The organism is Pseudomonas sp. ICMP 460, assembly GCF_002723595.1.
In the GTDB taxonomy this organism is placed as follows: domain Bacteria; phylum Pseudomonadota; class Gammaproteobacteria; order Pseudomonadales; family Pseudomonadaceae; genus Aquipseudomonas; species Aquipseudomonas kitaguniensis.
Genome location: NZ_LKBR01000007.1, coordinates 41,513 through 99,183 on the forward strand (window position 1 = coordinate 41,513; position 57,671 = coordinate 99,183).

40 protein-coding genes, 1 tRNA gene and 4 pseudogenes are annotated in these 57,671 nt (G+C 58.9%); 21 read left to right on the forward strand and 24 right to left on the reverse strand.

Features of this window, described 5'->3' with window-relative positions; translation table 11 throughout:
• Positions 1 to 780: 780 nt before the first annotated feature.
• Entirely contained in the window at positions 781 to 2,169 is a 1,389-nt protein-coding gene (locus AO240_RS07085; protein ID WP_099235738.1) for a class II fumarate hydratase, read from the reverse strand.
• 194 nt (positions 2,170 to 2,363) lie between these two features.
• Here AO240_RS07085 and AO240_RS07090 point away from each other — a divergent pair, with 194 nt between their 5' ends.
• The 3 genes from AO240_RS07090 to AO240_RS07100 all read left to right on the forward strand — a co-directional run bounded on the left by AO240_RS07090 (position 2,364) and on the right by AO240_RS07100 (position 6,312).
• On the forward strand, positions 2,364 to 2,882 hold the full coding sequence (locus tag AO240_RS07090) for a DUF2059 domain-containing protein (protein WP_003236690.1): 519 nt from the start codon (positions 2,364 to 2,366) through the stop codon (positions 2,880 to 2,882).
• A 6-nt stretch (positions 2,883 to 2,888) separates the two neighbouring features.
• A complete protein-coding gene (locus AO240_RS07095) occupies positions 2,889 to 3,182 on the forward strand; it encodes a BolA family transcriptional regulator (RefSeq protein WP_099235740.1) in 294 nt (97 codons plus the stop codon).
• Between the two features lie 136 nt (positions 3,183 to 3,318).
• Positions 3,319 to 6,312, forward strand: a complete 2,994-nt coding sequence (locus AO240_RS07100) for an RHS repeat-associated core domain-containing protein (RefSeq protein ID WP_099235742.1) — start codon at positions 3,319 to 3,321, stop codon at positions 6,310 to 6,312.
• 81 nt (positions 6,313 to 6,393) lie between these two features.
• On the opposite strand, the gene AO240_RS07105 is transcribed toward AO240_RS07100, so the two are convergent.
• From AO240_RS07105 to AO240_RS07115, 3 genes are read right to left on the reverse strand one after another with little or no spacing between them, the layout of a single operon-like run.
• Positions 6,394 to 10,992, reverse strand: coding sequence for a SpvB/TcaC N-terminal domain-containing protein (locus AO240_RS07105; RefSeq protein WP_099235744.1), 4,599 nt, complete (start codon positions 10,990 to 10,992; stop codon positions 6,394 to 6,396).
• Entirely contained in the window at positions 10,989 to 15,803 is a 4,815-nt protein-coding gene (locus AO240_RS07110; RefSeq protein ID WP_099235746.1) for a neuraminidase-like domain-containing protein, read from the reverse strand. The genes AO240_RS07105 and AO240_RS07110 overlap by 4 nt, the downstream gene beginning before the upstream one ends.
• Before the next feature lie 43 nt (positions 15,804 to 15,846).
• Positions 15,847 to 18,639, reverse strand: a complete 2,793-nt coding sequence (locus AO240_RS07115; protein WP_256585877.1) for a Tc toxin subunit A — start codon at positions 18,637 to 18,639, stop codon at positions 15,847 to 15,849.
• Positions 18,640 to 18,875: 236 nt separating this feature from the next.
• On the opposite strand from AO240_RS07115, the gene AO240_RS07120 reads away from it, so the two are divergent.
• The 5 genes from AO240_RS07120 to AO240_RS07140 all read left to right on the forward strand — a co-directional run bounded on the left by AO240_RS07120 (position 18,876) and on the right by AO240_RS07140 (position 25,804).
• Positions 18,876 to 19,817 carry a rhodanese-related sulfurtransferase gene (locus AO240_RS07120; RefSeq protein ID WP_099235750.1) on the forward strand — a complete coding sequence of 314 codons (942 nt, stop codon included), beginning with the start codon at positions 18,876 to 18,878 and terminating at the stop codon, positions 19,815 to 19,817.
• A 3-nt stretch (positions 19,818 to 19,820) separates the two neighbouring features.
• A complete protein-coding gene (locus AO240_RS07125) occupies positions 19,821 to 20,456 on the forward strand; it encodes a DsbA family protein (protein WP_099235752.1) in 636 nt (211 codons plus the stop codon).
• A 7-nt stretch (positions 20,457 to 20,463) separates the two neighbouring features.
• Complete coding sequence (locus AO240_RS07130; RefSeq protein WP_099235918.1) at positions 20,464 to 22,281, forward strand: ABC transporter ATP-binding protein; 1,818 nt, start codon at positions 20,464 to 20,466, stop codon at positions 22,279 to 22,281.
• A gap of 196 nt (positions 22,282 to 22,477) precedes the next feature.
• Positions 22,478 to 24,952, forward strand: coding sequence for an EAL domain-containing protein (locus AO240_RS07135; protein WP_099235754.1), 2,475 nt, complete (start codon positions 22,478 to 22,480; stop codon positions 24,950 to 24,952).
• A gap of 78 nt (positions 24,953 to 25,030) precedes the next feature.
• Positions 25,031 to 25,804 (forward strand): TenA family transcriptional regulator, encoded by a 774-nt coding sequence (locus tag AO240_RS07140; RefSeq protein WP_371918604.1) that lies wholly within the window; start codon positions 25,031 to 25,033, stop codon positions 25,802 to 25,804.
• Between the two features lie 47 nt (positions 25,805 to 25,851).
• On the opposite strand, the pseudogene AO240_RS07145 reads toward AO240_RS07140, so the two are convergent.
• A pseudogene (locus tag AO240_RS07145) lies at positions 25,852 to 26,775 on the reverse strand (GGDEF domain-containing protein); the annotation flags it as partial.
• A 419-nt stretch (positions 26,776 to 27,194) separates the two neighbouring features.
• Here AO240_RS07145 and AO240_RS07150 point away from each other — a divergent pair.
• Positions 27,195 to 27,270: transfer RNA gene (locus AO240_RS07150), tRNA-Asn, on the forward strand.
• A gap of 144 nt (positions 27,271 to 27,414) precedes the next feature.
• On the opposite strand, the gene AO240_RS07155 is transcribed toward AO240_RS07150, so the two are convergent.
• Positions 27,415 to 28,080 (reverse strand): TetR/AcrR family transcriptional regulator, encoded by a 666-nt coding sequence (locus AO240_RS07155; protein WP_099235758.1) that lies wholly within the window; start codon positions 28,078 to 28,080, stop codon positions 27,415 to 27,417.
• Positions 28,081 to 28,199: 119 nt separating this feature from the next.
• On the opposite strand from AO240_RS07155, the gene AO240_RS07160 reads away from it, so the two are divergent.
• Entirely contained in the window at positions 28,200 to 29,417 is a 1,218-nt protein-coding gene (locus AO240_RS07160) for an MFS transporter (protein WP_099235760.1), read from the forward strand.
• A gap of 55 nt (positions 29,418 to 29,472) precedes the next feature.
• Here AO240_RS07160 and AO240_RS07165 read toward each other — a convergent pair whose 3' ends face one another.
• Positions 29,473 to 30,534 (reverse strand): SDR family oxidoreductase, encoded by a 1,062-nt coding sequence (locus tag AO240_RS07165; RefSeq protein ID WP_099235762.1) that lies wholly within the window; start codon positions 30,532 to 30,534, stop codon positions 29,473 to 29,475.
• Between the two features lie 189 nt (positions 30,535 to 30,723).
• On the opposite strand from AO240_RS07165, the gene AO240_RS07170 reads away from it, so the two are divergent.
• Positions 30,724 to 31,521 (forward strand): DNA/RNA non-specific endonuclease, encoded by a 798-nt coding sequence (locus tag AO240_RS07170; protein ID WP_099235763.1) that lies wholly within the window; start codon positions 30,724 to 30,726, stop codon positions 31,519 to 31,521.
• A gap of 34 nt (positions 31,522 to 31,555) precedes the next feature.
• Here AO240_RS07170 and AO240_RS07175 read toward each other — a convergent pair whose 3' ends face one another.
• Positions 31,556 to 31,735, reverse strand: a complete 180-nt coding sequence (locus AO240_RS07175; protein WP_099235764.1) for a DUF1289 domain-containing protein — start codon at positions 31,733 to 31,735, stop codon at positions 31,556 to 31,558.
• A gap of 165 nt (positions 31,736 to 31,900) precedes the next feature.
• On the opposite strand from AO240_RS07175, the gene AO240_RS07180 reads away from it, so the two are divergent.
• The 3 genes from AO240_RS07180 (at position 31,901) to AO240_RS07190 (ending at position 34,784) form a co-directional block, all read left to right on the forward strand.
• Positions 31,901 to 33,112, forward strand: coding sequence for a YeeE/YedE family protein (locus tag AO240_RS07180; protein WP_099235766.1), 1,212 nt, complete (start codon positions 31,901 to 31,903; stop codon positions 33,110 to 33,112).
• Between the two features lie 141 nt (positions 33,113 to 33,253).
• Positions 33,254 to 33,796 (forward strand): cysteine hydrolase family protein, encoded by a 543-nt coding sequence (locus tag AO240_RS07185; protein WP_099235767.1) that lies wholly within the window; start codon positions 33,254 to 33,256, stop codon positions 33,794 to 33,796.
• Positions 33,797 to 33,800: 4 nt separating this feature from the next.
• Positions 33,801 to 34,784, forward strand: a complete 984-nt coding sequence (locus tag AO240_RS07190) for a GlxA family transcriptional regulator (protein WP_099235769.1) — start codon at positions 33,801 to 33,803, stop codon at positions 34,782 to 34,784.
• Here AO240_RS07190 and AO240_RS07195 read toward each other — a convergent pair.
• The gene (locus AO240_RS07195) at positions 34,755 to 34,922 is read right to left on the reverse strand and encodes a DUF2986 domain-containing protein (protein WP_099235771.1); all 168 of its coding nucleotides are present in this window, start codon (positions 34,920 to 34,922) and stop codon (positions 34,755 to 34,757) included. The two genes, AO240_RS07190 and AO240_RS07195, sit on opposite strands and share 30 nt — an antisense overlap.
• A gap of 193 nt (positions 34,923 to 35,115) precedes the next feature.
• Between AO240_RS07195 and AO240_RS29250 the strand changes: the two are divergent.
• The 3 genes and pseudogenes from AO240_RS29250 to AO240_RS07205 form a co-directional block, all read left to right on the forward strand.
• Positions 35,116 to 35,649, forward strand: a pseudogene (locus tag AO240_RS29250) (MCP four helix bundle domain-containing protein); the annotation flags it as partial.
• Positions 35,650 to 36,081: 432 nt separating this feature from the next.
• A pseudogene (locus AO240_RS29255) lies at positions 36,082 to 36,771 on the forward strand (methyl-accepting chemotaxis protein); the annotation flags it as partial.
• A 214-nt stretch (positions 36,772 to 36,985) separates the two neighbouring features.
• Positions 36,986 to 38,626 carry a methyl-accepting chemotaxis protein gene (locus AO240_RS07205; protein ID WP_099235774.1) on the forward strand — a complete coding sequence of 547 codons (1,641 nt, stop codon included), beginning with the start codon at positions 36,986 to 36,988 and terminating at the stop codon, positions 38,624 to 38,626.
• A gap of 167 nt (positions 38,627 to 38,793) precedes the next feature.
• On the opposite strand, the gene AO240_RS07210 is transcribed toward AO240_RS07205, so the two are convergent.
• From AO240_RS07210 to AO240_RS07220, 3 genes are all read right to left on the reverse strand, one after another.
• A complete protein-coding gene (locus tag AO240_RS07210) occupies positions 38,794 to 40,029 on the reverse strand; it encodes a type II toxin-antitoxin system HipA family toxin (protein WP_099235776.1) in 1,236 nt (411 codons plus the stop codon).
• Positions 40,022 to 40,267 (reverse strand): helix-turn-helix domain-containing protein, encoded by a 246-nt coding sequence (locus AO240_RS07215; protein ID WP_099235920.1) that lies wholly within the window; start codon positions 40,265 to 40,267, stop codon positions 40,022 to 40,024. The genes AO240_RS07210 and AO240_RS07215 overlap by 8 nt, the downstream gene beginning before the upstream one ends.
• Before the next feature lie 196 nt (positions 40,268 to 40,463).
• The gene (locus tag AO240_RS07220) at positions 40,464 to 42,485 is read right to left on the reverse strand and encodes a methyl-accepting chemotaxis protein (RefSeq protein WP_099235778.1); all 2,022 of its coding nucleotides are present in this window, start codon (positions 42,483 to 42,485) and stop codon (positions 40,464 to 40,466) included.
• A gap of 208 nt (positions 42,486 to 42,693) precedes the next feature.
• Here AO240_RS07220 and msrA point away from each other — a divergent pair, with 208 nt between their 5' ends.
• Positions 42,694 to 43,200 (forward strand): peptide-methionine (S)-S-oxide reductase MsrA, encoded by a 507-nt coding sequence (gene msrA / locus AO240_RS07225; protein ID WP_099235779.1) that lies wholly within the window; start codon positions 42,694 to 42,696, stop codon positions 43,198 to 43,200.
• 149 nt (positions 43,201 to 43,349) lie between these two features.
• Complete coding sequence (locus tag AO240_RS07230) at positions 43,350 to 43,706, forward strand: hypothetical protein (RefSeq protein WP_099235781.1); 357 nt, start codon at positions 43,350 to 43,352, stop codon at positions 43,704 to 43,706.
• A 207-nt stretch (positions 43,707 to 43,913) separates the two neighbouring features.
• Here the strand turns inward: AO240_RS07230 and AO240_RS07235 are convergent, their stop codons facing one another.
• Positions 43,914 to 44,342 (reverse strand): VirK family protein, encoded by a 429-nt coding sequence (locus AO240_RS07235; protein WP_177445794.1) that lies wholly within the window; start codon positions 44,340 to 44,342, stop codon positions 43,914 to 43,916.
• Between the two features lie 124 nt (positions 44,343 to 44,466).
• Positions 44,467 to 45,006, reverse strand: coding sequence for an adenylate kinase (locus AO240_RS07240; protein WP_099235783.1), 540 nt, complete (start codon positions 45,004 to 45,006; stop codon positions 44,467 to 44,469).
• A gap of 335 nt (positions 45,007 to 45,341) precedes the next feature.
• On the opposite strand from AO240_RS07240, the gene AO240_RS07245 reads away from it, so the two are divergent.
• Positions 45,342 to 48,317 carry a PAS domain S-box protein gene (locus AO240_RS07245; protein WP_158231389.1) on the forward strand — a complete coding sequence of 992 codons (2,976 nt, stop codon included), beginning with the start codon at positions 45,342 to 45,344 and terminating at the stop codon, positions 48,315 to 48,317.
• 206 nt (positions 48,318 to 48,523) lie between these two features.
• Here AO240_RS07245 and AO240_RS07250 read toward each other — a convergent pair whose 3' ends face one another.
• The 6 genes from AO240_RS07250 to AO240_RS07275 all read right to left on the reverse strand — a co-directional run bounded on the left by AO240_RS07250 (position 48,524) and on the right by AO240_RS07275 (position 55,471).
• On the reverse strand, positions 48,524 to 49,810 hold the full coding sequence (locus AO240_RS07250; protein ID WP_099235786.1) for an McrC family protein: 1,287 nt from the start codon (positions 49,808 to 49,810) through the stop codon (positions 48,524 to 48,526).
• A complete protein-coding gene (locus tag AO240_RS28875; RefSeq protein WP_256585878.1) occupies positions 49,807 to 52,065 on the reverse strand; it encodes an AAA family ATPase in 2,259 nt (752 codons plus the stop codon). The genes AO240_RS07250 and AO240_RS28875 overlap by 4 nt, the downstream gene beginning before the upstream one ends.
• Positions 52,066 to 52,231: 166 nt before the next feature.
• Positions 52,232 to 52,795, reverse strand: a complete 564-nt coding sequence (locus AO240_RS07260) for a TetR/AcrR family transcriptional regulator (protein WP_099235788.1) — start codon at positions 52,793 to 52,795, stop codon at positions 52,232 to 52,234.
• Between the two features lie 159 nt (positions 52,796 to 52,954).
• Positions 52,955 to 53,656 carry a glutathione S-transferase family protein gene (locus AO240_RS07265; protein ID WP_099235790.1) on the reverse strand — a complete coding sequence of 234 codons (702 nt, stop codon included), beginning with the start codon at positions 53,654 to 53,656 and terminating at the stop codon, positions 52,955 to 52,957.
• 123 nt (positions 53,657 to 53,779) lie between these two features.
• A complete protein-coding gene (locus tag AO240_RS07270; RefSeq protein ID WP_058411908.1) occupies positions 53,780 to 54,406 on the reverse strand; it encodes an FMN-dependent NADH-azoreductase in 627 nt (208 codons plus the stop codon).
• 123 nt (positions 54,407 to 54,529) lie between these two features.
• Positions 54,530 to 55,471: an alpha/beta fold hydrolase gene (locus tag AO240_RS07275; protein WP_099235792.1), complete on the reverse strand. Its 942-nt coding sequence runs from the start codon at positions 55,469 to 55,471 to the stop codon at positions 54,530 to 54,532.
• Between the two features lie 93 nt (positions 55,472 to 55,564).
• Between AO240_RS07275 and AO240_RS07280 the strand changes: the two genes are divergently transcribed.
• Positions 55,565 to 56,149, forward strand: a complete 585-nt coding sequence (locus tag AO240_RS07280; RefSeq protein ID WP_099235793.1) for an ABATE domain-containing protein — start codon at positions 55,565 to 55,567, stop codon at positions 56,147 to 56,149.
• Positions 56,150 to 56,195: 46 nt separating this feature from the next.
• Here AO240_RS07280 and AO240_RS07285 read toward each other — a convergent pair whose 3' ends face one another.
• From AO240_RS07285 to AO240_RS29260, 4 genes and pseudogenes are all read right to left on the reverse strand, one after another.
• A complete protein-coding gene (locus AO240_RS07285) occupies positions 56,196 to 56,567 on the reverse strand; it encodes a hypothetical protein (RefSeq protein ID WP_099235795.1) in 372 nt (123 codons plus the stop codon).
• A gap of 127 nt (positions 56,568 to 56,694) precedes the next feature.
• Positions 56,695 to 57,003, reverse strand: a complete 309-nt coding sequence (locus AO240_RS07290) for a putative quinol monooxygenase (RefSeq protein ID WP_099235796.1) — start codon at positions 57,001 to 57,003, stop codon at positions 56,695 to 56,697.
• Positions 57,004 to 57,239: 236 nt separating this feature from the next.
• Positions 57,240 to 57,494, reverse strand: coding sequence for a bacteriocin immunity protein (locus AO240_RS07295; protein WP_099235798.1), 255 nt, complete (start codon positions 57,492 to 57,494; stop codon positions 57,240 to 57,242).
• Positions 57,495 to 57,502: 8 nt separating this feature from the next.
• Positions 57,503 to 57,571, reverse strand: a pseudogene (locus AO240_RS29260) (HNH endonuclease); the annotation flags it as partial.
• Between the last annotated feature and the right edge of the window lie 100 nt (positions 57,572 to 57,671).

Below are 57,671 nucleotides of genomic sequence, written 5' to 3' on the forward strand. Positions count from 1 at the left end.
AGCAAGAGCACGGCGGCCTGAAAGCCGACCTGAGTGGTTGAAGCAGATCAGAAGCAGGTCAAAGGCGGGTCTTGAGTACACAGCAGATCTGTTTTTTTGCTTTTTGTGGGAGGGGGCTTGCTCCCGATAGCAGTTTTACAGTTGATACATGAATTGACTGACCCACCGCCATCGGGAGCAAGCCCCCATGTGGGAGGGGGCTTGCTCCCGATAGCAGTTTTACAGTTGATACATGAATTGACTGACCCACCGCCATCGGGAGCAAGCCCCCTCCCACAGTTTGACCAGATTCTGCTTGGGGGATTGGGTCGGCTTTCGGGCCTCCGGCTTAGATGATCGTTCCCACGCTCTGCGTGGTAATGCCGCTCCGGACGCTCTGCGTCCCGCTTTTTCAGCCATAAATCTCCCACATTTGACCGCATTCAGCGTGTGAGATTGGGTCGGCTTTCAGGCCGCCTGCTTTTGATTGTGATCTTGATCTAGAAGCGCCCCGTTAAACCACGATGGCCGAACGCAGATATTACGGAGCGGGTAAACCGGCAGGACGCCGGTTTAGCCGCGACGGGGCAGGGACGCCCCGTCGCGGCGGCCCGCTCCGTAATATCGGAGTGAGGGCACACCGAGCCTAAGCGAGGTGCCGAGTGGTGGGGCAAGAGCGTTTTGGTTACTTTTGCGCTCTATCAAAAGTGACCCGCTGTAAGAGCGGAACCGATATAAGCCATAACCTCAACAACGGATATGCACCCAAAACCCAAGTCACAAACCTAAACGGCTATACGCTTAGTGCCCCGCTTCGAGCATGTTTTCCGGGCGTACCCACTGGTCGAACTCGGCGTCGGTGAGGTAACCCAGCGCCAGCGCCGCTTCGCGCAACGTCAGCCCTTCGGCGTACGCTTTCTTGGCGATCTGCGCCGACTTGTCGTAGCCGATATGCGGGTTAAGCGCCGTCACCAGCATCAGCCCGCGCTCCAGGTGTTCGGCCATTTGCTCGGCATCCGGCTCAAGACCGGCAACGCAGTGTTCCTGGAAGTTGTTGCAGCCGTCGGCCAGCAGGCGGATCGACTCAAGCAGGTTGTGGATGATCACCGGCTTGTACACGTTCAACTGCAAGTGCCCCTGGCTGGCGGCAATGCCGATGGTCACGTCATTGCCCAGCACCTGGCACGCCAGCATCGACAGTGCTTCGCACTGGGTAGGGTTGACCTTGCCCGGCATGATCGAGCTGCCCGGTTCGTTGGCCGGCAACTTGACCTCGGCCAGCCCGGCGCGCGGGCCGGAGCCCAGCAGGCGCAGGTCGTTGGCGATTTTCATCAGCGCCACGGCCAGGGTTTTCAGCGCGCCGTGCAGGGTCACCAGTGGCTCATGGCCTGAGAGCGCGGCAAATTTGTTCGGCGCAGTCACGAACGGCAAACCCGACAAGGCCGCCAGCTCGGCGGCAATCGCTTCACCAAAGCCGTGCGGTGAATTCAGCCCGGTGCCGACGGCGGTACCGCCCTGGGCCAGTTCGCAGGCTGCAGGCAGGGCGCTGCGAATCGCGCGTTCGGCGTAATCCAACTGGGCGATAAACGCCGAGAGTTCCTGGCCAAAGGTGATCGGCGTGGCGTCCATCATGTGCGTGCGGCCGGTTTTCACCAGCTTCATGTGCCGCGCCGACAATTCTGCCAGGCCACCCGACAAGTGGGTAATCGCGGGCAGCAGTTGCTGGGTCACCGCCTGCACGGCCGCAATGCTCATAGCGGTGGGGAAGCAGTCATTCGAGCTTTGCGAGCGGTTTACATGATCATTCGGGTGCACCGGGCTCTTGCCGCCACGCGGCTTGCCCGACAGCTCGTTGGCGCGGCCGGCGATCACTTCATTGGCGTTCATGTTGCTTTGCGTACCGCTGCCGGTTTGCCACACCACCAGTGGGAACTGGTCGTCATGCGAGCCTGCAAGCACTTCGTCGGCGGCCTGTTCGATGAGGCGGGCGATATCGGCGGGCAAGTCGCCGTTGCGGTCGTTGACCCGGGCCGCAGCCTTTTTGATCAGGGCCAGCGCGTGCAGTACCGCCAGGGGCATGCGCTGCTCACCGATGGCAAAGTTGACCAGCGATCTTTGGGTCTGCGCACCCCAGTAAGCGTCATCCGGGACGTGAACTTCCCCCAGGCTGTCGGTTTCGATACGGCTCATCGGGCATACTCCTTCAGGTTCGTCTGCGCAGTTTAGGCCGTGATGCGCCTATGGGGTTCCATAAAAGACTGTTCATCGCATTGAACCCCCGTAAAACCTGGCCAAAGTAGGGGTGGGGTTGAGCCGTGGAGTTTTTTAGGCGCAGAATAGCCGCCCTTGGGGGTAAGACCTCGCCTGCTAGAAAAGGAAACTCGATGACTCGTCTTCGTGCCATCTGTACCGCGGTTGCTCTGGTTTGCGCCAGCGGCCAAGTCTTTGCCGATACCGCCAGCCACAACGCCAGTGCCGAAGCTTTCCTGACGCTGGCGCACGCTGACAAGCTGGGCACTCCGGTGTACATGCAAGTGCAGCAAATGTTCGCTCAGCGTTTCGAACAGACCAAGGCGCCTGCCGCCAAGCAGTCCGTATTGGACAGCTACCAGGCCAAGGCCAACGCCGCGCTGGACCAGGCCATTGGCTGGCCTAAGCTGAAACCGGACATGGTCAAGCTTTACACCACCAACTTCAGCGAATCCGAACTCAAGGACCTGGTAGCGTTCTACCAGTCGCCATTGGGCAAGAAAGTCCTGGAAAAAATGCCGCAGCTGACCCAGCAGTCGGCCCAAATGACCCAAGCCAAGCTGGAAAGCGCCGTGCCGGTGGTGAACAAGCTGTTGGAAGACATGACCAACGAGCTGACGCCTAAAGCCGCCGCACCGGCCAAGAAGAAGTAAGCAGCAATGACCATGCAACAGCGTATCGAAACGGCACTTGCCGCCCTGAGCCCGCAACACTTGAGCGTGTTGGATGAAAGCCACCTGCACAGCCGTGGGTTGCAAACTCACTTCAAGGCCGTGCTGGTCAGCCAGCAGTTCGAGGGGCTTAACCGGGTCAAGCGCCATCAGACCGTCTACGCCACCTTGGGTGACCTGATGGGCGAGTTTCATGCGCTCGCGCTGCATACCTATTCGCCTGAAGAATGGGCGAAAATCGACGCAGCCCCGGCCTCGCCGACCTGCGCCGGCGGGCACTGAGCGCAGCCTCGACCCGCGCGAGCGGGTCGAGGCGATGTGCGTACCCGGACACACAAAACATCCTCCAGCACCACCTGCACCCATCCCCCAACACTAGCCTTTCAAGACTACTTACTCAGAATAAGGTCTTGAGGGCATGTCTAATTTGATCCATCGAAACACGCCGTCGCTGGCAGCGTTCGACCCGCGCGGGTTGATTGTGCGTAACGTCGACTATCACCGCTCTACCGCACAGGGTGAAGCGCAAGCGCGTATTCAACGTCAGGTGTTAAGCAGTACGGGCATGCTGATTGAGCAGTGGGACCCGCGCTTGTTTCAATTGTCGCGCTCGCAGCCTGGCCTTCAGCCCAATCAACGCACGGTCTACAGCCTCGGCGGGCAAGCATTGCGCACCGACAGCGTGGATGCCGGTTGGCGCATCACGTTGCCGGGCGCGGCCGGGCAGTTGCTTGAAGAATGGGATGCGCGCGGCGCCCACCAGGTGCATCACTACGATCAATACGTGCGCCCGGTTGCGGTGTTTGAACACATGGCCGGTGACGCGCAAGCGCTGTGTGTCGAACGCCTTGCCTATGCTGAACAATCGGATGAAGAGGCTGCACGCAATCGCTGTGGCCAAGTGCTGCGTCATGATGACGGGGGCGGCTCGTTGTTCCATGAGTTTTACGGGTTGCGCGCTGAAGTTATTCAGCAGACCCGGCAATTTCGGCAGGCGTCGGCAGCCCTGGATTGGCCGCAGCCCGATGCAGAGCGCGACCTGCGCCTGGCGCCCGAGCGCTTCCAGACATCGGTTGGGTTCAACGCGCTGGGTGAACGCCTGCATCACATGGATGCCAAGGGCAATCGTTTCGAGTACGCCTACGGCGTTGACGGCCAGCCGGCGAGCATTTTTCTGTTGCCCAAGGGCGGCAAGCGCACACAGTTGGTGGGCGAGCGTGATTACAACGCGGCGGGTAAGGTCACCTCAGAACGCGCCGGTAATCGTGTGCTGCGCCGCCTGCATTATCGTCCGTTCGATGGTCGCTTGCGCCAGCTGACGGCCCATCCGCCAGGCCCGCTGGCGGTGGGTAACGCGCTGCAAGACCTGACCTACGACTATGACTGCGTGGGTAACGTGGTGCGTATCGACGACCGCGCGCAGCCGACGCAATGGTCGAGTAACACCCTGGTCAATTCGGCCAGCCTTTATGATTACGACACGTTATCGCAACTGATCAAGGCCACCGGGCGCGAAACCGTCGGCAGTCATGGCGGCCCAGGTTTGCCGGCCAGCGTCGCGTTCGGCTCGACTGACGACAGCGTATGGCGCCGTTACACCCAGCAGTTCAGCTATGACGAGGCCGGCAATTTGCTGACATTGCAACACGTGCCCAGCAGCGGCACCGGCTTCACTCGCCAGCTTCGCGTGGCGGCCGGCAGCAATCATTTTTCCTCGCAGACCGCAGGCGGTGCCGCACCGGGCCTTGGCCGCGGCTTTGACCGCAGCGGCAACCTGCAAGGGCTGGAGGGCACGCCCGGCATGGGCTGGGATGTGCGCAATCAACTGGTGCGCATGACGCAAGTGGCGCGCGAGGGCGGTGACGATGATGAGGAACGTTACGCGTACGATGCGACGGGGCAGCGCATCCTCAAGCGGCGGGTAACCCACGCCAAGGGCGTGATGCATACGGCCGAGGTGCGTTATTTGCCTGGATTGGAGGTTCGACACGACAGCGCAACGGGCGAGCAGTTGAATGTACTCAACCTGAACCTGGGCACTACCACGGTGCGCGTACTGCTCTGGGATCGCCACCCTTCGGGCGTCAGCCAGGCGGTGCAGATACGTTTCGGTTTGTCGGACCACTTGGGCAGCAGCAGCCTGGAACTCGGTGAGCAGGCGCAACTGCTCAGCCAGGAAAGCTATTACGCCTACGGCGGTACGGCGTGGCGGGCGGCTAAAAACCTCAGCGAGGCGCGCTACAGGTTTATTCGCTATTCGGGCAAGGAGCGCGATGCCAGTGGGCTTTATTACTACGGGTTCAGGTATTACGCGCCTTGGTTGTGCCGTTGGGTCAGCCCGGACCCGACCGGCGATGCCGATGGCTTGAACCTGTACGCCATGGTCGGCGGTAACCCCATCACCGAGATTGACCCGCACGGGCTGACGGGCAATTCGGCGCTTGAATCGGCCAATGGAACTCAAAACCACCTGTCTTTCGTCAAGCGCGGAATCGCCGGTATGGGACGGATTTTGCGGCCACGGCTACAAGACGCCGCGTCGGCTGCGATTCGCGATGGTTTATCAACGTATATTGCCAACGCCATCGCGACAGGCATCGATCTGGCGGTGTTCAGCACCGTCGAACCCACCGCGCAACGTAACCAGATTCTGCGCTATACCGTCGCGGGGCTGGATGCACTGGCGGCGGCGCACATGAGCTCAGGGGTTGCCGGTAACTGGACGCGCTTTGCGCCACACCTTGGGGTTATTTCGGCAGGTATTGCAGGTGTTGGGTATGCCGCGCATGCCGACGCGCTGGGTGCGCAAGCCGGTGAAGGCTGGGACCCTGGGGCGACCCAGCGGCTGAGCGGGCATTTACGCTCGCTGAGCCGCGAGTTGGTGCGCCAGGTCATCCGCGGGCACGGCACCGGCGTCTCCTGGGGCAGCACGCCATTAAGGGCCAGGGTTGGACGCACCGCCGCATCGACGGCAACCTACGCGGTCGCAACCATTGCCAATGCAATGTATGGCGCGGACGTGCCTGCGCTGATCAGCCCCAACGTGGTGCCCGCGATGGAAGCCTACGATGCGGCAATGGGCACGCTGATTCGCGCCGGGCACGATACGGCCACCCGCGACCCGCATGGTCAAACCTTGCAGCTTCCAGACCCGGTAGCGACGATGCACGGTGGGCTGAGCAGAATGTTCAGTCAAGTATGGGCGTATTGGGCCTCTACGGGCGTTGAAGCCTTGACCGTCGCGATGACCGGCTTGCCCGTGGCGGCGCAAGGCCATGGCACTCGCCTGCTGGTGATGGCTGCCCGAGGCGTAATATCAGCGCTGACCGAGTGGCGCGGCTTCCTGGTCGAGGTGGCCACGCGCGGGTATGCCACCTACGGCGCGCTTTGGCGCCGACGCGCGCGCACCTGACGCAGAGTGAATGGGCCATCGTAATGGCCCATTTTAGATCGACCCACCTGCGCGGCCGTCAGCGGCACTCAGTGGCGAGGGTTATCGCACGAGCGGGTCGGGGGTGTTCGAATCGTTTAATTCGTGCATTTCTTCACAGGTGTCGTTTTCGTCCTCATTGACGGTGTACCACGCCCAGTAAGTGGTACGCCGCATGAAACCGCCTGCGGTGAATGCCTGGGTGGGGCGCCCCAGCGGGTCGTAGAATTGCCGGTCACTGTGGCCCAACTCGCGCATCGATTGATCATTGATGTAGCCATGCTTGTCGGCGAAGTAAGGGCGGTAGATACGCACGACCTGGCCCTTGTTGTTGTGTTCGACACGCTCACTGACCCGCCAGCGCGGGTCGGCCTGCACCTGGCGAAGTTGTTTTTTCAAGGCGCCGGGTGCTGCGTCCGCCAGGTCATCGACCAGCAGGTTACCGTGTTCGTCGACAGCGTTGGCCATGCCAGGCTCGGTTTTCTGTTGGCTCTGCAAGGCGCGGCTAAAGCCATCCCAGTAGCTCAAGCTGATACGGATCTGTTGCGCGCTGTCGTCCGGGTAACAGTCGGCCTGCAGCATCAGCCCATGTACCGGTGTTCGGCGGGCGGTGTCGATCAATGCCTTGAGTTGTTGTTCACTTTCGCTGAGTGCTTGGCGGCTGCTGGTCAGGCGCACCCGCGCGCGCATTCGGATATGCCCGCTGGGCAACACATACGCCTTGGCAACCCACTCAGGCTTGACCAGAGCCAAATCAATCGCGCCCATCCAGCTGAATGGAGCGTAACAGTGCGCGCTGGCCATTTTCTGCAAGACGCTTTTCGCATTTGCAATGGCAAACGCAGGCGTCACAGCCTTGAGTGGGCGGTAGTCTTGCAAGGCTGAAAACCCCACCGCAAGGTTGTGTTCATGGCCGTAAAAGGTGCTGGCGAGCACTTGTCCAAAACCGTCATACAGTGCCTCTTGAATATTGCCATTGGGGTCGACAATTTTTTTTGGCAGCAGCGTCTGATAGTCATATTCGGCGCGGGTCAAACACCCGTCCGGCGTTTTCACCCGCATGATTTGCAGCGTGTAGGGGTCGTACGCCAACCGTGTTTCGCCGTGGGCCTCGGTCGCACGCAGTGCCCTTAAACGATAAAACTGGGTGGCCTTGGCGTAGCGCGCAAAGTGCCTGCGGATGGACCACAGGCGATGCTCTGCGGGCGGCACCTCGCCGTCCAACAGAAAAAACAGCGCCAGGGTGCGGTAGCCGCTGTCCGCAAGCTTTTGCGCCAAATCTACCGCAGGCTGGTTGGGCTGGGCCGGCAGGTCTTGGTAAACATCCACGGCTTTGCCATCCAGCGCTGCGGTTTCAAGGTAATCAGTCAAGGCCTGGGCGGTCGCGACGCCGGGCTCCAGGGTCTGGCCGCGGGCACCGGCTTGCCGGTAGTACTGCACTTGCAAGCCACTCAGTTCGCGCTTGGCACTGGCGGCCAGCGGTCCGTTGCGGTTATCGATGAAGCCTTCATAGGCGATGCGCTCAAGGTTGAGTCCGTCGACGGCGGGGGCCTTGCCCAGCACCAGTGCATTGTGGCGTTGCCGGTAGGGCAAGGCCAGGCAGTGCAGCGGTGCAGCGTCCAGATGAATGTATTGCGCCAGGGTTTCGCTCAGGTAATAGAACTGTTGCGCGCTGTCATGGGTATCGCGCCACCAGCGTTGCTGGTGCTCGTCGACCAGCACGGCCGGCGCCGAGGTGTCGGCGGTTGTACGGCGTGCATAATCAATCGTGACGCCATGCACCAGGCAGCCATAAGCGTCTCGTCGCAGGTTGATCTGGTGCCGGCACACCGGGTCGTCTTGCACACCTTCGTAGTGATAGCTGATGGACTCCAGCGGCAGTGGCAGCAGCCGGGCGTAGGGCGTGTGTGTGCTGGTGGGCGCCAGTTCGCGCAGCAGGTAACGGTGTTGGGTGACTGAGTAGGGCACTGCGCCCTGCGCCGGGTCCGCGGCCATCACCTCCACGCGCAGAACCGCCCCGCTGAGTGCGCGCGCCGCTTCGCGCAACAGGGACGGCGCAGGCTCGATGATCAGGTCGTCGTGATGCTCAAGCGGCCGGTCGCGCCCGGTCGCCCTGTACCGGCTTAACAGCGTCGGGCCGATGGCCTTGGCCTGCGAGTCATGAGCGCTCTGGCCGAGGGTGGCCCTATCAATCGATTGCCCGGTATGAAACCACGTTTTGGTGCACACGGCGGCGCTGAAACCTTGAGTGTGCTGGTTGCTCTTGGGGTGGTCGGTGTCGGTCTGCAACAGCAGCCCGAAGCCATGAAACTCGCGGTCTGCCCGGTGGTAATAAGCCTGTCTGTAACGCACGCGCTGGGTGAGTTGGTTGCCGTTGATTTCATCCAGTTGGGTGTATTGGCTGGCCAGGCAGACGGCAAAGGGTAACTGGCAGAAGGCAGGCTTGGCGTTGGCACGCTGTTCACGTTTTTCATCCAGCCACTCTTGGGCGCTGCTGCGATACAGCACTGATGCGCGCGTGCCCATGTTGTTATAGGTGCGCATGAGCAGCCAGGGCTTTTGCGTGAAAAAGTCGTAGCGCCAGTGGATGGGCGTCTGGTGTGGTGCGCTGAGGATCAGGCTCGGGCAGCCCAGGCCGATCAGATCGACCAGGCTGACCTGGCAGCGCTCGTCATACCGTACGCCGTCTGGCCACGGCACGTTGATTGCCTTTGGCGCAAAGCCGTTGCCGCCTGTATTGAGGAAGACACTCAGGTAATTGGCGGTCAGGTAGAGCAAGTCTGTCGCGCCGCTGCCATTGAGGTCGACCAGCCGCACATTCGCCGCGTGGAATGTTTGATAAGGCAATGCCAACGTGGCGAACACAAACCCTTGGCCGAAACGTCCTCGACCCAGGTTCGGCCAGCATTTCACTTCGTTGTGGCGGATACGCACCAGGTGCTGTTGGCCCGTGGCGAGCACATCGCTGAAGGCCACCAGCTCGTTGGGCGAGGACGAAATGATCGGCAGGGCATCGTCGGCTGTATGCGGCACCTCGATGGCAGGCGCGAAGCCGGCTTTTCGGCGATTGGCATACAGGCGCACGCTGCGCGGGCCAATCATCGCAAAGTCATGCGCGCCTGCGCCCATCAGGTCGGCCAGCGCGCCCTGAGCATGGAAGAACTCCGACGGAAATGCATCGAAGGGTGTGAAGCCCGACCAATTGCGCTGCTCGTCCAAGCTGAAAAAACCACTCATGCCCGGCTGTGCAACCAGCCAGTCCAGACCGCCGTCGCCATTGATATCGGCCAACGCCTGGTGGATGGGCCTCGTACTGTCGGCAACCGGTATTCGCGGCAATGCTTGCGCAGCACCGAAGATCACCTCGTCGCCGCTGTCTGCGTGCTGCGGCCTGAGCGGTTCGCGGTAATACCAACTCTTGTCAGTGCGGTACAACAGCCCCGGCAGGCCCTCGCCATACAGATCGACCCACTGATGCCGATCGCCATCATTGAGCGTGGGCAGCGAGCTGAAGGCCTGATAGCGGCTTGGGTCCAACGTGAGCTGGCTCGATTGATAAAAGCATTCCAGCGGCGGGCGGCTCACGCTATTGCCCGAGCCGTCGAAGGCCTGCTCATGCGCCCCACTCAACAGGCTGGCATGTGTGCGGTCGCGGTACTCCAGCAGCAAGCGCTTGACCAGTATCGGCTCGGCGCCCATTGACGCTTCTTGGGGAAAGTGGTGAAACATCAGCACCTGGTTGCACAGGCGCAGGGTGCGTAATTCAAAGCCGAAAGAAAAGTCCGAGCAGGGGTCGTTTCGTGCGGGCCACTCACGGGCCGGCTGATACGTCGGTCGCTGATCCGCTTCAAGCGCGCGTTCGCCATAATCAAAGAGCAATTGAAAGTGCCAGCCTGTCGCCGGTTTATCCTCGGTCTGCCACAGGTAAAGCTGTTCTTGCTCCCTGGCGGTGAAGTTGCCATAGCACACGCTTTCCAGATAATGCTGGGCGCGGCAGTCGCGTGGGTAACGCGACTGCTCGGTTTCTTTTTTGTAGTGGTAATAAATGTGCTCGCCGTGGGCATTCAGGCTTTCCTGCAATAACCATTGCGCCACATGGTGCGGGTGGTCTGGATCGGCAATGCGCGCCAACGCGTTTTTGCCGTAGAAGTGCTGGCTGCCATCAGCACCTTGTATCAACCAAAAGCCTGCCTGGTCGGTTTCCGATTGCCAGTGTTCGATACGGTCGAAGCGGCTCTCGACTCTGGGAAAATGCCGGGTAACCACGTAGTCGGTGCCCAGCGCCAGGCCATTGAACGCGGCGGCGCGGTGGCTGATGATCGCGCCCTCGGCATCGCGTTCGGGTAAGGCTATTTGCGCGTCGGTGCCTAGCATCTCATCGTCGAGCGTGTAGCCGGGCACCCCCAGTGACGTACGCCGGCTAATGGCGCCGATGGGCAGCGTCCAACCCAGCCCGAACGGGCCGTTGCCGGCGTTGCTGTGGTACGTCAGCGCCATGGCTGGCGTATAGCCGCGCGCCGCCGAAACCGGCAAGGGGATTTCAAAGGTTGCCGTGCCGCTGGCACCGACGGCGCCCCAGCCCTTGCCGGTGCCCTGAATGGCACCGCCGCCTTTGGGCAGGGCCGGGCTGTTGATGTGCAGGTTGAGCGTGTCGTCGCTCATACGTTGCCCCGGCTGGCAGGCATCGCCCTGGCGGTATAGCGCAGGTGAATAACAATATCGTTGATGGTTTCGAGCAGGGCTTTTTGCTTGGCCGGATTCGGGAACTCCAGGGTCCAATCGGAGATGGCCCCGGTGTATTCAAAGGGCAGGTAGCGATCATTGCTGTCGAACGTGAGGCTGAACAGGCCGTTGTCATCAAGGCCGGTAGACAAGGCGATGTGCTGATGCCCGCGCATGTCCGTACGTCGCTCGCCGGTTGGCAGCACGATTTCGTTGCGGGTCTGGGTCAATATCGCCTTGATGTCTTCATACGGCCCCAGCGTTGCGGGCAACGACACGCTGATGCCTTTGATCCGCCGCAGGCTGTGCTCAGGGTAATCGTGTTCAAACAGCGCTTCGGTGAGTTTGAAGCACAGCGTGCCTTGGCTGACCAATTGTTGTTTTTGGGTGGCCCACGGGTCATCGGTACTCAGGAGGTGAGTGGCTTGAGCGGCGTTGGTGTGCGGCGTGGCGACCGCGCACTCGATGAAGTGATGACGCAACGAGATAGTTTTGACGATCTCCAGATCCCGCACGTTATGGTTCAAATAGGCGGTGTTCATGCTCAACAGCGATAGCTTCAGGGCCTCACCCGCCAGGTAACCGCGGTAATTGTTGTTCCAGGCGCTGGGCTGGATAAACGTGCGTGCGTAGTCCGCGACCTCGTACTGCCAGCACGCTTGCGCGGTTCGGCACAGCGAAAGGCTAAGGTCATAGACCTGGTAGTAGAACTTGCCGAGTTGAACATTTAGCCAGTCGTACAGCTGTGCCTTGGAAAAACGCCTGGCGAGTAATTGATAATTCGACCAGGCGTGTGTCAGGGCAGTTTCGGCCAGGCGCAACTGCAGGCGCGTGGCTTTTTCCTGTTCGGCGCAGGTGTGTAGCTGAGCATCCACCTGCGCCAGTTCAAGTTGCGCTTGCTCCTGGGCATAGGCCCATTCCTGTGCCCGGCGGCGGAATTGTTCGGTACGGTCAAGGTCCGCAGCCGTGCCGCGCAGCGCCGTCGCAACGCCTTGGGCCAGGGCTTGAACGGCATAGAACGGGCCTTCCCAGCGCGAGCCGCCGACACTGGTGCCGAAAATGTTTGGCGCCATCATCGCGATGCCGGCCCCAGCGCCGGCGGCGGAACCTGCTGTATCGAATCCGGTACTGGTCAAGTAGAGCAGGCCGGCATGCGTTTCCGCGGGGCTGATACCTTCCGTGAGTTGGTGCGCGTAGTAGCGCAGCCGCGCCTCGATGATGTGCCGACTGGTGTTGAGCGCCTGGCGGTTTTTCTGGTCGATCAACAACGCGTGGGTTTGTTGGGTGACGACGATATTGGCCAGGTCCCACGCTTGTTGTTGCTGTAGCTCCAGGTATTCAGACTGCTCCTTGCGTTCAATCAGGGTCAGCAGCGTATGGCCGAATTGAATCAATGCCTCGGTCGCCGTGAGCGCGTGGCCCAGCATGATCTGGAACCGATAATGGCCGACCTGCGCATCTGCAAACGCCGCGGCACGCGCGTTGTCGAAACCGCCTTTGCCCTGGCCGGCTATCAGGCTACGGGGCGACAACGAGGCCGCGTACAGCGGCAGGTGCAAGGGTTTACCGGTAATGTCGAGATTATGCCGCAGGTTATGCAGGCGGCTTTCGAGCGTGTCCCAGCGTGCCACCAGCTCACTGTTGAAGGGTAGGCACAGCGCGTCGGTCAGCGTCAGCGACGCCGCTGTGGCGCCTTCAACCGGGCGCGTTATCTCGATTTTTGGGGCTTGCTGCTCAAGTGCCGTCAAGGCTGACGAGCCGGAGCTTGCGAGGGCGGCGAGGGTGATGTTCGACCACGGTTCAAGGCGGGTGATGCTGGGGCGTGTGCCGAGAAACTGATGCGCTCGCGTGTACCACAGCTTGGCGTGGGTCAGGCTGTCCGGGGTGAGCTGGCGATAGGCTGCGTCGCCGCGATTGAGCAGAATATCGAGGTAAAACAGGTAGATCGCTTTGCGAAAATGCACCGGTGCACGAACCGCCAGTGCGTGAGGGTCGTGGGTGGCATGGCCGGGGGCCTGATCTTCTCGGAGCAGCTCGCTGAAGCCCCAAAAGGCCGGGCGGTCAGTGGAACCCTCGGCGGCCCGCGCAGGGTCGAAGAGGTAGCGGAGCCAGGTGTGTGCTTCGTCATACTGCTGTTCCTGGTTAAGGCGATGGGCAACCAGCCAGGGCACGTAAAGGAACAGCTCCCAGAAATACTTGCCGTTAGCGCCTTTAAAATCGATATCTTGCGCTGTGCCGCCCGGCGCGAGTGGAGGCTCCTGCCAGGTTTTAGGGGTTAACGAAAACAGGTGTTCGAGGCTGATATTGGCTGCCTGAATCAGCTTGCCGGCAAAGCAGGTGTTCATGCGCAGAGTGGTCGGTAGGCCGGCAGGCAGCGTGTCTATGCTGTTTGAAAAATCAATGAATTCGGCAGTGCCGAGGGTTTCCGATGCATAGCGTTTGATGGTCGGCGCGAGTTGCTGGCTAAGCGGCGCGTCAGACACGGGCGCGGCCAGTTTCAAGGTGGCGGCTTTCAGTGCGTAGCCGAGAATTTTCGGCCCGTCGGCGCTGGGCTCAAGTGTCACCACCCCATGGATCAGGGTGATACCGGACGCCGCCTGCGCGCGTGTTATTGGAATACGCGTGGTGGCCCGATGCCCGGCAGGCAGTTCGGGCGTTGAGCCGGCGAGGCTTTCGTGAGACGTGTGCTGAAAGTTGATGATTTTATGTGAATTGGCATTGATGGTTTCTGTGAAGGGGTAGTCCTGAAAGTTTGCCCCCATGATGATGTGTTTGTAGGCGCGCAACGTCGAGGTGGTCACGTTGGTGTTGTTGATCAGCAGCACATTTTGGGAGTGCAACTGGTTCATTTTTTCAGGCAGGTGGTAATGGCCGTAACGGTTAAGCGTGATGTGAAAGTGTTTGTGTGTGTACAGATTTACGAACGCGTCCTTGTCGACAAATTTGCCTTCCAGCGAAAGGGTGGTGTCGCCGACTTGCTGGGGTGTAGAGGTAAACAGTGAGCCATCTTCGTCGTGTACAGCGTTGGGGAATTCTTCATGCGTGGTCGCGTTTTTAAAATACAGTGCATAAAAATCAGAGGCTAATACTTCTGCGGTGCCGGTGATTTTAGAACCCTTGCTCAGTTTGAGTTGAGTCGTGTCGGGGTCGTCCAATGCCGCATCGGTCATCAGTGTGATGGTGATAGGCGTGGTGCGCCTTGCGCTCAAGGTAACGGTGTACGGCTGTTGAAACCGCTCGTTGAGAATCGAAGAAAATATAATCTCGTCGGTATTGGCGTCAAAAGCGACGGTGCTCTGCTCGGTGTCTTTTATGTTCAGTTGGTGGTTTTCAAAGTCCCAATCGTTTTTGTCTTCGAACGGCGTGTGCACGGTCACCGAAATCGAGTGTTTGGAGGCCGGCGTTACCTTGAACTGCAGGTTGCCCTGGTTTTTGTGTGCAAAGAAGGTGAGGTATTGCCTGGCGCTGTCAGGGAGCAATTCGCTGTAATAGCCGTTAGTGCTTTGGAGTACCGCGCGCACCCTGGTTTTCTGCGAGGGGTCGAAGGGTTCCAGCAGCCGGTTTATTTCTTCGTCCACGTCTGAGCCCGGCAGCACGCTATAACGCTCGGGGCTGCCGCCATCGGCGAGCGTAGTGATGTTGAAGGACTGGTCGATTTGCACCGCCTGAAAAAACTTGCCAATAAACAGTTCCTGCTGTTTCGGATCTTTACGGGCCGTTGCAAGTACGCTTAAAAACAGCACGGGCGGGCCGCTGGCATCGACGATTGCCACCGTTTGCGTAATTGTTTTCAGCAAGTCCGAGGTCGATGCGTTGACGTCTTCGGTGGCGCAGTACTGCTCAATGCACGCCTGCGGTACGCTCCAACTGCCGTCATGTTTTTTATAGGAAAAGTTGAGGCGAAACTTGACGTAGTGGTTGTCTATCCAGGTGCTCAGCTGTTCGGTTGTTCGCGCATTCGATTGGCTTGGTTTGAACGCGCTGGTGGGGGTGGGTTTGATGCATTCGGCCCAGATGAAAAAGATTCGATTATTAAAAAACACCGGGCGGATACTCTGCTCGGCGGTAGCGTCGGAGACCGACAAGTTGACCCTCTCCCAATCAGACCAGGCGCCTTGGGCAAGCCCTGCGTCGGAACGCTTGGACAGGTCGAGGGAGCGCCAGTAATAGGTATGCTCGGAGCTTGATTTGCCGACAAAGTAATAGATACCGCTGTACAACTCGCTTGAGCCTGCGTCGATGTACCCGTTGATCGTGCGTATGTTGGCGGTTTCTTCGAACCTGGCAAGGTAACGGTTAACCGCGGTGGTCACGGTATCGCGTTGAATTCGATATTGGCTAAGGTCGTTTTCCAAGTGTTGGAAACTCGCCGTCTTGTCACGCCGCAACGTCGGGTCCAGATAGTTGGCGGGGTGGTAGCGCAACTGTTGGTTGGCGTTCCACAGCGGGTAAGTGTGCAAGCGTTCGCGCCAGGTCTGCTGCTGTTGCGCAGTCATCGCATGCGTTTCATGGCCGGGTTCCAGGCCCAGTTGAATGCGCGTGATGTATTGCTGCAGGCTGGAAATTGCACAGGCTACCGGGCTGGTCGGCACGGCTTGGCTGACTTGCACGTCGAGTAGCCAGTACTCGTAGAGATCGTCGGCGTTGGTGATTTTACTGGTTAACGCGCCAGGCACTTTGTGGGCCAGGTAGTACGCGAGCATCGCATCGCGCAGGCTTTCATTGAGGTGTTGATTGAGCAAGTGAGACATGATCAGTCCTTGAGCAGGTCGGGAATTTGGGGGTATCAAGCAGTTATTGTTGGGCGCTGGTGAGCGCCTCACCCACTGCTTTCCATTCAACAAACGTCGAGTCGGTTTTAAGCTGGCTGGCGTGCATCAGCATGCGCGTCGACAGGCCGGTGTCGGCGCTTGCCTGGCGGCAGCGCAGCACCCAGTCCAGGCGGTCCATGGAGGTAATGCGCGGCGGCGTCAGTTGGCTGCTTAAACTGTCGATTTCACTGGCGCTCCAGCCTAAAAGTTGCGCCAGGCGCGTGTTTATTTCGCCAGGAGTGGTCCGTACAGCGCTGTTGGGTAAGGCATGGGCATGTTCGAAGTAGGCGAGAAGCTGTTCTTCGCTCGTGCCGCAGCGATTGATGCACTGTTTGAATTGCTGCATGAGGTAGAGGGTGCGCGGGGTCAGTTCAAGCAACGAAGATGCGGCGTACTCACTCTCCAGCCAGTGCGGATTGCGCAGAAATTGATGCAGTGCATGTGGGCTGAGCGGAAGTTGCAGAATGTCGGCGGCGTTGGGTAACAGCAGTATCAAGTAGCCGAGGGTGTGTAGCGGCGGGGCAGTGGGCGCGTGTAAACGCAGGAACTGATTGGCATGATCATATTTGACATAGCCGCTGGCATCGCTTGGCGCATGGGCCGTGGCTTGAATGATTGCTTTCAGGCGTAAATGAACGCGCCAGAGCTCGCCGCGCACCTCACTCATCAACGTCAGGAGGATGGGCCTCACTTGCTCAATCAAGAACGCATTACGCACAGCGTCAACGCTGATTTTAAGCGGCGTTAGAACGTCATTCAGCGCAGCTTCCAGGCTTGCGACAGCGCGCATCCTTTGCAGTACCTGGTGGCCGATGGACGCCCAGTCAATCGCCGGCAGGTGATTTTTTTCGTCGTCTCTTTCATCAGTACTTTGTTGAGGCAGGTTCAGCCGTTTCAACTTTTGCGCAAGAGACGCCTGGTCGTAGGCGGCGAACGCTTTGACCAGCTGATTAATCGCAGGGTCTTGGGCCACGTGGTGCAGCGACGGTTGCGGGGTTAACAGTGACAGGCTGTTCTGGCTGTCCTTGAGCCAGCGGCTGGCCCAGTCGAGGTGCATGAGCATATCGAGAAAGTCCGTCGCGCCTTTCGGTTTACGGCGTAATGTTGGCGTACGCCACTGCGCGGCGAAGTTCGCTTGCCCGAGTATCTGCAGCCATTGCTGGCAGTCCAGCACCGACAGGCCAAACAGGCGGGCGATGTGTGCTTGCCGATAGAGTGCGCTGACGGTTTCGAGGGTACGTGTTGCCGGCACATCGGGGCTGATCAGGCGCTGCAGCGAGGTCTGGGTGTCTTGCAGGCCCAACCCCGCGCAGAGTTGCTGCCGGGTGGTCGCGTCGAACGCACCACCGTCCAGATACAGCGGCGGCAGAGCCGAGCCTGCGCGGTTGAATACCTGATCAAACAAGGGCAGGCGCTCGCCTGAGGCATGCACCGGCAACAGATCAAGCCAGGCGGCAAACTCCTCGGCCTGCAAGCGGTAGCGTTTGCTTAAATAGCAGAAAACGCCGAGCGCTCGCAGGGTGTTATGGGTGATCAGCAGCGAAGGGTTGGTGTTGCCCTCGCAGCGCATGGCGCTGGTTATCAGGCTGTCCAGTTGCGCGAACGGCAGGCCGAGCCAGCGCTGCAGGCGAATCATGCGTTGCAACCTGTCAAAGCGCTCAAGGTTAACGTTGGCCAGTTGGGCAGGCGCGCTGTTGTCCAGGCTGATAACGGGCGTGGCGCCTCCGTTGACGTAACACGCGCCGTACGTCAGGTGCGTGCTCTGCGGGCAGTAAGGCGATTTGCGCGGTGCGTGCGTCTGTTGCGCAAGCAGCGCCTGAAGTTGGTCGGCATCGAGCTGCGTCAGGCGCAGAAAGTCGCTGATCTTCTCGGGGCCTTTTGGCGCCTCCTGCCACTGGTAATAGTCACGGTAAAAAGTGTGCGCGCCGTCTGCGGCGACCAGGCTGTTTTTCAGCAGTGTTTGTTGTTCAGGGCTCAACCCGGATAACAGGCATTGGACCTCGTTATTCTGGCTGATGACCTGCCCGTAAGCGCCGGCTTTTGCTGCCAGCGGCAGTTCGCGACTGATGCGATAGTTCAATTCGCCCAACGCCGGCGTGTCACCCGCCAGGCTCAGTCGGCATTGCTGATGGTGGAAGTGGTAAGGCAGAGAAAACGGATACCAGGTCTTGCTCAGTAACGTGTAGGCATCCTTGTCGTCGGCGCCGGTTATATGGTTGAGCAAGGTCTGGTTGATGATCGACAACACGGGCACCTGGCCCGACACGCTGTGTTGGTCGATCACCAGCGCGTGCATGTCCGCGCGTCGATCGTTCAACGTGACCGCGTTTGACCCCTGGGCGTTTTGTTCCAGTTGCAGGGCGAACAGGTAGAGCGCGCGCAGGTACGCCGCCGGAGAATCGACTGCGGCGATCGAGGTGCTGGAGCAGAACTGTTGCCAGTTCTCGTTGAACAAGGCTTGGTAGGTCGCTCCGGTTTCGCCGGCAACCTTGCGTTTATTGCGCAGGGCAGTGGCGTCTGACGCGACTTGTTGTTGGCGAAATAATGCTTCCAGCTGCGCGGCGGCACTCTGGGCCTTGAGGTATACCGGGTGGGCTTCGTCGTCATTGCAGGTTGCCAATTGCTTGGTGAACTCGCGCTCGGACACACGCACGATGTCGAACACCGAGTTGATATTGAGGCGCTGCAGAGCGGTCTTGAAATCGTCCCGGCCACGCGCAGGCGGGCGGGTGTGATCAATCAGTTGAGCAAGTAAAGGGCTGGTGTCGGCTTCCATATCCATAGGTTCCTTCAGTCCCTCCGGCAAATCCGCAGGGGCAGGAAACGCTATCACGCAGGCCGTCGCGGCTTGCGTCAGGCGGTGCTGCGATAGCACTAGGGAAATATCAACGCGTCAGAGTCGATGCCATACCCAGGCAGGTTTTGCTAGAATTCGCGCTCGCCGCCTTTACCTCGGCGTTTTTTTGTATCCGGTTCACCCTTTACGAGGGTAGCCACCTGGAGAGAACACCCATGACTCAACCGATTGTCGTGGCGGCACTGTATAAGTTCGTCACCCTCGAAGATTACGTCGCCCTGCGCGAGCCACTGCTGCAGGCGATGGTCGACAATGGCATCAAAGGCACTTTGCTGATCGCCGAAGAAGGCATCAACGGCACCGTTTCCGGCAGCCGCGAAGGCATTGATGGCCTGATGGCCTGGCTGAAGAACGACCCGCGCATGGTCGACATCGACCACAAAGAATCCTATTGCGACGACCAGCCTTTCTACCGCACCAAGGTCAAACTGAAAAAAGAGATCGTGACCCTGGGCGTTGAAGGCGTCGACCCGAACAAAAAAGTCGGCACCTACGTCAACCCGCAGGACTGGAACGCGCTGATTAGCGACCCGGAAGTGTTATTGATCGACACGCGCAACGACTACGAAGTGTCGATCGGCACCTTTGAAGGCGCAATCGACCCGAAAACCACCAGTTTTCGCGAATTTCCCGACTACATCAAAGCCAACTTCGACCCGGCCAAGCACAAGAAAGTCGCGATGTTCTGCACGGGCGGCATTCGTTGCGAGAAGGCCTCAAGCTACATGCTCGGCGAAGGCTTTGACGAGGTTTACCACCTCAAGGGCGGCATCCTTAAGTACCTCGAAGAGGTGCCGCAGGCGGAGACTAAATGGCAGGGCGACTGCTTTGTGTTCGACAACCGCGTGACCGTGCGCCACGACCTGAGCGAAGGCGACTACGATCAATGCCATGCCTGCCGCACACCGGTGAGCGTAGAAGACCGCGCGTCCGAGCACTATGTGGCTGGCATCAGTTGCCCGCATTGCTGGGATAAGCTGCCGGAGAAGACCCGTCGCAGCGCAATCGACCGGCAAAAGCAGATTGACCTGGCCAAGGCCCGCAATATGCCGCACCCGATTGGCTTCAACTACAAGCAAACCCCTTCCGAGGCCTGACCGATGCCCGCGCGCCTGCTCTATGTGATGGACCCGATGTGTTCCTGGTGCTGGGGCTTTGCGCCCGTTGCCAAAGCCTTGGTCGAGCAGGCCCAGGCCGCCGGCGTCGAACTGCACCTGGTGGTGGGCGGCTTGCGCACCGGCAGCGGCGCGGCATTGGAACCCACCACCCGGCGCTACATCCTCGAACACTGGCAGGCAGTCACCGATGCCACCGGTCAGTCGTTTACATTTGAGGGCGCGTTGCCCGAAGGTTTTGTCTACGACACTGAGCCGGCCTGCCGCGCCATCGTCACCGCGCGCAGCCTGGCACCGGATTGCGCCTGGACGCTGCTGGGGCTGATCCAGCAGGCGTTCTATGTAGAGGGGCGCGATGTGACCCTCGCCAGTGTGCTGGTGGAATTGGCGGAGGAGGCGGGCATACCGCGTATCGAGTTTGCCGGCGCCTTCGACCGCGCCGAGCAACACGCCGCGACGGCCGCCGATTTTACCTGGGTGAAGGATTTGGGCATCGACGGTTTCCCGACGTTGCTCGCCGAGCGTAATGGCCAGATGGCCTTGCTGACCAACGGCTACCAGCCGCTGTCCGAGCTGTCGCCATTGCTCGCCCGTTGGTTGGAGCGAGCTTCCTGTGTATGAACAGCCTGTGCATGACCAGCCGGACGGTGGCGAGCCGCCACAGCGCACTGATCGTCTGACCTGGGCAGAAATTCGCCGCCTCGCCCTGCGTCATAAAAAATCCCTGTGGATCGCCAATGGCGTCGCCGTGCTGGCGACCCTGTGCAGCGTGCCCATCCCTTTGCTGTTGCCGTTACTGGTCGACGAGGTGCTGCTGGGGCAGGGCGATGCGGCGCTCAAGGTGATGAACCATGCGCTGCCCTTGGGCTGGCAGAAGGCGGCCGGTTATATCGGCCTGATGCTGTTGGTGACCTTGACGCTGCGCTCCGGCGCGCTGGTGTTCGGCGTGGTGCAGTCGCGGTTGTTTGCGCGGCTGGCCAAAGACATCGTGTATCGCATTCGCGTGCGGCTGATCGAACGGCTCAAGCGCATTTCCCTGAGTGAATACGAAAGCCTCGGCAGCGGCACGGTCACCACGCATCTGGTGACTGACCTGGACACGCTGGACAAGTTTGTCGGCGAAACCCTCAGCCGTTTCCTCGTGGCCATGCTGACCCTGGTTGGCACCTCGGCGATTCTGGTGTGGATGCACTGGCAACTGGCGTTGCTGATTTTGTTGTTCAACCCATTGGTGATCTACGCCACCGTGCAGTTGGGCAAGCGCGTCAAACACCTGAAGAAGCTGGAGAACGACAGCACCTCACGCTTCACGCAGGCGCTGACCGAAACCCTCGACGCTATCCAGGAAGTGCGCGCCGGCAACCGTCAGGGCTTTTTCCTCGGGCGCCTTGGCCAGCGTGCCAAGGAAGTGCGTGACTACGCGATTCACTCGCAGTGGAAAACCGACGCCTCCAGCCGCGCCAGTGGCTTGCTGTTCCAGTTCGGCATCGACATCTTTCGCGCGGCGGCGATGCTCACCGTATTGTTTTCCGACCTGTCGATCGGCCAGATGCTCGCGGTATTCAGCTACTTATGGTTCATGATCGGCCCGGTGGAGCAGTTGCTCAACCTGCAATACGCCTTCTATGCGGCGGGCGGGGCGCTGACGCGGATCAACGAACTGTTGGCGCGTGCCGACGAGCCGCAATACGCAGGCGGCGAAGACCCGTTCACCGGGCGTGAGACCGTCGGCATTGAGGTGCGTGGCCTTGATTTCGGCTATGGCGACGACCGCGTGCTCGATCAGTTGAACCTGACCATCGCGCCGGGTGAGAAGGTGGCGATTGTCGGCGCCAGCGGCGGCGGCAAAAGTACTCTGGTGCAATTGCTGTTGGGGCTCTACACGCCGCAGGCCGGCAGCATTCGCTTTGGCGGGGCGACCCAGCAGGAAATCGGGCTCGCGACCATTCGTGAAAACGTTGCGGTGGTGCTGCAACATCCGGCGCTGTTCAACGACACGGTGCGCGCCAACCTGACCATGGGCCGCACACGTACCGACCAAGCGTGCTGGCAGGCACTGGAAATCGCCCAATTGGATGCTACCGTCAAGGCACTGCCCTTGGGCCTGGACAGTGTGGTGGGGCGCTCCGGCGTGCGTTTTTCCGGCGGGCAGCGCCAACGCTTGGCCATCGCCAGAATGGTATTGGCCGAGCCTAAAGTGGTGATCCTGGATGAGGCCACCTCCGCCCTGGACGCAGCCACCGAGTACAACCTCCATCAGGCGCTGGCGCGGTTTCTCAGTGGGCGTACTACACTGATCATCGCCCACCGGCTTTCGGCGGTGAAACAGGCTGACCGCGTGCTGGTGTTTGATGGTGGGCATATCGCCGAGGATGGCGACCATCAGCAACTGATCGCCGATGGCGGCCTTTATGCAAAGCTGTACGGGCATTTACAGCAAGTTTGAACTGTTTAGTTTGAAACATGTTCTGTGCTTAGTACCAGGGCACTCTGCAAAAACAGTGGCCCTCCTGAACTGTTTACGGCGCCCGCCTTAGATAGGCACGTCGTAGCTGATCGGACTGAACGAAGTTAGCCAGAGCTGTGCTGTCAGGAGCGTTAACCACTCGCGTGTTTTTGGTAGTGCTGATGCAAGGGACCTCATGAAGCAAAAGCGCACTCTTGGAATGACGTTTAGTACCCCTCGGTTATTGGGCATCGTCTGGCCTTTTATCGCAGTGGTAGTGTTTCAGGCTTTATTGGGTTGCGTGAGCCTTTACGTACTCTCGGCTGTACGCGGTTATGTGGCGGGCGAAAGTCTGTGGTCCAAAGGCCAGAAAGACGCCATCTATTACCTCACCCTTTACGCCGACAAGCGCGACGAGGCGACCTTCCTCAAATACCAGCAAGCCATCGCCGTGCCTCAGGGCGGGCACCAATTGCGCATTGCTCTGGACCGTCCCACGCCAGACCTCGCCGCTGCGCGCCAAGGCATTCTCAAAGGCGGCAACCACCCCGATGACGTGTCCAGCCTGATCTGGCTGTACCTCAATTTCCGGCATTTTACCTACCTGGAAAAAGCCATTGAATTGTGGACCGTGGGCGACGCTTACCTGGTGCAATTGGATGACTTGGCCCAGGCGATGCATCGGGCGATCCGCAGCGGTCAAGTCAACAGCCTTGATGTGAGTGAATGGAAGGCGCACATCATTGCGATCAATGACGGCGTCGCCCCAGCCGCCAAGGCCTTCAGCGATGCCTTGGGCGAAGGTTCGCGGGTCATCCTGCGGCTGTTGTTGATCACCAACCTTGCGACCGCCCTGGGCCTGATCGCCCTGGCGCTGTTGCGTACGCACAAATTGCTGACCCAGCGCCATGCGTTCGCCGACGCGTTGCAGATGGAGCGCGAGCGTGCGCAGACTACCCTTGAGTCGATCGGTGACGGCGTGATCACCACCGATGTCGACGGCGCCATCGCCTACATGAACCCTGCGGCCGAGGCGCTGACCCACTGGAAAACCGCTCAGGCGCAGGGCTTGCCCCTGGCGGCATTATTCAAGCTGCTGGATGAAAACGCCGAGCCCGACGGTTTTGCCCTGATCGAGCACATCATCAAAGGCCGGCTCAGTGGCGGCAGCGAACACTCCAAACTGATCCAGCGTCTGGACGGCAGCACGGTGTCGGTCACCCTGGTGGGCGCGCCGATCATCAGTGCCGGCCGGGTCAGCGGCGCAGTGCTGGTGCTGCACGACATGACTCAGGAGCGACAGTACATCGCCAATTTGTCGTGGCAAGCGACCCACGACGCCTTGACGGGCCTGGCCAACCGCCGCGAATTCGAGTTCCGTCTCGAGCAGGTGCTGCAACAGGTGACGCGCCAGCCAAACGCAAGGCATGCGCTGATGTTTCTCGACCTGGACCAGTTCAAGCTGGTCAACGACACCTGCGGTCATGCGGCGGGTGACGAGCTGTTACGGCATATTTGCGCACTGCTGCAATCAGACTTGCGCGAAGGTGACACCCTGGCGCGCCTGGGCGGCGACGAGTTCGGCATTCTGTTGGAGAACTGCCCGGCACTGGTCGCGGAGAAGATCGCCGAAAGCCTGCGGCACACCGTGCAAAGCCTGCATTTTGTGTGGAAGGGTCGCCCGTTCATGACCACTGTGAGTATTGGCCTGGTGCATATCTCGCACACCCCGACCACCTTGGAAACGTCGCTGCGGGCCGCCGATATGGCGTGCTATATGGCCAAGGAAAAGGGCCGCAACCGTGTGCAGGTGTATCACGCCGATGACTCGGAGCTGTCCGTGCGTTTTGGCGAAATGGCCTGGGTGCAGCGTTTGCATATCGCCCTGGAGGAAAACCGCTTTTGCCTGTATGCGCAGGAAATCTCGGCGTTGGGCAACACCGACGCCGGTCACGGGCATATCGAAATCCTGCTCCGACTGCACGACGAGGCAGGTCGAATAATTCTTCCCAACAGTTTTATTCCCGCGGCCGAACGTTATGGGTTGATGACGTCCCTGGACCGCTGGGTAGTTGATAATGTATTCAAAATTATTGCCCGCTGTATACATGAGCGGCCAGGCCGCCCCATGGCCATGTGTGCGATAAATCTGTCAGGCATTACTATCGGAGATGACGATTTTTTAGAGTTTTTACATGAGAAATTCGAGGCTTACAGCATACCTGCGGAAATGATTTGTTTTGAAATAACCGAGACCGTTGCTATTGCCAATTTGGGCAGTGCGATCAGGTTTATTAATGAACTCAAAGCCTTAGGCTGTCATTTCTCACTCGATGACTTCTGTGCCGGAATGTCCTCATTCGCTTATCTCAAACATTTACCTGTAGACTTCTTGAAGATCGATGGAAGTTTCGTAAAGGATATGCTGGACGACCCGATTAACCGCGCTATGGTCGAAGTGATTAACCATATAGGTCACGTCATGGGTAAGCGCACAATTGCCGAGTTTGTTGAAACACCGCAAATCGAACAGGCACTGCTTGAGATCGGTGTGGACTACGCTCAAGGCTACCTGATTGAGCGCCCGCAGTTGTTTACCTGTGACAGCTTGCAATGCCGACCCGCGCGGCCGCAGCCTTTGCTGTTCAAGGCGCCCGGCACGTTCCGCTGAAACATCTGCTGGTCTGTAAAATCACACTAAAAAAGGAGCCTTACAGTGATCGACACATTCAACAGAACCGGCCCGCTTATGGAAGCCTCGAGTTACCCTGCCTGGGCGCAGCAATTGATCCAGGACTGTAGCGAAAGCAAGCGCCGGGTTGTCGAGCACGAACTGTACCAGCGCATGCGTGATAGCACGCTCAGCGCCAAGACCCTGCGTCACTACCTGATCGGTGGTTGGCCAGTGGTCGAACAGTTTGCCTTGTACATGGCACAGAACCTCACCAAGACCAAGTTTGCCCGCCATCCTGGCGAGGATATGGCCCGCCGGTGGTTGATGCGCAATATTCGTGTGGAACTCAACCACGCCGATTATTGGGTGCATTGGGCCCGCGCGCATGGTGTCAGCCTCGAAGAGCTGCAAGCGCAGAACGTACCGCCTGAGTTGCACGCACTGAGCCATTGGTGCTGGCACACCAGCTCGGCCGATTCATTGATCGTCGCGATTGCTGCGACCAACTATGCGATCGAGGGGGCGACCGGGGAGTGGTCCGCCGTGGTCTGTTCTACCGGTGTGTATGCGGCAGCCTTCCCTGAAGAAGACCGCAAGCGCGCCATGAAGTGGCTGAAGATGCATGCCCAGTACGACGATGCTCACCCTTGGGAAGCGCTGGAAATCATCTGCACCCTGGCCGGCATGAACCCAAGCAAAGCCCTGCAGGTAGAGCTGCGCGATGCCGTACGCAAGAGCTACGACTACATGTACCTGTTTTTGGAAAGCTGCATGCGCCTGGAAGCCGACCAGGAAAAGCCGCCAGCGGTATTTCGCGAGCGTCAGGCGCGCATCGCCAGCGAGGCTTGATGTAAGCGAGGTGGCGGGCATGTGAGGGGGATGTGGCGGGGTAGTTCCCCCGCCATTGCCAGGCGGTTGCGGCCCTCGCGTTTGGCCACGTACAAGGCGCTGTCCGCCCGGCGCAAAAGGCTTTCGGCAGACTCGGCGGCCAACAAGGTCGAGCAGCCCAGGCTTACCGTCAAGTCAATGCGCATGTCATCTGCCCAATAATCCTGAGCTTGCGCTGCGCGGCGCAAGCGCTCGCCGACCATTTCTGCCGCGTCCCGGCCGGTATTTGAGAGCAGGATCAGAAACTCTTCCCCGCCAAACCGAAACACCATGTCCACATTGCGCAGCTGGCTTTTGATCGAGGCGGCCACCGCGCGCAGCACCGCATCGCCGGCTGCATGGCCGTAGGTGTCGTTAATTGTCTTGAAGTGATCAATGTCCAGCATCAGCAAGGACAGCGGACTCATGTGCCGCTTCGCCATGTCGATTTCCCGTTGCAGGGTCTGGTCCATGGCGATGCGATTGCCGGTTTCAGTCAATGGATCACGCAGGGCGCTACGGGTGGCGGCGCGGTAGAGCAGCGCGTTGCGCATAGGGTAAAGCAAGCTCGCCAGCAGGGACTCAAGCTGGCCGAGTTCGTCTTCCATCAAGCGTTGATTGCGACGGAATATCAGCTCGCCCAAATGCTCGCCTTCATGGCTCAACGTGTAGCTGACCGAATGGTGGCCGCGCTGCCCGAACTCCAGGCGCAAGTCGCTGGCTTCATGGCGATAGTGCAGCGCGTCGAGAGGCACCAACCGCTGGATCTCACGAAAGAACAAGCCCAGGATGCGTTCTGGTTCCAGGCTGGTCTGCAATTGCTGACCCAATTGCCGGCGAAGTTCGGAAAAAGTGACGGGGCGGTGAGGACGCAGAGATGGCTGACCAAACCCCAGGCGTTGCAATTTAGCGCTGTCGAAGTCAATTGCGTTGGTCTGGGTCGGTGTTTTCATAAGTTGACGGCCTCTAAGCGCTAAACTGTCCTACAGGCTCGGTGAGCGTGGCGAGTGCCAAGCGTCTGACTGTTCCTTCAGTTCCGTAAAACTTTGGAAACAGTTTAGACCGCTTTGCCGTGGGTTATAAGCCCCGGGCACTGCCACACGTCTTGTCATCGCTTGACCTGCTTGAAGGGTTTAGAGCGAGATTCATGCCATAACGTTTCATTATATTAAAACTCTTATAAATCAATCGACTGTTAGTCTCGCCGTGAGCAGCCGCCGCGTGACCGCGCCAGTAATTTGGCTAACGAGGCTGAAAGTGGCTGCCAGCAGCGAGCCTGCGCACCACGTTTAGCCCTGGTCGAATCCTGGATTTTACGCAGTTGCCGCACGATGCTTGACTTTCTCTTTTTAATCAGTAACATACGGCGCATTCCGCGATAGCTCAGTTGGTAGAGCAAATGACTGTTAATCATTGGGTCCCTGGTTCGAGTCCAGGTCGTGGAGCCAGATAGTAAAAAGCCTGCAGAGATGCAGGCTTTTTTTTGCCCTGGATTTGGTGGCATTCAGAAGTCCTTGGCCCAGAGGGCGCGCACTGCCTGGCAGGCCGCCATCAGGTTGCAGGCTGTTCTGCTACTCGGTTAACGCGATTCATCAGGATGCTTGCTGTGCCAGGGTTGCAGCGTCGTCCTTGGCCTGGAGCGTAACGCTCGACGCGGCAATGTCCCATGTCAGCAGAACCTGTGTGATGGCCGCATCGAGGGTCGCGTGCGATGCGTTATCGCGCGCAAGTATTGATACGCCCTGCAAGAAGCTGTCAAACACGGTGGCTAGCGCCTCGACATTAAGCGTGGCCGGTAGCTGACCCGCACTGACCCCGCGCTCAACGCACGCCAGGATGCCGGCGCGTGTTCGCGCTCTGGAGTGCGTTAACGCTTGGGCGACCTGCGCATTTTCGGGGCTCGGTGCACTCATCACCCCAAGGGTCACCATGCAGCCTTTGGGATGCTCGCCTTCACACTGCATACGCGCCGACTGGCGCAGCGCGGTCTCGATGGCTTGTCGCGGTGGCAGGGTTTCATCCCACAGGCATTCGGTGACTTGGGCGTAGGTCGCCAAATAGCGCTGCACGCACTCATCGAACAGCGCCTCTTTAGAACCGAATGCCGCGTAAAAGCTCGGCGCAGAAATACCGCCACCCAGGCCGGCCTTGAGCTGGGTCAGCGAAGTGGCGTCGTAGCCGTGTTCCCAGAACAGATGCATGGCCTGTTCCACGGCGTGGTCACGGTCGAAATTACGCGGGCGGCCCATTTGTGCCATGTCAGCAATCCTCTGATTAACGAGATAAATACTAGTCGATACATAAGTCTTTGACAATCTGCGGTGCGTGCTGCAACATTTGTATCGATCGATATCTAAGTCGCCTCAAGGAGTCTCCCGTGACACCCTCACTTAGCGTAGCCGCAGCATCCGACCGCTTGCCGATAGGCGCCTTGCTCGCCTTGGCCATGACGGGTTTTATCTGCATCGTCACCGAAACTCTGCCCGCGGGCCTGTTGCCGTTGATCAGCGAAGGCTTGTCGATTTCGCCGTCGATGGCCGGGCAGATGGTCACCGCCTACGCGCTGGGTTCGGTACTGGCGGTGATCCCCATGACCATCGCCACCCGAGGTTGGCGGCGGCGTAATGTGCTGATGCTGACGATTGTCGGCTTTCTGCTATTCAACTCCATCACGGCGTTTTCGGCGCACTACGGCGTGACCTTGGTGGCGCGCTTTTTTGCCGGTGTGGCCGCCGGGTTGGCCTGGAGTTTGTTGGCCGGTTACGCCCGGCGCATGGTCGCGCCGCATCAGCAGGGCAGGGCGTTGGCACTGGCGATGGTCGGCACACCGATTGCGCTGTCGCTGGGCGTACCGCTCGGCACCTGGCTAGGCGGCCTGGTGGGCTGGCGCACGACGTTCGGCATCATGTCGGCGCTGACACTGGTGTTAATCGTCTGGGTGCTGCTGAAGGTGCCCGACTATCCGCCACAGGCTGAGCACCAGCGTGTGTCGCTGCGCAACGTGCTGACGACGCCCGGCGTAAGGCCAGTGCTGGCGGTGGTGATCAGTTGGATGCTGGCGCACAACATTCTGTACACCTATATCGCGCCATTTTTGCTGCCGGCCGGTTTGGCTGGCCGCGTGGATCTGGTGTTGCTGGTATTCGGCGTTGCCGCATTGGCCGGCATCTGGCTGACGGCCAAACTGGTCGAGCCTCTGCTGCGCAAGACCGTGCTGGCAAGCCTGGCGATGTTTGCGACGGTGAGCGTGGCCTTCGGTTTGCTGGGCGATGTGCCGCAGGTGATTTACCTCGGCGTAGCGGTGTGGGGCCTGAGTTTTGGAGGCGCCGCAACGTTGCTGCAAACTGCCCTTGCGGACGCAGCCGGCGATGGCGCAGACGTGGCGTTATCGTTGAATGTGGTGGCGTGGAACAGTGCCATTGCCGCCAGCGGTATCCTCGGCGCAGTGTTGCTGGATACGTGGGGCGTGGCTTCATTCCCGTGGGCGATGCTGGTGTTGTTGGCGGTGGCGTTGTGCATCGCGTGGTCGGCGCAGGCGCATGGCTTCAAACCGGGGCAGCGCTCTGCCGATGGGCCTGCGGCGTCAGGGCATTAGGCGCAAAGCGCTTGACCGCTGCCGGTCAAGCGCGCTCTGCCCGCGGTAGCCAGCCTCAAGGAACCAAGCGCTGGGCCCGCAGTTGATCGAACACATCAAAAAACGCCTGGTCGCTGGCCTGGTAGGCGGTGAACCCCATTTTGCGGCTCTTGGACATGTCCGTGACCACCTCGATCGGCCGGCCAAGGTCGGCATCGGTGTGCCAAGGGGAGGCCAGGCGGCTGATGTCGGTTTCTGCCAGGCCATGTTGCTCGGCGATCTGGCTCCAGGTGTTCTGATCATCGGCCATTTGCTGTTCAAGCGGGGTGACGGAGGCCGGGAAGTCGGCGGGTATCAGGCCGAAATAACCCGCTATCTGGCCCCACATCCATTGCCAGCGAAACACATCGCCATTGGTGATGTTGAACGCCTGGTTGGCCGCCGCCGGCGTGGTGGCGGCCCATAGCTGTTGTTTGGCCAGTTGCCGCGCATCGGTCATGTCGGTGAGGCTGTCCCACTGCACGCGCGAGCCAGGGAAGACAAACGGGCGCCCGGTGTGCTTGCAGATGCTGGCGTAGACGGCGAGGGTGGTCGCCATGTTCATCGCATTGCCCACGGCGACGCCGGTGACGGTGTGCGGGCGGTGAACGCTCCAGGTGAAACCGTCCTTTTCAGCGGCGGCGAACACTTCGTCTTCCTGCGCATAATAGAAGTTCTCTACCTCCAGTCGGCCCTGTTCTTCACGGAACGGCGTCTGCGGCAGGCTGCCTTTGCCGTACGCTTCGAACGGGCCAAGGTAGTGCTTCAAACCGGTGACCAATGCCACGTGCTGCACGCTGCCAGCCGGGCGCACGGCATCGAGTACGTTGCGCACCATGGCGGCATTGACGCGAATATTCTCGGCCTCGGTGGCCTGGCGAGACCAGGTGGTGATGAACACATGGGTCGGCTTCAGGTCGGCCAGCGCTTGTTGCACAGAGGCCGGGTCTTGCAGGTCGGCAGCCACCGGAATCACCCCAGGTACTTTCGAGGGGCTGCGGGAAAGCGCGGCGACCTGCCACTTATTGTCGAGCAGTAATTGGGTGATGGCGCTGCCAACGATGCCGCTGGCGCCCACGACTAATGCGATTTGGGTCATAAGATTCTCCCGAGGATGTAGGTTTCTGAGCCCCTGAGGCCACTGAGGTTCAACCCGTGCACGACACGCGCGGCACCAAAGGCGCTTATGAAGGTCCATAAGCCCCGCACGATCGTCAGCGCTCGTGCCTCTGTCGGTTCCATGAGCCGGAATTCGTTATCTGTTGACCCTCACCATAAGATCTAACGCATGTACCTACGCAACCTTGCAATCGGGCTCTCGGCCCTTGTTTTACTTTCCACCTCGGCGCACGCCCGCAGTCTGGCCAACCCTTATACCGCCGAGCAGCGAAAGGCCTCGTTTGACAGTTGCGCCGAACTCTTCCCCGCATCGAACCCAATCAAGACGGCCACCGTACCCGCGTCGATGAAGCCCATGGCGCTGTGTTCCGACACGTTTGCGGTGGTGTATTCGCAAACCAGCAAGACGCCACTGTTGGTCGTCGAGCGCCTGAACGCTGCCCAACTGCGCGATGCCAAAGGTGAGGAGCGCACCAACCAGTTCTACCCGGACCCGCGCATCCCGAAGAGTGGTCGTGCAGAGTTGAGCGACTACCGCAGCCAGAAGCCGGCCATGGACCGCGGCCATCAAGCCCCCGCTGCCGATGCACCGAACGCGCATGCGATGGCGCAGTCGTTCGCGCTGTCGAACATGGTGCCGCAAAACCCCACTAACAATCGCAAGATCTGGAGCAAGGTGGAGGCGGACGTGCGCAAGTTTGCCAAGCGCGCCGGCGGCAATGTGTATGTGTTCACTGGCCCTTTGTTTGACACGGGTTATCGCACCACGGGCCGCAACAAAGTGTGGGTGCCGACGCGCCTGTTCAAGCTGGTGTATGACGCCTCCTCGAAACGCGCCTGGGCCTACGTGCTGCCCAATGCTGAAACGCGCATTCAACGGCCGATGGACTACGACACGTTTGTGAAGACCACCGGGCTCAAGCTGCTGGGCAATCTGCCGGTCACCGGCTCCATCGGTCGAGGCTGATGTGACGCCCCAAAGGCTGGCAGCAGCGCCAGCCTTACTTGGGCTTTTTCAGCGCCTTCAAGCGCAACGTTGCACGCTGAACGGCGGCCATTTTTTCCGGGCGTTTCATGCGTTTCCATTTGCGGATGTCGTCCTTGGTCCGGCCGCAGCTGACGCATAAATCGCCACTGAGCTGGCACGTGGAAATGCACGGGTTCTCAATATCTTTAGCCAAGGGTTCACCTGCCTGTGCAAAGCCTCACCACGCAGAGGCTGCGTTTTGCGTTTTACTCGTGGGCTGCGCCAAGCACACCCCGGATTACTCCCAAAAAAGCGCCGCCACAGGGTTTATACTTGCCGCCATCGTACCCAACCCCATTCATACACACCGAGATACCCCATGAGTAACGCTATTCCCCTCGCCCCCGCGCGCAAGCCCATCGCGCCGTGGGCGGCTTTCATCATACTGGTGATGGGCGCCATGTTCCTGCAAAGCAGCGTCGGCTCACGCCAGGTGCTGCTGCTGGTAGTCGGCGCCGCGCTGGGCTTGACCTTGTACCACGCAGCCTTTGGTTTCACCTCCGCCTGGCGGGTGTTTATCAATGACCGGCGTGGCGCCGGTCTGCGTGCGCAAATGGTGATGCTGGCCGTGGCGGTGCTGCTGTTCTTTCCCGCGCTCGGGGCGGGCACACTGCTTGGCCAGCCGGTGGTCGGGCTGGTGGCGCCGGCCGGTGTGTCGGTGGTGTTTGGTGCGTTTATTTTCGGCATCGGCATGCAGTTGGGCGGCGGTTGCGCGTCGGGCACCTTGTTCACTGCGGGCGGCGGTAATGCGCGCATGTTGGTCACGTTGCTGTTCTTTATTTGCGGCTCGTTGATCGCCACGCACCATGTTGACTGGTGGTTTGCGCTGCCGGCGTTCCCTGCGGTGTCCATCGTCAAAAGCTTCGGCGTGCTGCCTGCTTTGCTCATCAGCCTGGCGGTGTTCGGCCTGATTGCTGCCGTCACGGTGCGCCTGGAAAAACGCCGCCATGGTCAGCTTGAACAGGCCGTGACCAGTCAACACGCAGGCCTGCGCCGCTTCCTGCGCGGGCCGTGGCCATTGGTGTGGGGCGCCATAGGCTTGGCGCTGCTCAACTACGCGACCCTGGCATTGGCCGGGCGGCCTTGGGGCATCACCTCGGCGTTCGCGTTGTGGGGCGCCAAAGTGGCGAGCGGGTTGGGTGTGGATGTGGCCAGCTGGGCGTTCTGGCAAATGCCGGGCAATGCCAAGGCACTCGCCGCGCCGGTGTGGGAAGACATCACCAGCGTCATGGACATCGGCATTATGCTCGGTGCCTTGTTGGCCGCAGGGTTGGCTGGGCGTTTCGCCCCCAGCCTGAAAATTCCGGCGCGCTCGCTGGTGGCTGCGGTGATCGGTGGCCTGTTACTCGGTTATGGCTCGCGTCTGGCGTACGGTTGCAACATCGGTGCGTACTTCAGCGGTATCGCCTCGGGCAGCTTGCATGGCTGGGTATGGTTAGTGGCGGCGTTTATCGGCAACAGCGTGGGCGTGCGATTGCGGCCGTGGTTCTTTGCGGGCGAGCGGCCACAGGTGGCGTTGAGCGGTTGCTGAGCCCATCAGGGTGCGCAGAGTGCCCTGGATAATAATGTCCGAATACGTCCTCAAGTGGTCCGAAGTACGCCTGTTGTTCACCCGGCATGGTCCTTACCATGGCTTGCATCATTCATCACGATGCAAGCCTTAAGGACCTTTATGAGCCACAAAGCGCTTATTGTTATCGACGCCCAGCAGTCGTTCCGCCATTCAGAATATTGGTCCGAAAATGACCTGCCCGGTTACTTGGCAAAACAACAGGCACTGATCGACGGGTGTGTTCAACACGGCATCCCGGTGATACAAGTCTTGCATGTTGAGGACCACGGGTATTTTTCACTGGCCTCGGGTCACGTCAGGGCGTTCAGCGAGTTGTCGATCAACCCGGACCTGATCATTCACAAGCGCTACCACAGCGCTTTTGCCGGAACGCCCCTGGCGGCCCGGCTCACACAGATGGGAGTCACGACGCTGATCATCAGTGGCATTCGTACCGAACAATGCTGTGAAACCACCACGCGGCACGCGTCCGACAGCGGCTTCAGTGTGGACTTTGTCAGCGAAGCGACGCTGACCTTCGAGATGACGCACGCGCGCAGTGGCCGGCTTTACACCCCGGCCGAGATTCGCGAGCGCACGGAGTTGGTTCTGGAAGGGCGTTTTGCGCGCATCGTCACCGTCGCCCAGGCGTTGCAGGGTTGACGCCATGAGCGTGCCGGTGCTGTTTGTGCTGTTGCCCAACGCACTGATGCTGGATTTGGCCGGGCCTGCCGAGGTGTTGCGCCTTGCCGCGCAAGCCGAAGGCCCGGCGTCGGTCGCTTTCGACTTGCAGTACGTCAGCCCGGTAGCGGCGCTGCAAACGTCCATCGGCCTGCCGCTGAATGGCTTGGCGCCGCTGCCGCGAGCCTTGGCACCTGGCACGCTGGTGGTGTTGGTGGGCTCCACGCCGTTGCGGAAGACAGCTTGCCGGCAGGCATTCGAGTCGGCCAGCGCGGTGCTCACCGAGTGGCTGAAAACCGTTTTTGCGCCCTCGGGCGAGCGCTTGGTGTGCGTGTGCGCCGGGGCGTTGAGCGCCGCTCGGGCCGGGCTGCTCGATGGCCGCCAGTGCACCACGCACCACGCGTTGTGCGCGACGCTGCAGGCCATCGCGCCCAAGGCCCGCGTGCTTGAAAACCGCCTGTATGTCATCGACGGCCCGGTCAGTTGCAGCGCCGGGGTGACGGCCGGTATCGACCTGATGCTGCACCTGGTTGCCGAGCTGGCGGGGCCACGGCTGGCCTGCGCCGTTGCGCGCGACATGGTGGTGTACATGCGCCGCAGCGGCGCCGACCCGCAACTCTCGCCTTGGCTAGCCGGTCGCAACCACGTGCACCCGGCCGTGCATCGGGTGCAGGACGCCATAACGGCGGCCCCGTGCGAGGCATGGAGCGTCACGCGCATGGCCGCCCTGGCCTGCACCAGCAGCCGCCACTTGGCGCGGTTGTTCCACGAACACGCGGGTATCAGCCCGCTGGATTACCTGCACACGCTGCGTCTGACCGTGGCGCGTGAATTACTCGCCGAGTCGGCCCTGAACATCGACACCGTCGCCGAGCGCGCAGGTTTTGGTTCGGCGCGCCACTTGCGGCGTATCTGGGGCAAATACGAAGCCGGTACGCCCTCAGCTGGGCGCGTCGCACTCGGTGGTTGATGCTGGCTCAGCCTCAGCCGCCAGCTTCGCGCGGTCGGCCTTGCTGATGTATTGATCTTTGTTTTTCGGCGCCAGTTTGGCGCTGGCCTTTTTGGCTTTGGCCTTAAACAGCTGCTTCAGTTTTTTCTGGCGATTCATCGTTTGCTACTCAGCGGGTAAGTGCCGGAATCATATCAGCTTAAGCCCTGCGCCCAAGTATCCGCCGGAATGACCCTGAGTTGGCAAGATCCCTGCAATCAGCCCCTCAAGACCCGCCCATTCAAGTCGATATGTAGGTATTCAGCCGTTAGGGCTCCCTCCGCAGTTACATCTCTGTCATCAGGGGTATTTCATGATCAATAAGAACGTAGAAGCGAATGCAGGCTTCAGCGTCAAACGGCGTTTGATGCTTTCGACATTCGCCATAATTTTGGTGTTTGTTGCGTTGTCCGTTTTCATGATTCAAGCCCTTAAAACATCGACCGACAATGTCGATGCATTGTTTAACAAAGACTTTCTGAAGATGGAGGCGGTCAACAGCATCGACGGAGCCCTGACCCGCGTAGACATCAACATTTTGCGCATGATTGCGATCGGCGACCCGGTGCAGATACCGCAATGGAAGGCCCAGAACGAAAGCGCTTTTGCGCGCATTGATAACCTGACCGAGCAACTCACGGCCAAAGGCAACAATACGCCGAGCGACGGTGTCTTCGAAAAACTGCAAAGCGACTACAGAAAGCTGCGTGACGGCATGCGCCATCAGACCACCGTTATCGAGTCAGGCGACATCCCTGGCGCCACCAAAATCAACCGCGAAGAAGTTAAACCGTTTGCCGAGCAAGTCTTCGGGACGCTCCAGCAACTGCGCGAACAGGGCAAGGAGCAGGCGCAACTGCGCTTTCAGGAGCAAGTCGCCAGCGCCAGCCAAACGCGCATTATCGCGATTTTCGTGACGCTGCTTATTTCGGTGATCGGCGTCATCGTTACCCTGATGACCACGCGCAGTATCCTGCGTGCTATCGGCGGCGAGCCGAGTGTAGTGGCCGACTTCACCCGCGTCATCGCCCAGGGCGACCTCAGCAAGAACATTGAATTGGCCAGCGGCGACACCACTAGCGTGGCTGCCGCCGTCGGCAACATGCAACAGCAACTGCGCCAGACCTTGCAGCAAATCGCGTCATCCGCCAACCAACTCTCGACCGCCGCCGAGCAACTTACCAGCATCACTCAAGAAGGTGCGGTTGGCCTGCAAAAACAGGCGAATGAGATTGATATGGCGGCCACCGCCGTCAATCAAATGACCAGCGCTGTAGAAGAGGTTGCGCGCAACGCCGAACACACCTCGCATTCTTCCAGCAGCGCGACGGGGGCGGCCGAAGAAGGCTCGGCGCTGGTCAAAAAAACCGTAACGGCTATCGATAATATGGGCGTGGACATCGGTAAGACTTCCCTGCTGATAGGCGAGTTGGCCGGCCAGTCGCGTGACATTGGCAAGGTGCTCGATGTGATTCGTGGCCTTGCGGATCAAACTAACCTGTTGGCGCTGAACGCCGCCATCGAGGCTGCCCGGGCAGGTGAAGCAGGCCGTGGGTTTGCCGTTGTCGCCGACGAAGTGCGCGCGCTGGCTCACCGCACGCAGCAATCGACCAGCGAAATCGAGCGCTTGGTCAGCGGCATTCAGAATGGCACGGACCGAGCCGTCGGTTCCATGCAAGGCAACACTGAATTGGCCGCCAGCACCTTGCTTATCGCAGAAGGCGCGAGCGAAGCCCTTGGCAAAATCAACGCGGCGGTCAGCGAGATTAATGGTCTGAATTTGGTCATCGCCAGCGCATCGCAGGAACAGGCGCACGTGGCTCGGGAAGTTGATCGTAACCTGGTCAACATCCGCGACTTGTCTATCCAGTCATCCCAGGGCGCCTCGCAGACGACCGGCGCCAGCCATGAGTTGTCGCGGTTGGCTGAAGACTTGAGCGCAATTGTTGGACGATTCAGGCTGATTTAAAGAAAGGTCTGCGTAGCGGCTGGCGCGACCAGTCGCGGGTTGCACTGTCGACTGCCGTTACGTCGCGTCCCTGAAGCGACCTACAGAAAGTACCTCTGGTCTCTGAACGTTAAAGCGTCACATGTTCTTGCCGACAAACTTTAAGAGCGCGGTTAATACCGCGTCTCTGCTCATTTCAGGGCTTACCTTTACTACAGATCATAGGGTGAAAAATATGCATTGGTTTCGTGATGCGAAGCTGTCCAGCAAACTAATCGCAGCATTTGGTGTGTGTGCGGTTATCACCCTGGTGGTTGGGTTACTCGGTAACCGTGGGGTCACGCAGTTATCCGACAGCCTGAATTTGACGTTTTCGAACAACCTTGTTTCAGTGGCGAAAACCGCCGAAGCCAAAACTAATGCCATCGCCCAGCTTCGCGATTTGTACAGCCTCGTTTCCGCCACCGCTGCCGGGGCGCCACAAAGCGCCAAGGACGAGATATTGAATAACCTGACCGCCAGCCGCGTGGCCAGTGAAAAAGCCTTTGCCGAGTACCGCACCACGCCGCTGGCAGATGACGAGCGCGCGGCGGGTGACAAGATGGTAAAGGACTGGCCGGATTATCAGGCGCAAGTGCAAAAAGCAGTCAGCGCGTTGCAAGCTGGCGACGTTCCGGCGGCTCGTTCGCTGATTGCCGGTGACGTGCAACGCGGTTTCAACACGGTCATTGCCGAGTTGACGATCATGGTCGAGTCAAACAACCGCCAAATCGGCGAAGGTGCCAAAGACGCTGATGATTTGGGGCGGTCAGCAACCACCACACTTTACATCGGCATTGCGATTGCCTTTGTTGCAGCCTTGCTCTTGGGTATTTTTATCAGCCGACTCATCAGCCGGCCTATCGCGTTGGCTGTTTCCAGCGCCGAACGTATTGCCCAAGGTGACCTCACCCAGACCATCCACAGTGCCGCGCGCGATGAGACCGGGCAATTGTTGACTGCCTTGGGGGCAATGCAGGGCAGCCTTAAAACTACCATCCACCAGATTGCAGATGCGTCCAATCAGTTGGCGTCGGCTGCCGAGGAATTGAACGCGGTGACCGAAGACGGCAGCCGTGGGCTGCTTCGGCAAAATGATGAGATTCAGCAGGCGGCTACTGCGGTGACCGAAATGACCTCGGCGGTGGAAGAGGTTGCGCGTAATGCGCAGTCGGCCTCCGAAGCGTCCAAATCGGCCAGCTCGCAGGCCAGCCTGGGTGTGGGTCAGGCACAAAATGCGGTGACTGCGGTGAACAGCGCGACCGTGGAAATCAAGTCGTCGACCGCCATCGTGGAAGACCTGGCAGTGCAGGTTCGCGACATTGGCAAGGTGCTCGACGTGATCCGCGGCATTGCCGAACAAACCAACTTGCTCGCGCTGAATGCTGCCATCGAGGCTGCCCGGGCGGGCGAGCAAGGTCGTGGTTTTGCGGTGGTTGCAGACGAAGTGCGCGCATTGGCGGCCAGGACCCAATCGTCCACGGGCGAAATTGAAAGCATGATCGGCGCAGTGCAATCCAGGGCTGATCAGGCCGTGGTAGCCATGGGCAAGAGCCAGTCGCTGGTCACCGACACGCAAGTGCTGGCCCAGGCCACCGGGGATGCGCTGGAACAGATCGCGCAAGGCATCGGCCAGATCAACGACCGCAACCTCGTCATCGCCAGTGCGTGCGAGGAGCAAGCTAACGTCGCGCGCGAGGTAGACCGCAACTTGATCAACATTCAGGACCTGTCGACACAGACGGCTGCCGGCGCGCATCAGACCACGGCGTCTTCACAAGACCTGTCGCGCCTGGCGGTTTCATTTAATGAATTGGTCAGCCGATTCAAGCTGTGAAGCGCGGCTGAAAAGCACGATGCGCGCTGAACGACTAAGCGCGCTGATCGCGTAGTAAAGGAAAAGGCCCCGGCGTTATCAGGCGAGCGGGGCACTCGCGTTGAAGGGTCAAGCCGTATGCGCTGTGACTGTTGCCCAATAGACCTGCGCGCAAGTAACCGGCGAAATCACTCTGGCTCAATACTCCGCACCAGCCCGCTAGCCCACGCAGCGCTCATCCTTTCCCCGAACGCCTCAAACTCAGGGTGGGAACTCTGATACTCCGAAAGTTCAACCCTCGCACGGCTCACGCCACTGTGCACGCGCGCTAGCAATTGGGTGCAGCGAGCTTCCGTCAAATTGCACGAGCTGCGCGCGAACTGCACCAGCATCTTGCGTTTTGGCCAAGCCTTTGAGCCGCCAAGCAACAGACCCATAATATCGTTGACTTGATATACCGTGGTCGTCACCAGATCGTAAGCGGGGGCGAGCCAAACATCAGCGTCTTCGCCACAATTCTCATACAGCAAACCGAAATTCTTTAAATGCGCGTCACCATTTTGAAGGGCGGCAGAAAGCGCCACCATCATGAAGAAGTCCTCCAACGCCTTGGTCACGCGGTGCGGGGATACATACGTCTTGATCAGCTTCGCGCAGCCCTGATAGCTGCCGTCGTACTTCTTATTTGTCCCCCATCCCGATAGGACGCACATGTCCTCAAACCCGAGGTAGGCGGTAGCACCGATGTCGAACCGCTTAACCACCAGAAATTTACCGTGTTGGCTAAGCTGGCATTCAGGCACGTCCAGGCCTGTATGAAAGGCCGCACGCATGCAGAAAAACTCATTGGCCGCCAGATGCGCGAAGTCGGTGTCATTGAACGCCTTCACCAGGTGCGTCGCGCCACGGTGGGTGAGGCGCCCAACCTCGGAAACCGTGTCACCCGCATCGCGTACCAGTACCTTTGGCTGAACACCCGAAACCCCTGAATAGGCGGCGTATGTCTTCAGCAGGTCGTCGAACAGATCTTTCGTCCCGTCGTAGACCAACACCTTAGAGAGCTTGATTTCAGGCAGCGATTCGTCACCGGCGTGGTGTGCGACGCTGATACGCCCCAACTGATGTGGACCGACGATTCCCAGTAAGGCAAAGTCGTCAAAACCGCGCACGGACTTACTGAAACGCCGCACGAGTTCCGCCTTGAGGTGCCCCTCGGGAATGTGCATCTCAAACAGCGGGTGGATTCCATACGCCCAGTTGTAGCTCTGCAAGCGCACGGGCATGGTCAAGGAAACCGCGTCTTTTTCGGTTACGGCTGCGTTGTACGAGAACACCGAATCGCGCAGGTGTTCTTCGCTGCGCCCGAGCGTTCCTGCCGCCACGCTGCCGACGCCGATACAGAGTCGGTCACGTTGCCTACTCATGGACGTTTCCTGCTTTCAGTTCGTCGAGCGTCATACGTCGATGCTTGGGTATTGCGGTCAACGCGTAACCCAAGCCCTCAAGGATCGCAGCAACTTTGCGAATCCCTACCTCAGGGACGGTGTTGTTCTCAATCCCCGAAATTGTCGCGCGACTCATACCGTGCCGTTGCGCGAGCTGGCTTTGTGAAAGGCCAGCCGCCTTACGCAGGTTTTTGATCAGGAGGCCCAAGTTTTCCATATCGATTCGCATCCTATACGGTGCATTTTTGTATAAATGCTATTTTTGCATCGTATTCGATACGTTTACGTTTGAGTAGTGCTTTGTTTTAATGGGTCACCGCCTGCCCCAGAAACCGATACATCATGGCCTCCAACAGCGGCTCAATGTCACGCTGCGCTGCCGGTTTTTAACCCGAACTGCGCCCCGTTAAAGCTCACGCATGCGTTAGCCCAGTCAACGTATCCGCAAGGGTCTTCGTACGCTGCGCCGTACCCTCGGTGGCACGGCTGGATGCCTCCAGTGCATCGAGCATTTCGCGCAAGGCGCCCACACCCGTGGACTGGTCTTCGATTTGCTGGGCGACGCGTTGGATCTCGCTGGACAGCAAGCCAATATCCACGCCGATGTCCGCCGCATTCTTGCGGGTGATTTCCGCCAGCTTGCGCACCTCGTCCGCCACCACCGCAAAACCCCGGCCCAAGTCGCCTGCTCGCGCGGCCTCGATAGCGGCGTTGAGCGCCAACAAGTTGGTTTGCCCGGCGATCTGCTGAATCACTTGCACAATCGACTGGATGCGCAAACTCGAACCGGCCAGGCTGCGCGCGCCAACCACGGCGTCGTCGGCTTGGCTCGACAGGTCTTCGACCGTGGCCCCGGCCTGCGCCGACACGGTGTTCTGCCGGTCGATGGTGCCGACCAGTTCGTCCATCGATGCGTGCAACTCGCCGGAGTAGTGCTTGAGCTGCGAGGCGATTTGCGCCTGTTGGTGCTCGGCGTGGGCCAACACCTGGCCCAAGTCCGCGAGGCCTTCGAACACCGGTAAAATATTGCTGTCGAGCCCGCGGGTGTTCAGGGTGCCGGTGAAGTCATTGTTCTTGAACGCGGCAATCTGCTTGACCACCACGTGGTTCAAGCCCGCCAGCTTCTTCACTTGGCGGCGCAGGAAAAACGCCTTGAACTCGCCGTAATGCGCAATAAAGTTGTCGACGTATTCGTCGCTGAAACTCGCGCCCTTGGCCACTCGAAAGAAGAAAATCGCGGTCAGCGTCTGGTTCAAGTTCAAGCCGAGAATTTCACCAAAGGTCGAAAAACCGGCCAGCGGCACATCCCCAAACGTACCGGCCATGCTGCCCAGTTCGGCGCCGTTGTTCAGCCTGCGCAAAATGCAGTCATTCAGAATGCCCGCCACCGGCTGGCCACCCTTGCCGCGCAGGAACTGCTCGTAGTCCAAACGGGTAGCCTCCCGCAACGGCGTGCGCCGCACCATGACCAACTCCTCGCCGGGCGCCACGTCGCAAAACAGCTGGACGATTTGCTGCTCATAGTCGATCCGCGCGATGGAGCGCACAAACAATTCACTGCCCACGCGGATGGCAAACGAGTAATCCGCCAACGTTTGCTCCAGCGCCTGGGCCGTGCAATTGAAGGCATCGCACAGCGCCTGCACCATGCTCTTGATATTGCCTTTGCTGTCGATGACCTGGTCTATCGTGCGGTCTTCTACCGAGGCGGTCAGCACACTGAAGGTCAAATCCGCCGGCTTGAAGTTCTGGCTTTTAAACACACCAAACCGCACCTGCGCCGCCGTTTTCAGGAACACAATTTGTGCATGGTTCTGATAGCTGCGCTGGCCGTCATGGATCAGCGTCTTCTGAAAGTCCGACTTGCCGCCCGCGGAACCGCCGACAAACAAACACGGAAAACGCCCCGACTCATACAGCGCTTCCATGAAAAACGACTCCGACGCCGACAACCCATCGAACACCACATACGCCAACGTGTCGCGGTGATCGATCTGCGTGCGCACCTGCACGCGCTTGATATTGCCCACCAACTTGGCGATTCGTTCCTGCATCCCCAAGCGCTTGCCGCCACTGCGAATGTCTTCACATTCCAGCGGCACCATCACCACTTCGGCGGAGGCGATCACACTCTCATCAAACAGCTGCAACACAATCCGGTCCCAACGCTCGCCCGTGGCGCAGTACAGCGCATCGGCCGAATTGCACAGCTCGCCAGAGGTGGTGCACAGGCTGATAGCGCTGTGCGCAAACCGGCGTTTGAGCTTGGCGGCGACGTGGTCGATGTCCAGGTGAGGCGAGATGAAACCGGTGATCAGCGTGGGCGTGATGTGCAGGTGGGTGAGGGCGGCGTCGAGTTCATTCGCCGTGCAGGTCAGGGTGGCGGCGCCCTGGCGATTGGCCCGGTTTTTTTTCAGGAAGGAAAATGGCTGCATTAGGGGGGCTCGATCGGATGGGGGGCACGCGGGATCTTGGCTGTGCGGTTAACCGGGGTATCGGCAGGCGGGTTGCGCAATAGAGGGGTGTTCACCCGAATGCGACCGATGGCCGCAATTGCCCGCGCGAATAACCGGCCGCGCAGCCTTGGTATTGGCCGGCACGGCCCCATAACTAAGCCATATCCATTAAGGGGAAGCACCGACCATGACCAACCAAACCGAAACCGCGATCCTCGCCGGCGGCTGCTTCTGGGGCATGCAAGACCTGCTGCGTCGCTACCCCGGCGTGCTGCACACGCGCGTCGGCTACACCGGCGGCGATGTGCCGAATGCCACCTACCGTAACCACGGTAACCATGCTGAAGCGATTGAAATTGTCTTCGACCCGGCGGTTATCACATACCGGCAGATTCTTGAGTTCTTTTTCCAGATACACGACCCCAGCACGCCAAACCGCCAGGGCAACGACCTTGGGCCAGGTTATCGCTCGGCGATCTATTACCTGAGCGAACAGCAACGCGACGTTGCCGAAGACACCGCTGCCGACGTAGATGCTTCCAGGTTATGGCCGGGCCGCGTGGTGACTGAAATCGAACCGGCGGGGCCGTTTTGGGAAGCGGAGCCGGAGCATCAGGATTATCTGGAGCGTATACCGAACGGCTATACGTGCCACTTTGTGCGGCCGAACTGGAAGCTGCCGAAGCGCGGTTGAGAGAGACGTTTCTCGGGGGCAAGGTCGTTGTGCGGTCCAAGCGCCCCCATTTTCGCAATAGCAGTTGTCTTGGCTGGGACAATTGCCGGTGGGGTCGCAGGCGAAGCGGTGGCGAGCTCACTGGACGAAGCGTTAGAGGCGCTCATACATTGGGAAATCTTCTGACCGAACCACTACTGACGAAAGCCATAGCTGCTCTTTCCGAGCCATTCAATGATTTTCCCGTCGAATATGAGTACGTGGCGAATCAGGTGAGAGGCGTCGACCCTGAAATACTTTATACAATCCTCTATTCAGAGGTCGCGCCGGTGTGCTTCACCAATCTCGTCGCAGCGGTGCCTCCGGTATGGACGGGATTCGACCCCGACCTACTCAGAGAGTCGATAGAAGAGAGGCTGGCAGCTAGAGAGCGCAACTGGTTTCGTCGGCAGTTCGATAAAGTGCTGGTTCGCTGGCTGCAATACAACTACGCCTACATCTGGAAGGAAATCGCCAGTAGGCTTTGAACCACGGCTTGCTGCAGGAAATGTACTCATCCTGCAAAACAACGGGGTAGGCGACGTGATCGCACGGCGCTGGCTGAGACTGTCTACAGTCAAAAGCGGTCTTTACGCTAGTGCTTTAAAACAGTCAGCACGACGGGGGCTGAAACTATACAACTTCACTGCCAGCCCCGGCAGTAATCGGTCAGCACAGCCCCAGCCCCATTGAATTTAATCGGCGGCAAAAAAACTCATGCCCTTACCGATAGCGCAGTTGTAAGTCAGGGTTTTATCCATCTGCTGGTAATTGGGCACGGAGAATATCGTCATGCTGAACTCGGCAGTGCCATCTGCGTGCACCCGGTAGCGCAGGAATTGATTAATCGGCTTGTCGTCACGATTCACCGTGAAGTGATCGTCGGCGAATGCCAGGGTGCCGTCTTCAGTGATGCGAAAGGCATCAATACGCAGGCCACCGCGGGTTTTGGTGGGCTTTGCCTCACTTGATCCAGGCTTACACAGGCCCAGATCAAGTACCACGGACACAGATTTACCCGCCAACAACGACTGTGTGACGGCAGGCAAATTGGGTAAAGCATCGCTGGCCCAGCTCATGGCGGGGAGGGACATTGCGAGCAAAAAAGTGCAGAACTTGTTCATGGCGTCTCCATTAAGGGGCATGGCGGGTGCAGGCGCTGCCTGCAAGGGGGTTTTACACTACGCCGGGTTTATGAACATTTGCAGTGTGTGCCGACAGAGCGGCGATGCGTCGATACCACGCTGCTTAAAGCGCGGATGACAACGCTTGAATGACATCTGCCGCCATTTTTTCAGCACTGCTCAACCCATCAATCCTTGCCGTCGGTGCCGTTTGCGTCGACATCCAGCGCTCGTGCCACGCCCTGTTGCGGCCGGAGAACGTTGGGTCGTCATACTGCGAGGCCCATTCCCGGAACGCCACATGGATCTCATGCATGTCGCCGCCGGGTGCGATTCGGTCTCCAAAGCGCTGCTTTTCACGTGCGGCCAATCGTTCGAGGCGAACCAGGGTGGGCGTTACCACAAACACGATCAGATCGACATTGCTGATCAGCGCATCTCCCCAACCCATGCAGGAACCGGTCAGTACCCAATCGTCATCACCGAAGTTTTGTTGAATCAGAGCCACGCGCTCATCGGGCGGGCGCTTGGTTGTAAATGGAGGGTTGGAGGGCAGCCAATAGAAGTCATCGACATCAAGATGGCGCAGGCTGAGCAAAGAGGCGAGGGTACGGCCCAGCGTTGTCACGCCTGCGCATGAGGCGCCTGTGATGTAGATCCGCATTGTTGCTCCATGAGTAAAAGTCGGTTTCGCACGGGGAATATTAATACCCATTAAAGTTGCACCCTTCCATGGACGATAACTGACTGCAACCCGGCGCGATTGTCTCAAGCGTTGCCCGCAACCTGCGTACTTAGCGCTTTCTTGGCTCTCATGTGGACTTTTAGCTTATCCGGATGTCTGAGCGTTTAGGTCGTTGGTTAGGCTCGACTGCAGCCAGCTCAAATCACGGCTCAACTCTCACGTTAAATCGTACGGTGGGAGCGGTCAGGCGCAATCTGGCGGAAATCTTTTGAACGCTGAACATTCACTTTTCGAGTAAACCTGCGATGCCAGATATGTCGGTCGATATTGTGTGCCCCTCTGAATTGGCAATCGACCAGGCGGACATAGCGTGCATGGGCGCGATCTCTGCGTTGCTGGAAACCGTGTGCGGTATGACCGGGATGGGCTTTGCAGCGGTTGCCCGCGTGATTCAGGGTCGTTCAATGGCCTGCGCGGTGCGCGATGCCATCGGTTTGAATGTGCAGCCGGGCGATGAACTGAAGTGTGTGCCTGCCATTGACCACCAGGCCGGCACAGCCCATCAAGCGGCACTCATCAGCAACCTTGCCGAGCACCCTTGTCATCCGAGTCTTCAGGGGCAGGGGTTTCAGAGCTATCTGTTCATGCCCATCGTCTTGAAAGATGGCAGCCTGTGGGGCGGTCTGTGCGCGGTGGATCCACACCCGGCCCGCCTGGATAACCCACCGGTCCTGGACATGGTCAAAGGCTTCGCGCATCTCATTGCGTTGCATCTGGATGATGCCCGGTGCGACCGGTTGCACGCCGCCGAGCGCCTTCAACACAGGTTTCAGCTTGCGTTGGAAGATCAACTGCGAGCGCTTTCCAATCCGTTGGAGATGATGGCGCGGGCCGCCGCACTGCTCGGTGAGCACTTGGGCGTCGATCATGTCGGCTTCGGCGAAATGGATGACACGCAAACTCAGGTCTCAGTGCTGCGCGAGTGGAATGGGGCAAAAGCCGCCTCGATGCCGGGTACGTGGTGTTTGGATGATTTTGCACCCGCCTTTAGTGCGCAGTTGAAGCAAGGCCAGACTGTCGCGCTGCAGGATGGCCACGAAGATTGGATGACCTCGGGTCCAACCCCGGCGTTCAACGTCATCAAGGCTCGTGCGATTCTTGGCGTTCCATTCGTTCGAGCGGGTCGCCTGCTGGGGATCTTGTTTGTTCACCACGCACAGCCGCGCACGTGGGACGAGGCCGAAGTGGCGATCGTTGAAACGACGTGCGCGCGCCTGTGGTCGATGCTCGAAAGTACGCGCGCCGATGCAAGGCTGCGCGAAAGCGAAGAGCGGCTGCGCGTCATATTTACCAGCGCTACGGTTGGCTTGTCTGAGGTCGACCCCGCAGGCCGCTTCATTCGAGTCAACAGCGAACTGTGCCGTATTCTTGGGCGTTCTGAAGCAGAGATGCTCCAGCTAGGTGTCGCAGACATAACCTATGCCGAGGATTTGCCTCCCACCCTTGCGGCAGTAGAGCAGGCGATTCGTACGGGCAGCAGCACTGCCCTGGATAAGCGTTATTGCCGCCCCGACGGCTCGTTGGTCTGGGCCAACAGCAGCATCCAGCGCATTGTTGATGCGGCAGGATTGCTTGGAAACCTGTTGGTGGCCACGGTGGATTTGACTCAGCGCAAAGACGCGGAGGAAGCGCTGCGGGCCAGTGAGGAGTTCAACCGTCGTGTACTCGCAAGCTCGGCTGACTGCATTAAAGTGCTCGACCTGGATGCCCGCCTGGAATTCATGACCGAGGGCGGCATGTGTGTGATGGAGGTCGATGACTTCGGTGCCATTCAAGGCGCGTGTTGGCCTGATTTATGGCAAGGCGAGGAGCACGGCAAGGTTTTGCACGCCGTGGCCGAGGCTAAAGAAGGCCGGATCGGCCGCTTCCAGGGTTTTGCCAAGACCATGAAAGGCGCTCCGCGTTGGTGGGATGTCATCGTCACCCCGGTGATGGGACCCAATGGCGTCCCGGAAAAGCTGCTGTCGACCTCGCGTGACGTGACCGCAACCAAGCTTGCGGAAGTGCGCTTGCAGGAGTTGAACGATACGCTTGAGGTCAGAGTTCAAGAGCGCACGGCAGACCTTCTGTTGACGCAGGAAGCTCTGCGCCAGGCGCAGAAGATGGAGGCGGTGGGCCAGCTCACAGGCGGCCTTGCGCACGACTTCAACAACTTGCTGGCGGGCATCTCCGGCAGCCTTGAGCTGTTGCAAACCCGTCTGCGTCAGGGCCGGTTTAATGAGGTGGACCGCTACATTGACGCTGCACAAAGCGCGTCAAAACGAGCCGCCGCGTTGACCCACAGGCTGCTCGCATTCTCGCGCCGACAGACACTCGACCCCAAGCCGACCAATGTGAATCGACTGGTCTGCGGCATGGAAGACTTGATTCGCCGCACGGTAGGGCCATCCATCCAGATTGAGTTCGTCGGTGCCTCGGGGCTTTGGCTGGCGCTGGTCGACCCGCCGCAGCTTGAAAATGCACTGCTGAACCTGTCGATCAACGCACGCGACGCGATGCCGCATGGCGGGCATATTACTATCGAGACCGCGAACCGGAGGCTGGGCCTGGAGGCTGCGCGCCAACTCGATATGGTCGAAGGTCAGTACTTGTCGGTGTGCGTCACCGACACCGGCACCGGCATGTCACGCGATGTGATGGAGCGCGTATTCGAACCGTTCTTCACCACCAAACCGCTTGGCGAAGGCACCGGCTTGGGCCTCTCGATGATCTACGGCTTTGCCCAGCAATCCGGCGGGCAAGTGCGCATCCAATCAGAGGTAGGCAACGGTACAACCGTGTGCATTTATCTGCCCCGCCATGACGGGCCAGACGATGCCGAATCGGTTGAAGAACGCGCCTCGATGCCTAAGCCTTCAGTGCACGAGGCCACGGTGCTGGTGGTGGATGACGAGCCGACCGTACGCATGCTGGTCACGGACATTTTGCGAGATCTGGGCTACGCGGTTCTGGAAGCGAGCGACAGTGCCACGGCCTTGAAAATTCTACGGTCGGATGTTCGCATCGATTTGTTGGTAACCGATGTCGGTCTGCCTGGAGGCATGAACGGCCGGCAAATGGCGGATGCGGCGCGCGAAGTCCGCCCTGGTCTGCCAGTCTTGTTCATTACGGGGTATGCAGAAAATGCAGTGATGGGCGATGTTCTGCTGGATAAAGGCATGGCCGTTCTGACGAAACCCTTCGCGGTCGACGTCATCGCTTCGCGTATACGCGAGATGATTCCGTCTTGAAGTTGCCGCTAGTTAGATGGGAGCACCCTGAGGCGGTGGCCGAGTGTTGCCGTTCAAGAGGGCGTTCTATCCCCAAGTGCGACCTCTATTCACAGCTGCATGAGAGTTGCCTTTAACCTAGCTGTCGTCCGGCCGAGGCTGAACTGCTCAATGGGCCCATGTTCACTCATGCACCTCACCTCCTGTTGCGCCAAGCGCGGCCATTCCTAGTCGGCCTGACTCAGGCAGCGAGTGAAAGCCACTTCATTGCCTGCCAAAAGTACGTCTTCATCCAGATCAAACGGCAACACCCATAGCTTAAGCTCGGGGCTGAAATCAAAGGGGGGTAAAGGCTGCGAGAATTGAGCTGTACGTGGATAGATCAACGCTAACTCACCCCGTCCAGCCAGATACCTCTGACCATAGGCAAACAGCTGATAGAAGTCTGCCTGGCTAAGGCCGTACTTGTTTTGGCTATCGTTTTCATCCAAACGCTTCCATTTAGTATCCAGTACCCAGGCGTACTGACCCAGCTCCAGCAGCAGGTCCGGCTTCAGGCGGAACATCGCCGTGTCATTGTGCTTGCAGAGGCTATGTCGGGAAGGCTGCGGCGTAAGACGCGCGCCAGGAACGAGGCAGCGGCGCAGCCAGCCCTCCACGTACTGTTCGAATAGCTTTTCCATCGGAAACAGCAAACTCATGCCGCGCCATTGGCCGTTTACAGCAATTGGCATCTGCTGGTTGAGGATAAGTTCGCACCACGGCTTGATCGCCTGGTAATGCGCCATCAATCGGTCATGGCTCCATGCGCGTAAATCCTGGCCTACATATCGACTGGCAGGAACCTCCGACACCATTACGCGCAGCTCATGGGCCAGGCGCCAGTTGTCGGCATCGCGCGTACTCTTGGCGACTTGCTCCAGCGCCAGCTTGAGCAAGCGATTTTCAGCGCGGTCCGGAAGGAATACATCGTGGCGAATCTGAAACCGGTGTTGGCGTCCAGGCGGTTGACGCATCTGCGCCACCACATCGAGCTGGCCACGCAGAAAACGCTGCTCTTCTTCGATGCGCTGGTAATCGAAGCGCATGCCACGCTTGATCAGTAGATCCAGCTCACCGAGAAATTGCCCCATCACCCATTCGCTGAGTGACTTATCGAACAGTTCGAGGCTCGCCATAGAGGTCTCGCGGGGCTTCAGTTGCAAAGCGTTCTGAATCAACTTGCGCAGCAACGCGCGGCTCTTATGTTCACACGCTCCCCGCTCATGGTGCTTGGGCAGAATCTCCAGACGCGTTCCGCAAGGTGTTTCCAGAACGCCCACGTATGAATCCCACTTAAGCTCACAGCGCCCTTCCACATGCAACAGCGTGGCACCATTGCGTCTGAAGCCTGCGCTAAGCTCGCAGAGCCAGTCGAAGGCACTTGCGGAAATCTGCGCCCGGTCGGGGTTGCCGGGCGCGACCGCTGCCGTGGTCAGGTGAGCGTACTCACGCACGGTTACGGGTGCGCTCACGCGTCCACCTCATCATGGTCGGCTGACGGCACTTCTGCTCCAGCATTGACTGCGATGACCCCGGCATAGGCCGACGGCCGCTTGAACGCCGCCTCGTTGATCCGCCACCCTCCAACTTGAGCCGGTAAGTTGATCGTGCCGAACAATGCCGTTACATCTTGCACGTCTCGCTTCGTAAAGCGGTCAGGCTTCGGCTTGCGATGGTCATTGAGGACCCACTGGATCCTTTGCCAATCCTCGAAGAAGTACTCTTGCAGCAGCGGCAGAATCTGGTTGCGAAAGATCAGCTCAAGTTTCACCAGCAAGTCGCCGTCTTCCAAGCCTTCTTCTTTCAGCGGAATAAAGTAAGCGTGACCCAGGCAGTGCTCACGATCGAGTAGAACCTCAATGCGCTGGTTCATCACGCGCAGCAGTTGGCCGATATTCACCCCAGCCACCTCAATGCAATCCAGCAATTTCGGTTGAGGCGGCATCTCGCGGAAAGCAAAGCGCCGGCGCAGCGCAATATCCAGCCCCGCGAGAGAGCGGTCTGCGGTATTCATGGTGCCGATCAGGTAGACATTATCCGGTACGCTGAAATGCCGTCTCGAATAAGGCAGCACTACCTCGAGCGCTTCTGCGGCACCCGCACGCTTGGACGGCTCGATCAGAGTGATCAACTCGCCAAAAATACGCGAGATGTTGCCTCGGTTTATCTCATCGATAATCAACACATAAGGCAGTTTTTCCGCAGTCGCTGGCTTCTTAGGCTCGCTGGTAAGACTGAAGCCAGCCTGCTGTAGCCCCTGCTGTAATTCAGGCCAACTGATACGACTCATGGGATACACAGTTTTCAGTGTCAAACCACGACCGCCATTGAGTGCAGTGATGTCGAAGTCAATATCGCTCAGCAGCCAGTTGACCGGGAGACGCTGCACGTAGTCCTTGCGAACCCCCTCTGGCACAGCTGGGTTGTATTCATACTCCCCAGACACCACGCCAACCCCGCAAATACTCTTGCGGGTGCCGAGGCAGACCAACACATCGCCCTCTTCAATTTCTCTTCCGAAGCTGGATAGTGAACTTTGATCATTGCTACCCAGCTTGAGCGAAGGATCGGCAAGATCGGCCTGCCGAATATCACCGACCTTATGCCAACCGATACGCGCTTCGCCGTGCTGGAAACAGTAGCGCCTGGTTCGCCCGTCACCGCTCGCCTCCTCAATGGAAATTTTCCAGATGGTCGGGTCTTTCTTCAACCCAAGCTTCTGCTCCAGAACTGGATCGCTGCGTGCATCAAGGCACAACTGCACAAAGACGCCCTTTGCCACGTCGTAAGCCAATGAATCGCTGGGGTTGCCCTCGCTGTTAGGTGGCAAAGCCCGCAACCCTTCAACGAAATCCTCATAGCTGAAGCTCTGATGAAAGGTTACAAAGCGCACGCGGTCAGCCGCCGCGAACCGGTCGAACTCGGTCTTCAAACGTTTGCGAGACTCAGGGCCATCGCCACTGTTCTGCGCTAGGAACTCTGGCGCCAAGATAGCCAGCGTCTGGTTGATGGCGTTGTAGGTTTTACCTGTACCAGGAGGGCCAAAAAGTATTTGATTTAACGGTGGCTTAAACGCTTCTTCCTTGGTTTGGCCTGCAATCTCCCATGCATCAGTCGCTTCCTCGTCATCAGGCACTTCCTCCAAGGAGTCCCACAAATCAAATCCATAAGCCAAAACGGGTTTCTCACCACGTTGTTCCAGCAAACGTGTATAGAGATCAGCCTGAGCAACCTGCTTATCAGCCTCACCAGCAATTGCGCTCAGGCTTTTGTATTTGTAAATCGGCAACACGCAAGGGGTATTGACATCCTGATATATGAAAGCGATCTTCCACTTCAGCACATGCTCCAAATCAATCTCTTGAACGAGCGACAATTCTCCTTTCCAGGCTGCGTTCGCAACCTCGATGATTCTTGAATGAATATTTCTAAAAGCCTCATCAGCAGAAGCTCCGTACTTCTTTTTCCATGAGTACACCTCGCCCGCCTGCACATGAGCTCGCGGCCCCTTTGGCTCATTTTTACGCTCGTACAGGCCCAGCTTGGAGGAATCACCGCCTTTTATTGAACCAAGCAGCCGCCCCAGACCAAATTCTAACCAATAGGTAAACGTGTCCTGATCACCGCTCTTGTTATAAGTACTTGGCGTCAAATTATTCAGCGCCTGGCGAGGCCAACGCTGCAAAAATTTTTCCCAAGCCTGTTGCCGTTCTTCAGATGTTGCCATGAGATTCTTCCCTTATTCTTTTGGCAGTAATAGCTGGTCGAAGGTAGGCGGGCTCGAACCACCGCCTTCAGCCAGGAGTCGACATTACCAAGTAATGTAGTGATGCTGAGTTATTGAGGTAGGCGAACGGCTGGTTCAACAAACGTCTGAATCAGGCAGCTGTCAATTACGCAGGCAGCGGCCCATACGCACGGTACGCATCAATCAATGTATCGAACAGCGCGATGTCCGACCTGCTGCGCGCGATGAGCTGAGCGCCCGCCACGGCGGAAAAAATAGCGCGCGCGCGGGCGTCGCTCTCAGCCGGTTCGCAGACGCTTGCCGCGACCAGTAGCCTGCTCAACCAGTCCACATTGACCTGGGTAAATGTTTGAATCTCGTGGGACATTTCGGGGGGTAAACTATCGGTTTCAGCCCCGACGAAACTGCCCAGGCACAGGCGATTATCCGCTTCAAGCGAGCGACGAAAAATCTCGGGGAATCGGTGAAGGGCTTCGATGGCGTTCGGGGTTTGCTCAGAGATGGTTTCAAGCGCAGCGGCGCCGTCCTCCCAATAGCGTTTGGCAACAGCGACACCCAAATCGGCCTTGCTTGCGAAGTGGTAATAAATGCTGGCTGGCTTGATGCCAACTTCTTGCGCAAGGTCGCGAAAATTCAGGCCGTTGTAACCCTGTGACTGGGCGATGTTCCTGGCGGCCGTGAGTATGGCTTCTCGGGCGTTGGTGCTCATTGTCGTGCCTTTCGCACTTCGGGCGAGTTTCTGAGGAAGCAGCGTATGTTAAAGCAAAAAACTAACATAGGTTAGGCAGGCACGGTCGGGGCGCGTAGAACCGATGTCATATCGCGCCGAGACCACCGTGTGCTGGCCGCCCCGGCGCCTGATCAGGCATTAAACGCTGGGCGAATCCAGTTCGGGTATGCCACTGCTGCGATCAGCGTACGCCGCTTGAAAGCTCGGCCGTTGCTGCCAGCGCTTCCAGTAAGCGTCCAGATGCTCGAAACGCTCATCCAGCGGGGTGGCGTTGACCGGGAACTTGGAGAAGGCGATGGCGGTTGCCAGCGTGATATCGGAGAACGTAGGCTCCGCGCCGCCCAAAAGCCATTCGCGACCATCCGCCAAATGACGATTGACCAATGCCGCGTGGGTGAGTGCCTCCTTGCGGCAGTGCTCACCCCATGCCTCATTTTTGGTCAGTTCGAGCTTGAACCCGAGCCCCGTGTGCAGCACATGAAACGCCGTAACGATGCGATAAAGAATGTGCACCCAAATGCGGTTATCCCACATGTTGTCGAGCCCCTGCTGCAGGGCGTCATCACCCATGATCTTGCGGCCAGGGTAAGACTGATCGAGAAAGCGCACGATGGCCGGCGTTTCTGAAATAAAGCCGCCGTCTGCCAGTTGCAGGGTCGGTGTTTCACCCCATGGGTTCATGTTCAGATGGCGCCAGCCACGTTGCTCCCCACCCGGCGCCATGTCATAGATGATTTCATCGAACTGATCGGCGATCCCTTTTTCATGCATGAACAAACGCAGCCGCTGAGGGTTGGGGAATGCCGACGGGGAGGTAAACAGCTGCAATTTCGAATTCATGACCATCTCCTGGAGTGAGCGAAATCAAACCTAACGTTTGTTAGGTAGGCAAACCATAGGGCTTCGAAGGGCGCTCGTCAATAGGCTACCTAACATTTGTTAGGTAGCGCTTATCGCTCCAATTCACACCCGTTCGCTGGCCAGCTTCGAGGCTTCGTCCAGCGCTGCGGTAAAATTGGCGTCTGCCGTCGCAGCCTCCCCGAGCGTTGCTTCCGACAGCACCGCGCTGATCGCCGGAATACCCACCATCCGTGCCCAGGTTTTGAGGTAAGCGACCTGATGATCGTAGGCGTCGGTTGGGTAGTCTTCCCCCAGCGCTACGCCGCGGGTGGCGAACACCACCACCTGCTTGCCTTTAAGCAGACCCTTCATGCCTTGGGCATCGAAATCGAACAGCACGCCGCGCTGTGACACCGCGTCAATCAAATGCTTAAGGCGGTAGGGAATACCGAAGTTCCACATCGGCACGCTGAAAACAATGACGTCGGCTCGGTGGAAGCGCTCGCCCAACGCATGAATCTGTTTCCACACAGCCTCTTGCTCAGCGCTCATTGGCACGCCTTGCAGGTCTGCATATTTGGCATTCAGGGCAGGGCCGTCGAAGGGCAACAGATCGGTGGTCCAAACGTCCAGCACATCGATGCTGGCGTCGGGATGAAGTGAGGTTACGGTCTCAAGATAGCGCGAGGCCAATTTCAGGGAAGCGGAGCGCTCCCCGCGTGGAGAGCTGGCGATGTGAAGAATATGCATCGGTTTCATTCCTGTTGGGGCAGCGGCAGAAGTGCTTCCATTTAGTCCACTGCGCTGCCGCTGATGTTCCCGCAAAACAGGTGGGTTGAGCCGCGAACTTGCCCCACCGCTGAAGCCTTGCCGCTACTTGATGTTCTTGTCCAGAAACTCACGGATCACCGGAATGATTTGCTTGCCGTGGGTTTCGAGCGCGAAATGCCCGGTGTCGTAGAAGCGAATGTCCGCCTTCGGCAGGTCGCGCTTCCACGCCTCGGCCCCGGCCGGAAGGAAGAACGGATCGTTCTTGCCCCACACCGCCAGCAGCGGTGGTTGGTACTTGCGAAAGTAGGCCTGGAAGGCCGGGTACATTGCTACGTTCGAGGCGTAATCCAACACCAGGTCGAGCTGAATGTCGGCATTGCCAGGCCGCGATATTTGAAGCCCTTCCAACGTGTAGCCATCGGGTGAAACCGAGCTTTGGTCGGCAACCCCTTCAAGGTATTGCCACTTGATCGAGGCCGGTGTCGGGAAGTCTTTGAGCGCGTCGCGGTTCTGCTGCGTCGGTGCGTGCCAGTACGTTTGGATAGGCGCCCAGCTATCGCCCAAGCCTTCCTCGTAGGCGTTACCGTTCTGAGAAATGATCGCGGTCACCCGATCAGGATGGGCCACAGCGAGGCGCCATCCCACGGGGGCGCCGTAGTCGTGAACCATCAGCGCGTATTTACCCAGCTTGAGCTGTTCGGTGAACTGGCCGATGGTCTTCGCCAATTGAGTGAAGGTGTAGGCGTACTCGCCCCGGGCAGGCGCTTCGGTGAAGCCAAACGCCGGCAGGTCCGGCGCGATTACGTGATAGCGATCGGCAAGTTGCGGAATAAGCTCGCGGAACATAAACGATGAGGCAGCGAAGCCGTGAAGCAGCAATACCGTCGGTGCGTCGGGGTTGCCCGCCTCACGGTAGAAAACTTTCACATCGCCCACTTGCTCGTAGCGGTAATGAACCACGCTGGTCGCGTTGGCCGACTGCGCACCGCCAGCCAGCAGGGAAACCGCAAGGCCTGCCGCTGCAATCGATTTGGGAGAGGTCATGGTGACTCCTTATGTAACCTTTAAAAGTTGAATTTGAAGGTTACGTATGTTTTTGGTAACCTGTCAAACTTAATTTATTGGTTACAGGGCGCTATGAATCCGACCAGCACTTCTTCCAGCCCACTTTTTTTGGCGGACAACCTCGCCCTCGATTTCATCAACAGTGAGTACGGCGTGGGTGAGCAACGTCACGACAGCTTTACCGATGATCAAAGCGTCGCGCGCTGGCTCAAGCTGGCAGGGCTGTTGCCTGAGAGTGCAGGCCTGACGGTCCAGCAGGGGCTGCTGACCGAAGCTCGCACGCTTCGCGACAGTGCGAGGGTTTTGGTTAATGCTGCACTGAAAGGCGCCTCAGCCGATCTCACCTTGATCAATCAGGTGCTGGAAGCGGGGCGCCCGGTGAGCAGGCTGGAATGGGATGGCCAAGCGCAGGCGTTCCGCCTCGGCGTTCATCGAACCGACGGCAGCCCGGCAAGCCTGCTGTGGCCTGTGGCCGATGCCTTGGTGAGCCTGGTCACGAGCGAAAAATTCGAATTCGTTCGCCAGTGCGAGGCGCATGACTGCATTCTGATGTTCCACGACCTGAGTAAATCGCACCGCCGCCGCTGGTGCAGCATGTCGACGTGCGGTAATCGCATGAAGGTGGCGGCGTTTCGTTCCAGGCAGAAACCTGAATAGGGAGAGTGCGGCGGCTTAGGGCGCGCCGCAGGTAGGGGCGAGGTTTTTACGGCTGGCAAAGCTTTTGAGCGATTGCATCCAGGTCCCGATCAAAACTGGCGTTCTCCGCTGCACTCAAGAACCCCTGCTGCTTCACAAAACGGTCAGACTGTAATCGTATGTCTTCTATGCGATTGAACATCTGTTTGGCCTGTGCCTCAGTAATTTTTCGAGCCTTTCGCGAGGTACTGATATCGGCAATCAAAACATTGCCACGTTCCGAAATGTGGGCTTGCCGGATGTCGGTGATTTGGCCACCCGTTTTGCCTACCCATGCGCGTTGCTCCTGCAGGTTGCAACTGGGTAGATCAAGCCCGCGGTCTGCGGCCATGCTGCTCAAGCTCAATGCCGACAAGACCAAGATGTAGATATATTTCATACACTGACCCTTCTTCAATTCACTTGACCCATTTCACCACGGCGGCAACGTATGCCGGGTGTGCCCCCAAGCCTGTACCCGTGACGTTGCGCGCGTGCCGTGTATGCCGGTTTTGCACGGATTACTGCTAGAGCGTACTGCCCGGCAGCTGATTTAACCGAAACTGCTGCATGGGCTCCGCGAGGATCTTTTCCAGTGCTGGCATGGCGTTCGTCAAGGTGGGCGCTTTCATATGCGCTTGCAGCGCGGCTTCGTCGTCCCAGCTCTCATAAGAGATGAAGCGCGTAGGGTCCTCAAGGTCAGTCAGTAGCGCATACGCTTGGCAGCCGGGCTCTTGCTGGAAGTGCGGCAGGGCGTCTTGCAGCAAGCTGTGTAGCTCAGCTTCCTTGCCGGTTTTAGCCTTCATGATTGCGACGACGTTTAGAGGCAGAGTCATATCTCATGTCCTGTTGAGGTCAGCTCCGTGGTGGAGCCATCAGTGCTTGAGACAGGGCAGAAGGTGGATTCATTCAGAAAAATCGTTGGCGCTTCACAGTTGACTGCGTGCAGGCGGTGTAGGCAAAGATTTTCCTGCATCTGCCTTGGGTTTTGCCTGTCATCCTGGTGTTTTCTGTGTGATGGAAAAATTTCTCCGCGCACGAAAACCAAAGGAATATTGCCTCCAGGGAAATCTCACGCTTTAAAGCCCGGCAAGCCGTTAGCCGCGCGCCATTCCTTGATCGTTTTAGTGATGCCTTCGGCGGATGTATCGGCTCCCGGCTGCGGGTAATAAATCAAGTCTGATACTGCTGGATGCCCCGTGACGTTTTCGAACGTTTCCAAAAGATCAGCAAGAACATCATCTGAAGCAGTGCTGCAAGTATTGATCAAATGATCTAACTCAGAAATAAATCCGATCTCGGTGTATTCAGAAAAGGCTTTTTTCATTGGTTTTCCTATCGATGGATATCAATGTAATTTTTCTGCGTGTTCACTCGCAAATTATCAACGTCATAAAGAGCGCCACCGTCCTTTCCAAACCATCAATATGTCTATCAGCCATCACCGGGTCAGTATTCGTATTTTCATCAACTCGCAGCACGTCTTTCAACGCACCACAGTTGC

Bases quoted from the DNA above. Each gene is read 5' to 3' on its own strand.
- AO240_RS07085 (WP_099235738.1), bottom strand. From the start codon at position 2,169: ATGAGCCGTATCGAAACCGACAGCCTGGGGGAAGTTCACGTCCCGGAT.
- AO240_RS07090 (WP_003236690.1), top strand. From the start codon at position 2,364: ATGACTCGTCTTCGTGCCATCTGTACCGCGGTTGCTCTGGTTTGCGCC.
- AO240_RS07095 (WP_099235740.1), top strand. From the start codon at position 2,889: ATGACCATGCAACAGCGTATCGAAACGGCACTTGCCGCCCTGAGCCCG.
- AO240_RS07100 (WP_099235742.1), top strand. From the start codon at position 3,319: ATGTCTAATTTGATCCATCGAAACACGCCGTCGCTGGCAGCGTTCGAC.
- AO240_RS07105 (WP_099235744.1), bottom strand. From the start codon at position 10,992: ATGAGCGACGACACGCTCAACCTGCACATCAACAGCCCGGCCCTGCCC.
- AO240_RS07110 (WP_099235746.1), bottom strand. From the start codon at position 15,803: ATGTCTCACTTGCTCAATCAACACCTCAATGAAAGCCTGCGCGATGCG.
- AO240_RS07115 (WP_256585877.1), bottom strand. From the start codon at position 18,639: ATGGAAGCCGACACCAGCCCTTTACTTGCTCAACTGATTGATCACACC.
- AO240_RS07120 (WP_099235750.1), top strand. From the start codon at position 18,876: ATGACTCAACCGATTGTCGTGGCGGCACTGTATAAGTTCGTCACCCTC.
- AO240_RS07125 (WP_099235752.1), top strand. From the start codon at position 19,821: ATGCCCGCGCGCCTGCTCTATGTGATGGACCCGATGTGTTCCTGGTGC.
- AO240_RS07135 (WP_099235754.1), top strand. From the start codon at position 22,478: ATGAAGCAAAAGCGCACTCTTGGAATGACGTTTAGTACCCCTCGGTTA.
- AO240_RS07140 (WP_371918604.1), top strand. From the start codon at position 25,031: ATGGAAGCCTCGAGTTACCCTGCCTGGGCGCAGCAATTGATCCAGGAC.
- AO240_RS07155 (WP_099235758.1), bottom strand. From the start codon at position 28,080: ATGGCACAAATGGGCCGCCCGCGTAATTTCGACCGTGACCACGCCGTG.
- AO240_RS07165 (WP_099235762.1), bottom strand. From the start codon at position 30,534: ATGACCCAAATCGCATTAGTCGTGGGCGCCAGCGGCATCGTTGGCAGC.
- AO240_RS07170 (WP_099235763.1), top strand. From the start codon at position 30,724: ATGTACCTACGCAACCTTGCAATCGGGCTCTCGGCCCTTGTTTTACTT.
- AO240_RS07180 (WP_099235766.1), top strand. From the start codon at position 31,901: ATGAGTAACGCTATTCCCCTCGCCCCCGCGCGCAAGCCCATCGCGCCG.
- AO240_RS07185 (WP_099235767.1), top strand. From the start codon at position 33,254: ATGAGCCACAAAGCGCTTATTGTTATCGACGCCCAGCAGTCGTTCCGC.
- AO240_RS07190 (WP_099235769.1), top strand. From the start codon at position 33,801: ATGAGCGTGCCGGTGCTGTTTGTGCTGTTGCCCAACGCACTGATGCTG.
- AO240_RS07195 (WP_099235771.1), bottom strand. From the start codon at position 34,922: ATGAATCGCCAGAAAAAACTGAAGCAGCTGTTTAAGGCCAAAGCCAAA.
- AO240_RS07205 (WP_099235774.1), top strand. From the start codon at position 36,986: ATGCATTGGTTTCGTGATGCGAAGCTGTCCAGCAAACTAATCGCAGCA.
- AO240_RS07210 (WP_099235776.1), bottom strand. From the start codon at position 40,029: ATGAGTAGGCAACGTGACCGACTCTGTATCGGCGTCGGCAGCGTGGCG.
- AO240_RS07215 (WP_099235920.1), bottom strand. From the start codon at position 40,267: ATGGAAAACTTGGGCCTCCTGATCAAAAACCTGCGTAAGGCGGCTGGC.
- AO240_RS07220 (WP_099235778.1), bottom strand. From the start codon at position 42,485: ATGCAGCCATTTTCCTTCCTGAAAAAAAACCGGGCCAATCGCCAGGGC.
- msrA (WP_099235779.1), top strand. From the start codon at position 42,694: ATGACCAACCAAACCGAAACCGCGATCCTCGCCGGCGGCTGCTTCTGG.
- AO240_RS07235 (WP_177445794.1), bottom strand. From the start codon at position 44,342: ATGAACAAGTTCTGCACTTTTTTGCTCGCAATGTCCCTCCCCGCCATG.
- AO240_RS07240 (WP_099235783.1), bottom strand. From the start codon at position 45,006: ATGCGGATCTACATCACAGGCGCCTCATGCGCAGGCGTGACAACGCTG.
- AO240_RS07245 (WP_158231389.1), top strand. From the start codon at position 45,342: ATGTCGGTCGATATTGTGTGCCCCTCTGAATTGGCAATCGACCAGGCG.
- AO240_RS28875 (WP_256585878.1), bottom strand. From the start codon at position 52,065: ATGGCAACATCTGAAGAACGGCAACAGGCTTGGGAAAAATTTTTGCAG.
- AO240_RS07260 (WP_099235788.1), bottom strand. From the start codon at position 52,795: ATGAGCACCAACGCCCGAGAAGCCATACTCACGGCCGCCAGGAACATC.
- AO240_RS07265 (WP_099235790.1), bottom strand. From the start codon at position 53,656: ATGAATTCGAAATTGCAGCTGTTTACCTCCCCGTCGGCATTCCCCAAC.
- AO240_RS07270 (WP_058411908.1), bottom strand. From the start codon at position 54,406: ATGCATATTCTTCACATCGCCAGCTCTCCACGCGGGGAGCGCTCCGCT.
- AO240_RS07275 (WP_099235792.1), bottom strand. From the start codon at position 55,471: ATGACCTCTCCCAAATCGATTGCAGCGGCAGGCCTTGCGGTTTCCCTG.
- AO240_RS07280 (WP_099235793.1), top strand. From the start codon at position 55,565: ATGAATCCGACCAGCACTTCTTCCAGCCCACTTTTTTTGGCGGACAAC.
- AO240_RS07285 (WP_099235795.1), bottom strand. From the start codon at position 56,567: ATGAAATATATCTACATCTTGGTCTTGTCGGCATTGAGCTTGAGCAGC.
- AO240_RS07290 (WP_099235796.1), bottom strand. From the start codon at position 57,003: ATGACTCTGCCTCTAAACGTCGTCGCAATCATGAAGGCTAAAACCGGC.
- AO240_RS07295 (WP_099235798.1), bottom strand. From the start codon at position 57,494: ATGAAAAAAGCCTTTTCTGAATACACCGAGATCGGATTTATTTCTGAG.